This window comes from Mesobacillus maritimus, assembly GCF_019749255.1.
GTDB classification, from domain to species: Bacteria; Bacillota; Bacilli; order Bacillales; family Cytobacillaceae; genus Mesobacillus_B; species Mesobacillus_B maritimus_A.
Window position 1 is genome coordinate 1 of the sequence record NZ_JACWFH010000029.1, and the last position, 57,671, is coordinate 57,671.

Annotated in this window: 50 protein-coding genes, 1 pseudogene and 1 riboswitch (1 of these 52 running past the window's edge); of the genes and pseudogenes, 36 read left to right on the forward strand and 15 right to left on the reverse strand. The window is 40.0% G+C overall.

The genetic code is table 11. The features are described from left to right. Positions 1 to 427 precede the first annotated feature (427 nt). The 4 genes from H0185_RS18790 to H0185_RS18805 all read right to left on the reverse strand — a co-directional run bounded on the left by H0185_RS18790 (position 428) and on the right by H0185_RS18805 (position 6,828). On the reverse strand, positions 428 to 1,999 hold the full coding sequence (locus tag H0185_RS18790; protein WP_221875031.1) for a glycoside hydrolase family 43 protein: 1,572 nt from the start codon (positions 1,997 to 1,999) through the stop codon (positions 428 to 430). A gap of 317 nt (positions 2,000 to 2,316) precedes the next feature. After that, positions 2,317 to 3,717, reverse strand: coding sequence for an MFS transporter (locus tag H0185_RS18795; protein ID WP_246629291.1), 1,401 nt, complete (start codon positions 3,715 to 3,717; stop codon positions 2,317 to 2,319). An 86-nt stretch (positions 3,718 to 3,803) separates the two neighbouring features. Beyond that, positions 3,804 to 5,786: a YjhG/YagF family D-xylonate dehydratase gene (locus tag H0185_RS18800; RefSeq protein WP_221875032.1), complete on the reverse strand. Its 1,983-nt coding sequence runs from the start codon at positions 5,784 to 5,786 to the stop codon at positions 3,804 to 3,806. A gap of 106 nt (positions 5,787 to 5,892) precedes the next feature. Continuing rightward, positions 5,893 to 6,828, reverse strand: a complete 936-nt coding sequence (locus H0185_RS18805) for a dihydrodipicolinate synthase family protein (RefSeq protein WP_221875033.1) — start codon at positions 6,826 to 6,828, stop codon at positions 5,893 to 5,895. Positions 6,829 to 7,756: 928 nt separating this feature from the next. Between H0185_RS18805 and H0185_RS18810 the strand changes: the two genes are divergently transcribed. From H0185_RS18810 to H0185_RS18845, 8 genes are all read left to right on the forward strand, one after another. After that, the gene (locus H0185_RS18810; RefSeq protein ID WP_221875034.1) at positions 7,757 to 9,046 is read left to right on the forward strand and encodes an ABC transporter substrate-binding protein; all 1,290 of its coding nucleotides are present in this window, start codon (positions 7,757 to 7,759) and stop codon (positions 9,044 to 9,046) included. Positions 9,047 to 9,378: 332 nt separating this feature from the next. Continuing rightward, complete coding sequence (locus H0185_RS18815) at positions 9,379 to 10,239, forward strand: carbohydrate ABC transporter permease (RefSeq protein WP_221875035.1); 861 nt, start codon at positions 9,379 to 9,381, stop codon at positions 10,237 to 10,239. Further along, positions 10,239 to 11,054 (forward strand): carbohydrate ABC transporter permease, encoded by an 816-nt coding sequence (locus tag H0185_RS18820; protein ID WP_221875036.1) that lies wholly within the window; start codon positions 10,239 to 10,241, stop codon positions 11,052 to 11,054. The genes H0185_RS18815 and H0185_RS18820 overlap by 1 nt, the downstream gene beginning before the upstream one ends. A 114-nt stretch (positions 11,055 to 11,168) precedes the next feature. Beyond that, the gene (locus H0185_RS18825; protein ID WP_221875037.1) at positions 11,169 to 12,194 is read left to right on the forward strand and encodes a LacI family DNA-binding transcriptional regulator; all 1,026 of its coding nucleotides are present in this window, start codon (positions 11,169 to 11,171) and stop codon (positions 12,192 to 12,194) included. 189 nt (positions 12,195 to 12,383) lie between these two features. Beyond that, a complete protein-coding gene (locus tag H0185_RS18830) occupies positions 12,384 to 13,064 on the forward strand; it encodes a YesL family protein (protein WP_221875038.1) in 681 nt (226 codons plus the stop codon). A 133-nt stretch (positions 13,065 to 13,197) separates the two neighbouring features. After that, the gene (locus tag H0185_RS18835; RefSeq protein WP_221875039.1) at positions 13,198 to 14,862 is read left to right on the forward strand and encodes a glycoside hydrolase family 13 protein; all 1,665 of its coding nucleotides are present in this window, start codon (positions 13,198 to 13,200) and stop codon (positions 14,860 to 14,862) included. A 343-nt stretch (positions 14,863 to 15,205) separates the two neighbouring features. Further along, complete coding sequence (locus H0185_RS18840; protein WP_221875040.1) at positions 15,206 to 15,643, forward strand: PaaI family thioesterase; 438 nt, start codon at positions 15,206 to 15,208, stop codon at positions 15,641 to 15,643. Positions 15,644 to 15,913: 270 nt separating this feature from the next. Next, entirely contained in the window at positions 15,914 to 17,464 is a 1,551-nt protein-coding gene (locus H0185_RS18845; protein ID WP_221875041.1) for a bifunctional GNAT family N-acetyltransferase/carbon-nitrogen hydrolase family protein, read from the forward strand. A gap of 123 nt (positions 17,465 to 17,587) precedes the next feature. On the opposite strand, the gene H0185_RS18850 is transcribed toward H0185_RS18845, so the two are convergent. Beyond that, a complete protein-coding gene (locus H0185_RS18850; RefSeq protein ID WP_221875042.1) occupies positions 17,588 to 18,028 on the reverse strand; it encodes a DUF6376 family protein in 441 nt (146 codons plus the stop codon). A gap of 673 nt (positions 18,029 to 18,701) precedes the next feature. On the opposite strand from H0185_RS18850, the gene H0185_RS24525 reads away from it, so the two are divergent. Further along, a complete protein-coding gene (locus H0185_RS24525) occupies positions 18,702 to 19,145 on the forward strand; it encodes a YkvA family protein (RefSeq protein WP_221875043.1) in 444 nt (147 codons plus the stop codon). A 146-nt stretch (positions 19,146 to 19,291) separates the two neighbouring features. Here H0185_RS24525 and H0185_RS18860 read toward each other — a convergent pair whose 3' ends face one another. Beyond that, entirely contained in the window at positions 19,292 to 19,678 is a 387-nt protein-coding gene (locus H0185_RS18860; protein ID WP_221875044.1) for a YuzC family spore coat inner layer protein, read from the reverse strand. A gap of 242 nt (positions 19,679 to 19,920) precedes the next feature. Between H0185_RS18860 and H0185_RS18865 the strand changes: the two genes are divergently transcribed. The 4 genes from H0185_RS18865 (at position 19,921) to H0185_RS18880 (ending at position 23,450) form a co-directional block, all read left to right on the forward strand. Continuing rightward, a complete protein-coding gene (locus H0185_RS18865; protein ID WP_221875045.1) occupies positions 19,921 to 20,316 on the forward strand; it encodes a GntR family transcriptional regulator in 396 nt (131 codons plus the stop codon). A gap of 64 nt (positions 20,317 to 20,380) precedes the next feature. Then, positions 20,381 to 21,475: a DUF1648 domain-containing protein gene (locus tag H0185_RS18870; RefSeq protein WP_221875046.1), complete on the forward strand. Its 1,095-nt coding sequence runs from the start codon at positions 20,381 to 20,383 to the stop codon at positions 21,473 to 21,475. Positions 21,476 to 21,606: 131 nt separating this feature from the next. Then, positions 21,607 to 22,383 (forward strand): divergent polysaccharide deacetylase family protein, encoded by a 777-nt coding sequence (locus tag H0185_RS18875; protein WP_221875047.1) that lies wholly within the window; start codon positions 21,607 to 21,609, stop codon positions 22,381 to 22,383. Positions 22,384 to 22,622: 239 nt separating this feature from the next. Next, on the forward strand, positions 22,623 to 23,450 hold the full coding sequence (locus tag H0185_RS18880) for a glycosyltransferase family 2 protein (protein ID WP_221875048.1): 828 nt from the start codon (positions 22,623 to 22,625) through the stop codon (positions 23,448 to 23,450). A gap of 61 nt (positions 23,451 to 23,511) precedes the next feature. Here the strand turns inward: H0185_RS18880 and H0185_RS18885 are convergent, their stop codons facing one another. Continuing rightward, positions 23,512 to 23,667 (reverse strand): hypothetical protein, encoded by a 156-nt coding sequence (locus H0185_RS18885; RefSeq protein WP_221875049.1) that lies wholly within the window; start codon positions 23,665 to 23,667, stop codon positions 23,512 to 23,514. A 151-nt stretch (positions 23,668 to 23,818) separates the two neighbouring features. Beyond that, positions 23,819 to 24,508 carry a C40 family peptidase gene (locus H0185_RS18890; RefSeq protein ID WP_221875050.1) on the reverse strand — a complete coding sequence of 230 codons (690 nt, stop codon included), beginning with the start codon at positions 24,506 to 24,508 and terminating at the stop codon, positions 23,819 to 23,821. A gap of 200 nt (positions 24,509 to 24,708) precedes the next feature. Here H0185_RS18890 and H0185_RS18895 point away from each other — a divergent pair, with 200 nt between their 5' ends. The 3 genes from H0185_RS18895 to H0185_RS18905 all read left to right on the forward strand — a co-directional run bounded on the left by H0185_RS18895 (position 24,709) and on the right by H0185_RS18905 (position 28,607). Next, the gene (locus H0185_RS18895) at positions 24,709 to 25,629 is read left to right on the forward strand and encodes an alpha/beta hydrolase (protein WP_221875051.1); all 921 of its coding nucleotides are present in this window, start codon (positions 24,709 to 24,711) and stop codon (positions 25,627 to 25,629) included. Between the two features lie 102 nt (positions 25,630 to 25,731). Next, the gene (locus H0185_RS18900) at positions 25,732 to 26,256 is read left to right on the forward strand and encodes a type 1 glutamine amidotransferase domain-containing protein (RefSeq protein ID WP_221875052.1); all 525 of its coding nucleotides are present in this window, start codon (positions 25,732 to 25,734) and stop codon (positions 26,254 to 26,256) included. A 1,103-nt stretch (positions 26,257 to 27,359) separates the two neighbouring features. Then, positions 27,360 to 28,607 (forward strand): MFS transporter, encoded by a 1,248-nt coding sequence (locus tag H0185_RS18905; RefSeq protein ID WP_221875053.1) that lies wholly within the window; start codon positions 27,360 to 27,362, stop codon positions 28,605 to 28,607. Between the two features lie 50 nt (positions 28,608 to 28,657). Here the strand turns inward: H0185_RS18905 and H0185_RS18910 are convergent, their stop codons facing one another. Next, a complete protein-coding gene (locus H0185_RS18910; RefSeq protein WP_221875054.1) occupies positions 28,658 to 30,292 on the reverse strand; it encodes a long-chain-fatty-acid--CoA ligase in 1,635 nt (544 codons plus the stop codon). A gap of 951 nt (positions 30,293 to 31,243) precedes the next feature. Between H0185_RS18910 and H0185_RS18915 the strand changes: the two genes are divergently transcribed. The 9 genes from H0185_RS18915 to H0185_RS18955 all read left to right on the forward strand — a co-directional run bounded on the left by H0185_RS18915 (position 31,244) and on the right by H0185_RS18955 (position 42,646). Continuing rightward, on the forward strand, positions 31,244 to 32,614 hold the full coding sequence (locus H0185_RS18915; protein WP_221875055.1) for an MFS transporter: 1,371 nt from the start codon (positions 31,244 to 31,246) through the stop codon (positions 32,612 to 32,614). Between the two features lie 383 nt (positions 32,615 to 32,997). Next, positions 32,998 to 34,083 carry a serine/threonine-protein kinase gene (locus H0185_RS18920; protein ID WP_221875056.1) on the forward strand — a complete coding sequence of 362 codons (1,086 nt, stop codon included), beginning with the start codon at positions 32,998 to 33,000 and terminating at the stop codon, positions 34,081 to 34,083. A 59-nt stretch (positions 34,084 to 34,142) separates the two neighbouring features. After that, positions 34,143 to 35,255: a glycosyltransferase family 4 protein gene (locus tag H0185_RS18925; RefSeq protein ID WP_221875057.1), complete on the forward strand. Its 1,113-nt coding sequence runs from the start codon at positions 34,143 to 34,145 to the stop codon at positions 35,253 to 35,255. After that, positions 35,249 to 36,118: a HipA family kinase gene (locus tag H0185_RS18930; protein ID WP_246629292.1), complete on the forward strand. Its 870-nt coding sequence runs from the start codon at positions 35,249 to 35,251 to the stop codon at positions 36,116 to 36,118. The genes H0185_RS18925 and H0185_RS18930 overlap by 7 nt, the downstream gene beginning before the upstream one ends. A gap of 127 nt (positions 36,119 to 36,245) precedes the next feature. Beyond that, positions 36,246 to 37,145 carry a UTP--glucose-1-phosphate uridylyltransferase GalU gene (gene galU / locus H0185_RS18935; RefSeq protein WP_221875058.1) on the forward strand — a complete coding sequence of 300 codons (900 nt, stop codon included), beginning with the start codon at positions 36,246 to 36,248 and terminating at the stop codon, positions 37,143 to 37,145. Between the two features lies 1 nt (position 37,146). Then, positions 37,147 to 38,460, forward strand: coding sequence for a UDP-glucose dehydrogenase family protein (locus H0185_RS18940; protein ID WP_221875059.1), 1,314 nt, complete (start codon positions 37,147 to 37,149; stop codon positions 38,458 to 38,460). 214 nt (positions 38,461 to 38,674) lie between these two features. Then, a complete protein-coding gene (locus H0185_RS18945; RefSeq protein ID WP_221875060.1) occupies positions 38,675 to 41,170 on the forward strand; it encodes a sensor domain-containing protein in 2,496 nt (831 codons plus the stop codon). A 117-nt stretch (positions 41,171 to 41,287) separates the two neighbouring features. Then, positions 41,288 to 41,334, forward strand: a riboswitch (PreQ1 riboswitch). Between the two features lie 114 nt (positions 41,335 to 41,448). Next, the gene (gene queF / locus H0185_RS18950) at positions 41,449 to 41,949 is read left to right on the forward strand and encodes a preQ(1) synthase (RefSeq protein WP_221875061.1); all 501 of its coding nucleotides are present in this window, start codon (positions 41,449 to 41,451) and stop codon (positions 41,947 to 41,949) included. 58 nt (positions 41,950 to 42,007) lie between these two features. Continuing rightward, positions 42,008 to 42,646 carry a queuosine precursor transporter gene (locus H0185_RS18955; RefSeq protein WP_221875062.1) on the forward strand — a complete coding sequence of 213 codons (639 nt, stop codon included), beginning with the start codon at positions 42,008 to 42,010 and terminating at the stop codon, positions 42,644 to 42,646. Between the two features lie 527 nt (positions 42,647 to 43,173). On the opposite strand, the gene H0185_RS18960 is transcribed toward H0185_RS18955, so the two are convergent. Beyond that, positions 43,174 to 44,208: an aldose epimerase family protein gene (locus tag H0185_RS18960; RefSeq protein ID WP_221875063.1), complete on the reverse strand. Its 1,035-nt coding sequence runs from the start codon at positions 44,206 to 44,208 to the stop codon at positions 43,174 to 43,176. 247 nt (positions 44,209 to 44,455) lie between these two features. Beyond that, complete coding sequence (locus tag H0185_RS18965; RefSeq protein ID WP_221875064.1) at positions 44,456 to 45,124, reverse strand: SurA N-terminal domain-containing protein; 669 nt, start codon at positions 45,122 to 45,124, stop codon at positions 44,456 to 44,458. Between the two features lie 225 nt (positions 45,125 to 45,349). On the opposite strand from H0185_RS18965, the gene H0185_RS18970 reads away from it, so the two are divergent. Further along, entirely contained in the window at positions 45,350 to 45,520 is a 171-nt protein-coding gene (locus H0185_RS18970; protein ID WP_221875065.1) for an acyltransferase, read from the forward strand. A 375-nt stretch (positions 45,521 to 45,895) separates the two neighbouring features. Here the strand turns inward: H0185_RS18970 and H0185_RS18975 are convergent, their stop codons facing one another. After that, positions 45,896 to 46,231, reverse strand: coding sequence for a winged helix-turn-helix transcriptional regulator (locus H0185_RS18975; RefSeq protein WP_221875066.1), 336 nt, complete (start codon positions 46,229 to 46,231; stop codon positions 45,896 to 45,898). Positions 46,232 to 46,406: 175 nt separating this feature from the next. Between H0185_RS18975 and H0185_RS18980 the strand changes: the two genes are divergently transcribed. From H0185_RS18980 to H0185_RS19010, 7 genes are all read left to right on the forward strand, one after another. Then, positions 46,407 to 47,258 (forward strand): VOC family protein, encoded by an 852-nt coding sequence (locus H0185_RS18980; RefSeq protein ID WP_221875067.1) that lies wholly within the window; start codon positions 46,407 to 46,409, stop codon positions 47,256 to 47,258. A 245-nt stretch (positions 47,259 to 47,503) separates the two neighbouring features. Next, positions 47,504 to 48,604, forward strand: coding sequence for an FAD-dependent monooxygenase (locus H0185_RS18985; RefSeq protein ID WP_221875068.1), 1,101 nt, complete (start codon positions 47,504 to 47,506; stop codon positions 48,602 to 48,604). 38 nt (positions 48,605 to 48,642) lie between these two features. After that, positions 48,643 to 49,374 carry a GTP cyclohydrolase II gene (locus tag H0185_RS18990; protein WP_221875069.1) on the forward strand — a complete coding sequence of 244 codons (732 nt, stop codon included), beginning with the start codon at positions 48,643 to 48,645 and terminating at the stop codon, positions 49,372 to 49,374. A 114-nt stretch (positions 49,375 to 49,488) separates the two neighbouring features. Then, positions 49,489 to 50,046, forward strand: coding sequence for a 5' nucleotidase, NT5C type (locus tag H0185_RS18995; protein ID WP_221875070.1), 558 nt, complete (start codon positions 49,489 to 49,491; stop codon positions 50,044 to 50,046). A gap of 444 nt (positions 50,047 to 50,490) precedes the next feature. Further along, entirely contained in the window at positions 50,491 to 51,246 is a 756-nt protein-coding gene (locus H0185_RS19000) for a DUF2087 domain-containing protein (protein ID WP_221875071.1), read from the forward strand. 18 nt (positions 51,247 to 51,264) lie between these two features. Continuing rightward, the gene (locus tag H0185_RS19005; protein ID WP_221875072.1) at positions 51,265 to 51,627 is read left to right on the forward strand and encodes a GIY-YIG nuclease family protein; all 363 of its coding nucleotides are present in this window, start codon (positions 51,265 to 51,267) and stop codon (positions 51,625 to 51,627) included. Positions 51,628 to 51,650: 23 nt separating this feature from the next. Then, positions 51,651 to 53,021 carry an MATE family efflux transporter gene (locus H0185_RS19010; protein ID WP_221875073.1) on the forward strand — a complete coding sequence of 457 codons (1,371 nt, stop codon included), beginning with the start codon at positions 51,651 to 51,653 and terminating at the stop codon, positions 53,019 to 53,021. Between the two features lie 93 nt (positions 53,022 to 53,114). Here the strand turns inward: H0185_RS19010 and H0185_RS19015 are convergent. From H0185_RS19015 to H0185_RS19025, 3 genes and pseudogenes are all read right to left on the reverse strand, one after another. Then, positions 53,115 to 53,302, reverse strand: a pseudogene (locus tag H0185_RS19015) (recombinase family protein); the annotation flags it as partial. Positions 53,303 to 53,990: 688 nt separating this feature from the next. Continuing rightward, entirely contained in the window at positions 53,991 to 54,191 is a 201-nt protein-coding gene (locus H0185_RS19020; RefSeq protein ID WP_221875074.1) for a cold-shock protein, read from the reverse strand. A gap of 198 nt (positions 54,192 to 54,389) precedes the next feature. Then, positions 54,390 to 54,884 (reverse strand): CarD family transcriptional regulator, encoded by a 495-nt coding sequence (locus H0185_RS19025; protein WP_221875075.1) that lies wholly within the window; start codon positions 54,882 to 54,884, stop codon positions 54,390 to 54,392. A gap of 358 nt (positions 54,885 to 55,242) precedes the next feature. On the opposite strand from H0185_RS19025, the gene H0185_RS19030 reads away from it, so the two are divergent. The 3 genes from H0185_RS19030 to H0185_RS19040 all read left to right on the forward strand — a co-directional run. Further along, positions 55,243 to 55,965: a toast rack family protein gene (locus H0185_RS19030; RefSeq protein WP_246629294.1), complete on the forward strand. Its 723-nt coding sequence runs from the start codon at positions 55,243 to 55,245 to the stop codon at positions 55,963 to 55,965. Positions 55,966 to 56,565: 600 nt separating this feature from the next. Next, positions 56,566 to 57,429 carry an efflux RND transporter periplasmic adaptor subunit gene (locus H0185_RS19035; protein WP_221875076.1) on the forward strand — a complete coding sequence of 288 codons (864 nt, stop codon included), beginning with the start codon at positions 56,566 to 56,568 and terminating at the stop codon, positions 57,427 to 57,429. Between the two features lie 4 nt (positions 57,430 to 57,433). Then, positions 57,434 to 57,671, forward strand: partial view of an efflux RND transporter permease subunit gene (locus tag H0185_RS19040; RefSeq protein ID WP_221875077.1) — the beginning only. The gene runs 2,849 nt beyond the window's last position; 238 of the gene's 3,087 nt are visible here — the first part of the coding sequence; its start codon is at positions 57,434 to 57,436; the stop codon falls past the right edge of the window.

The window sequence follows — 57,671 nt, forward strand, 5'->3', positions numbered from 1 at the left end:
CATTTTTGTACATAATTAAATTAGCATTTCTAGGAAACGGTCACAATGAAGGGCTCAATGTGCCCAAATAGGAAGGGAGAAGAGAGAAACGGTCACAATGAAGAGCTCAATGTGACCAAATAGGAAGGGGGAAGAGGGAAACGGTCACAATAAAGAGCTCAATGTGACCAAATAGGAAGGGAGAAGAGAGAAACGGTCACAATGAAGAGCTCAATGTGCCCAATCCATCAAGGATAAAAGAAAAACAGTCACATTTAAAGAAAAAACAGTTCCGATTCTTGCAAATTACCAGAAGGTAACCGCAACACAACCGGCGGATGAATGATATAAAGCCTAACCAAAGGCAGTCTTGCTTCAACCGTTATTCATCATAAAAAAATGTGCCAGACACTAATGTCTAGCACACTAACAAACTATTTCGAGCTAATTATAGTTCCTTATAATCAAAGTACTTAAAGTAACTAGGTTTAGCTTGTCCGCTTAAATCTTGGGCACATAAGCCAACGAATGTACCTGTGAAACGAATATAATCCGCATCATCATCAGAAAGGTGACTGATATCGATTTTGTCGCCGATTAGGTTCCAGGTTTCTCCGTCAAGGGAATAGGCGAATTGTAGCCATTGATCCTCGATGCTAGCTTTTAATTTGTAGCTAGACCCTTCAGGTAGGGAAACATCGCTTGCTAGTAGTTCATCGTATTTTCCGTGCTTTGTTTCGATGATTCCTAGGCAAGTTCCTAACTCTTCGTGATGAGTAACTCGTAGGTATACATGGTCATCGGTATCGTAGTATACAATCATCCCAGCCATTTGTTGAAAGGTGTCTGGGTTGAATTCGATTTCTGTTTCAATCTCCGTATGGAAGCTTTCTAGCCTTCTAGCAACCAGACTTTGGCGATGCATGGAACTCATCGATTCTCCGCCTTTAAGGGTGAGATAGCCTGGACGGTCCGTTAGCGAAATCCACTCCTCCCCAAACGGCCTTCTTAACGAATTCCAATACTTCTTATAAGAGGTTTCTTTAAAATCATCATAATTACTTTCGTGTTCAACAGGATGAGCTGGCAAATCTGGTGCATCCACTTCCCATTGTGGATGGTTGCCACCCTCAACTCGAATCCAACCATCCTCTGTCCAGTACATTTTTTGGATGGCTGTTTCGCGCCCAAGAATACATTTTTTATCTACCACAGGACGTCCGCATAAATGCGCCATATACCATTCCCCGTTTTGTGTTTCGACCAAACATCCATGACCGGCCTTTTGGAGTTGCGTTAGGTCGCTTTGGTCTGAAGTCAGGATTGGATTGGTTGGATCAATTTCATATGGTCCAAAAAGCGACTCAGAACGAGCCATTGTCGCTGCGTGAGTGTACCATGTGCCACCCTCAGCTGTTAGCAAATAATAATAGCCATTTCGTTTATAGAGATGTGGTGCTTCTGTGAGTCCAAGCTCGGAGCCTTTGAAAATATTGCGAATCGGACCCACAAGTTTCTTTTCTTCCACCGAATATTCCTGGAGAGCAATCCCAGCAAATGAGTTGGTTCCTTTACGGAAATCCCAAATCATATTTACCAACCATTTCTTCCCGTCATCATCATGGAAGAGGGAAGGATCAAACCCGCTGCTATTTAAGTAGATAGGTTCTGACCAAGGACCTTCAATATTTTCAGCGGTAACTAAATAGTTATGTGTGTCCTTAAACGCGCCCATTCTACTTTTTACATCTGTATAGATTAGATAGAAAAGACCGTCTGAATAGCTCAAACAAGGTGCCCAAACACCGCCAGAGTTTGGGTTTCCAATCATATCTAGCTGTGAGGCGCGTGTTAATGGATAGGGAAGTAGTTGCCAATTTACCATATCTTTAGAATGGTAGATTTGTACACCTGGAAACCATTCGAATGTCGAAACGGCAATATAATAATCATCTTCCACTCTAAGAATAGACGGGTCAGGATGGTATCCTGGCAACACTGGATTCACTATTTTTGTCATCAATGAACATCCTCTCGTTTTTAATAAAAGTTATTGCTCAACTTGGTTGCTTGAAGATAAAATTGAGTAAATGTAAAACGGCATTAGAAACCGATTAAAGAACTAGCTAACCTCATTATAGCCTACTGAATACCATTTTTTTCTTGAAATGGGTTAGAACAACAAACCTTACGTAACATCCCTAGTAAAAGAAGGAACGGACTTACTGACAAAGATAGCAGAAAGAGCTAGATACGATTGTCATAAGTCCGAACTAAATCGATTTAGGAATGTGGCATAGGTAAGCGTTTGCTGTACTCTATTAAAAGAACTACCTACTACGCGTTACGCGCTTGTAAATCACGAATGATTTGTGGATATTTTTTGTCTAGATTATAGAATAATAGTAGAACAATCATTAATACGTTAATGCCCATTGGGATGTAGATAAACAGTGTTTGGATGGATTGTAGGGCAGATGCTGCTTGTACATCGGCGCCACCTACATATCCTCCGAAAGCTAGTACCCAACCAATGATGGCGGTTCCAAGACCACTACCAATTTTAATTCCCATGCTACCACCGCTATAAACCATTCCTTCATTACGAATACCTGTTTTCCATTCGCCATATTCAATCGTATCGGCTAGTAGGGCAAACATACTTCCGTTAATTGGGGCTTTCCCAATTCCGCGAATAATGGTTCCAGCAACAATCATTGTCACACTTGAAAGGTCAATTAACATGACAAGGTAACCAATAAGTGTAATGAAAACCCCGACAATCATCGCATTTCTTTTTCCAAAACGCTTTGTAATTGGAGCAACAAAGACCATCCCTAAAAGGGTAAAGACTGTATAGGCAGTAGTGACAGCGCCTACAAGTAAAGTATTGTCAAGAATATAATCAGCGAAATAAACAAGAGCACCTGAGTTAAGAGCGTTCCAAATATACGTGATTAAAATAAAGGCAGTAACAATTCCCCAGTATTTATTTTTACTAAGTGTCATTAAGCTTTCTTTCAGTGGTACAGGTTTTACTTGTAGTTCTTTGTTAACAGGTTTTACGCGTTCTTTCGTTGTTTTAAAGGTAATAAAAAATAAAGTTGACCCGATTGCACCAAAGATTAAAAACGTATATACCCATCCAGATTGGTCGCCACCAAAGAAAGTTGCTAGTGGAAGCGTTAAGTTACTTACAAGCAGGACACCAATCAAGGCAAGACCCATACGGAAAACATTCAAGATTGACCTCTGATATTGATCCTGAGTAATCAATGAATTAAGTGTTCCATAAGGGACATTTAATCCTGTATAAACTAAACATACTAAGTTATATGTAACGGCAATATAAACGACTTGCCAAGCAGTACTTACATCTGGAACGGCAAACAATAAAACCGCAGAGACAGCAAACGGTACAGCTAACCATAAAAGCCAAGGTCGTGCCTTCCCATGCTTCGATTTGGTTTTATCGATAATATAGCCCATTAATACATCGGTTACGCCATCAAAGACACGAGAGAATAACATAATCGAACCGACAATACCCGCTGCAATTCCGATGACATCTGTGTAGAAATAGACAATAAAAATACTCATCGCTTGCCAGATAAAGTTACTGGCTAAATCCCCTAGACCATAACCCACGCGTTCACTTAACTTAACCTTTTCACCGACGACAGGTGGCGGAGTTTGTTGATTCTGAGGGGGTTCATTCATTTTTAAATTTGAAGCCATATAGATTCCTCCTTAATGGTGTAGGAAAGGGAAGGGACTGCTTATGCTTCTTTCTAGGAATACCAGAACCTTCCCATCCTTTCTTTCTAAATCGTTGTTTTTTCTTTTGCTAAGGCTTTCATTCCTGCTTCTAATACTTCAATAATTCGGTCTGTGTCATAAACACTTCCTCGCCATGTTCCACCACTTGCGGACTGAAGTGCCGCCCATAAACGGGTATCGTCTGGAAGGTTCGGGTCAGGTTTCAGGTCAGGGTGTGGCTCACGCTCATTTAGGATTGCTGTTCCTTCTTCTACCGTTGTTCGTTTGTTCAATGTACCAACAAAGTTAACGGACCCTACCAATCCAACACAGTCCACAATGATTTCGATAAGATCGCCATTTCGTAATTTCCCTATTGGGCCACCGCCTAAAGCTTCTGGACCTACATGACCGATACAAGCACCTGTCGAAACGCCTGAGAACCGTGCATCTGTGATGAGGGAAACATGCTTGCCAAAAGGCAAATATTTTAAGGCAGAGGTTAATTGATAGGTTTCTTCCATCCCAGTTCCAGAAGGACCGCCACCCATAACAACCATGATGTCGCCAGCTTCAATAGCTCCTGTTTTAATCGCTTTGATTGCTGACCTTTCAGAAGTAAATACTTTTGCTACGCCAGTATGTCGATAGAAACCATCTTCTCCTACTTTAGAAGGGTCGATGCTGGTTGATTTGATTACAGAACCTTCAGGTGCAATATTTCCTGTAGGGAAGGTAACGGTTGAGGTAAGTCCTCTTTCTTTCGCCTTCTCTGGGTTCATAATGACATCGTCAGGAGAGACTCCATCGGCTTCAATTAAACGCTTTCTTATCGCAGCGCGGCGTTCAGACTTTTCCCACCAGTCAAGGTTTTCACCTAGGGTTTGACCTGTCACGGTAAGGACATCTTCATGTAAAAGCCCCAATTTTCTCAAATGAAGCATAACCTCAGGGACTCCACCTGCTAAGAAAACGCGGACGGTTGGATGATGATCCGGTCCATTCGGCAGGACACTGACTAAACGCGGAGTCTTTCGGTTGATTCGTACCCAATCTTCAACTGTAGGAATATGACATTTAGCGGCATGTGCAATCGCTGGAATATGCAGTAATAGATTTGTAGATCCACCAAACGCAGCATGAACCACCATCGCATTTTCGATGGCTTTATCCGTTAGAATATCCTTCGTTGTAACCTTGTTTTTCTGCATTTCTAACGCTGCCCGTGCAGACTGACGAGCCATTTCTGCCCAGATTGGCTGACCGGAAGGCGCTAGTGCGGAATGAGTTATTGCCATTCCGAGTGCTTCCGCAACAACTTGAGCTGTAGCAGCCGTACCTAGGAACTGACAGCCACCACCAGGAGTTGCGCAGGCCACACAACCAAGCTCCGCAGCTTCTTTTAGGGAAATCTCTTTATTGGCAAATCTTGCGCCAATCGTTTGAATTTTACCGGCATCTTCTCCAACAGTCGGGGGAAGGGTAACTCCACCAGGGACAATGACGGTCGGTAAATCATGCATGCCTGCAAGGGCAATCGTCATGGCTGGTAGACCTTTATCGCAGGTTGCGACACCAATTACCGCTTTACGTGTAGGAAGAGAACGAATTAACCTCCTGTACACGATAGCCGCGTCGTTTCGAAATGGAAATGAATCAAACATGCCGGTCGTTCCTTGAGAGCGTCCGTCACAAGGGTCACTAACGAATCCCGCAAACGGAACACCCTTTTGTTCGCGAATTTCTTTCGCTGCCTCTGCCATCAAAATGTCGACTTCCCAGTGGCCGGTATGATAACCAAGTGCGATTGGGCTGCCATCATGATCACGGATACCACCCTTTGTACCAAGGATCAGCACCTGTGTTCCAAGAAGGTCTTTAGGCTCCCAACCCATGCCAACGTTTTGGGAAAGTCCAAACAAATCTCCACTCGGGGACTCTTCAAGCATTTGGGGCGTCAAGGGAAGTGTCCCAATTGGCCCCTTTGCATGGGTCTTTACTTTGTATAGCGATTCGTCTTCTGTTGTGAAAATGGAATGAAATGACATCGAATCTCTCCCGTTTTTAAGATTTTATTTCTATTAAGCTAGGAATCTTGTGAATGATTTAATGTGAAAATTAGTTTCATCCTTAAGAATTTTCCGAATTCAAAAGTCAACGAGTGCTTCCGCTTTTTAACCCAGGAAGGACATTGGCTAAAGCTAAAATGTCTTTTACTTGTTGTTTCTTTTCGTCGCAAAGTGGTCTGGAAGGTGGGAGGACATCGGTTGAAATGTTTAATCCGCACAGTTTCGTTGCTTCCTTCACGACATTGACAAACGGGCTATCAATTTGATAAAGAAGTGGAAGGATGGCTAATTGCTTATGAAGGGCCACAGCCTTCTCCAAATCCCCACTGTTAAAAGCATTGTAGATGCCTACAGAAAGTTGTGGAGCAAAGTTTCCACTCGCAGAAATGGTTCCATCGCCGCCGAGTTGAAGTGTATTTAATAAATGGTTATCAAACCCACTAAAAACGGCAAAATGAGGGTGCTTCTTTTTGACCTTTAAAATCATTTCTTGTATATGGCCAACAGAATCAATGGTCTCTTTAATTCCAACAATATTCGGGTGTTGGTCAACAAGAGCACATACAAAATCAGGAGATAAGTCTTGGCCCGTAAGGTTTGGAAAATTATACAATAGAATCGGAAGATCTACCGAATTGGCGATATCACGATAATGTTTAAAAAGATTTTCTTCTGTTAACTGCCAGTAATACGGATTAATGACAACAACTGCATCCGCACCAATCTGTTGTGCATGCTGACTTAACATAACAACTTCTCGTGTACTTGTGCTTCCTGTTCCGATTAAAACTGGTACCCTTTTGTTTGTGTAGCGAACGGCAAATTCTGCAACAGCTTTTCGCTCTTCTACTGACATTTGGGAGAACTCGCCGCCAGTCCCAAGGAAAAACAAGCCGTCAACCCCTGCTTCAATTAAGCTATCAATAAGGAGCCCTTGTTCCTCTTCATTTAACTTTCCTTGTTGATTAAGAATTGTTGATACTGGGGGAATAATCCCCTTAAAAATTGTTGTTTTATCCATTCTGAACCTCCTTAGTTTTTATCGTGTAAGATAGAGAGACCAAGAACTTTACAAAGATTGATTTGTGGAAACTCTTCTAGAATCTGTGAAAACAATGGATATTTGAGGGTGTTTTACATTATAAAACTAAGTTTTATTATTTTGTATAACATGGAACGATTATAGCATATCACCTAAAATGAAAGCAATTACATTTTGAGAGATGGTAAGATTCTGGTTTTTCTCATCTGGTAATGTATATGGGTTTCACTATATAGTTAACCCACTAGAGAAAAGTTTGATATAGTAGTAAATTGTTAGAAAAATTTAAGGAACATGAGGGGAGTTTATGCAGATCATCCAATCAGTCCAAGGCTTCCTTCAAATAGTAGATTTAATCACCGAGCATACGATTGAGCTTAAAATTACTAAGGTAGGTAAGTCATGAGTTCTAGTTATGGCCAAACAATCTCAATCATTCCTTAGAACAGATTATTGGATTGCTCCTGTATATGCAGATTTAATGTATGCAAACGATTTTCATCTTTTAGCGAGAATACTGGATAGAGGGATGTGCCACGTACATCTCTTTTTATTGTACAAAGTAACAAATCAGGCTGTTGAATTTAGGAGAGTAATAATTTAATAGGAAAAAACACGGAAAATGCTAAAATCATGGAGAATCTTAGAAGGAAGCAACGAAAAAAATAAATATTTTTATCTTGCTCTCTGGATTTGTCTATGATACTATCAACTTAGTTAATCAATGCAAACGTTTTCCTTTGTTGCTGAAACCGTTGCTAGATTAAATAGATAACTTTAATGGATTTTATTTTTGGGTAAGTTTGTAAGCGCTTATATTAAATGAAAAGAACTCATTTTTTATTTAATTATTTGTGCAAACGAATTCACAAAAAATCTTAATGGTGGATAGGGAGAGTGTATGTAGATGAAGTTTTATGTGAAAGCAGCTTCAGCTTTAGCGTTATCAGGTTTGTTACTAGCAGGTTGTGGATCTGCAGATGAAGGCAGTAAGGATACAGCTTCTAAAGACAAAGTAACAATTGATATTTTCCAAAATAAAGTAGAGTTTAAGACCCAATTTGAAGAATTGGTTGCTCAATATCAAGAAGAAAATCCTGATATCAAAATCAATGTCAAAACAGTTGGTGGCGGTACGGATTATGCACCAGTCCTTAAATCTTCATTCTCATCAGGAGAAAACATTGATATCTTCAACCTTGTAGGACCACAAGATGTAATTGACTATAAAGACTATTTAACAGACCTTTCAGATACGGCAGCTGCTGAGGCGGCATTAGACGGAACATTGGCTACAGTTCAAGAAGGGGAAGAGATTCTTGGATTACCCGTTAACCAAGAAGGATATGGCCTAGTTTATAACAAAGCGATTTTTGAGAAAGCGGGTATTGACCCAAGCACAATCCTTTCTTACGAAGACTTAGAAAAAGCAGTTAAAACCCTTGATAGCAAAAAGGACGAGCTAGAAATTGAAGCGGTATTTGCTCTTCCAGGAAAAGAAGCTTGGGTTCTTGGCGACCACTTAGCGAATGCATTTTTAGCAGATGAATTCAATCATTCTGTTACGGAATCATTTAATGCGGATACAGTGAAGTTCGAAAAAGGACAGGAAATGAAAAGATTCCTAGATTTACAGAACGATTACTCTATTCAACCGGTTCTAAGCCTTGACTACTCTCAACAAGTTGAAGAGTACTTCTCACTAGGAAGAGTTGCGATGATTCAACAAGGAAACTGGGTGTATGCTTCTGTTGAGCAAATGGATCCTGAATTAGCGGAAAACATTGGGATTCTACCAATTCCTGTAGAAGGCTATGAAGGCAGCATCCCTGTTGGCGTATCAAGTTACTGGGCTGTAAATGCAAAGTCAGATGATGCAGAAGTACAAGCAGCTAAAGATTTCTTAGACTGGATGTACACATCTGATACAGGGAAAGAAGCCGTGTTAACGCAATTTAAATTTATCCCTGCTTACGATGGCTATGATACCGATAAAATTTCTGATCCACTTTCACAAGACGTTTATCGTTATGCTTCTGAAGGAAAGACGATTGGCTGGATTTTCGCCGGTTACCCTAGTAACCCATGGGGCACAGGCGTAGCTGGTCCGAATATGCAACAATATATCGATGGCAAAATGACTTGGGATGAAGTTGAGGCAGACTCAATCAAGCAGTGGGAAGAAAAGCGTAAATAATAGTTAAAGAAGGCTAACAAAACAGGCTAACCTAGCTGTTCTGTTAGCTTTATTTTTCAAAAGGCTTTGTTAAAGTATACTGTTGATTTCACACTGTTGATTGGAGCGGAAGGCACGAAGACTCCTCGAAAATGAACTGCACATTTTCTCGTGCGTGGGCAAATTCAAGGATGTCATTCAGTGTCCTGCGGGAGTACGGGGCAGGGGAGACCCCACAGGCGCTAAAGCGCCGAGGAGGCTCCCCGGCACGCCCGCGGAAAGCGAAGTGCCTGGAGCGGAAATCAACAATTAATATTTACAAAGCCCTTCAAAAAACCATCGGAGGGGTTCACATGGGAAATCGAAGTCTATCATTCTGGCTTTTTCTCACACCAGTTTTAGTCGGTTTAGGGCTAGTAGTCATTGTTCCATTAATCTACGGTACCTATTATTCGTTCACTGATTGGAATGGACTAACAGCGTCGCAGTTTGTGGGATTTGAGCATTATATCAATCTATTCCAAGATAAAGCATTTTTAAATTCAATTTGGTTTACGATTAAGTTCTCGTTTGTAACAATCATTCTCCTTAATGTAATTGGATTAGGATTTGCCCTTCTTGTGACGCAAAAGTTGAAAACAAGCAATCTATTAAGAACTGTTTTCTTCATGCCTAATATGATTGGCGGCTTAATCTTAGGTTTCATTTGGCAGTTTATTTTTATCAATGTGTTTAGTGATGTTGGCGAAGCGCTTGGGATTGAAGGGCTACAAGGTTGGCTATCGACGACTGGCACTGGTTTTTGGGGTCTTGTCATTCTGACATGCTGGCAGATGGCTGGGTATATCATGATCATCTATATTGCCTACCTGCAGAATATTCCTGGAGAACTCGTCGAAGCAGCGAAAATTGATGGTGCGAATAGCTTCCAACGTTTTAAAAATATTACCTTTCCACTAGTGGCACCAGCGTTTACGGTTAGTATGTTTTTAACCTTGTCGAATTCCTTTAAAATCTACGACCAAAACTTGTCGTTAACAAATGGTGGACCGTACGAATCAACACAAATGGTCGCAATGGAAATCGTAAAAACAGCGTTCAGCGCAAATGAAATGGCATATGGACAAGCAAAAGCAGTCGTTTTCTTCATCATGGTTGCGGCAATTGCCTTAACGCAAGTGTATTACAACAAGAAGCGGGAGGTTGACCTATAATGGAGAGCAAATTAAAAAATTATCTAATTGGGGCCTTCGGTATTTTGCTTGGGGTATTATGGTTATCTCCGTTTTATTTAATGATTGTCAATGCGTTTAAATCAAAAAAGGAAATCTTTATGGGCGTTTTGGGCCTTCCAGAAGCGTGGTCGTTCGATAACTTTGTTGAGGCGTTTATTGACCTAGACTTTGTTAACTCTCTTTGGAATTCAGTTATGATTACTGTTGTCAGTGTCGTGGTCATTATTGTGTTTTCCTCGATGGCAGGATACGCTCTTTCACGAAATAAAAGCAAACTAAGTGGTGGAATTCTCTTGTTGTTTGTTGCTGCAATGTTGATACCGTTCCAATCTGTGATGATTCCACTTACGTCGCTCTTCGGTAAAGCGGATATGCTGAATCAAGCTGGTTTGATCTTTATGTACCTAGGATTTGGTAGCAGTTTATCCATTTTCTTATACCATGGTGCCATGACAGGAATTTCGCAGTCATTGGATGAAGCGGCAACGATTGATGGCGCAAACCGCTTCCAGACGTTTACGCGCATCATCTTCCCGTTACTAAAACCGATTTCTGTGACAGTCGCGATTTTAAATGTCATCTGGATTTGGAATGACTACCTATTGCCATCCTTAATATTAAGTGAAAATAATGCAACAATTCCGTTGAAAATGTTCTACTTCTTCGGACAATACACAAAACAGTGGCATTTAGCACTTGCGGGATTAACGATTGCCATTATCCCGGTTATCGTGGCGTACTTCTTTGCGCAAAAGCAAATTATTGAAGGTGTTTCTGAAGGTGCAGTTAAATAAGAGAGCTCTGTTAGGAAACGTTCATAAAAAGGTATAGAGCTTTCGGTCGTTTTATCATAAAATGAAGGATATGAGTCTGAAGATGACTACTGAAAGGAAATGAAGGTGGAAAAAATGGCAGTCACAATTAAAGATGTTGCGCGTGAGGCAAATGTTGCACCCTCTACCGTTTCGCGTGTCATTTCGGACAGTCCGAGAATTAGCGAGAAAACGAAACGAAAAGTGCGCAAGGTAATGGAAGAAATGGGGTATCATTTGAACCATAATGCTCGTGTTCTCGTTCAGAAATCAACGCAAACGATTGGAATCGTTATGAAGAACTCGACAAGTGCTTCGTTGCATGATCCCTTTTTCCCAGAAGTTTTAAGGGGAATTAGTGCTCTTTGCCACCAGCAAGAATATAACATTAGCATCACGACGGGTGAGTCAGAGGAAGCAATTTTTCAAGATGTGGTGAAAATGGTTCAAGGAAAACGGGTGGATGGACTAATTGTGTCGTACTCGAAAAAGGACGACAAAGTTGTTCCGTTCCTCGTGCAGAGTGGCATTCCATTTGTGGTTGTGGGAAAACCAATTGGCAAAGCAAATGAAATCATGAGTGTCGACAATGATAACATTCGTGCCGCAAGAGAAGCAACAGAATTTTTAATTCAACTAGGACATAAAAAAGTAGCTTTCATCGGCGAACAACCACAGTTTGAAGTAGCAGCAGCGAGAAGAACAGGGTATATGGAAGCTCTCCGCTTGAATGACCTTGAGATTGAGCCTGCGTATATCAAGAGTTTAGATAAAACGGTTTTAATGAAGGAAACCGTTGATGAGGTCATGGATCTCCCTAATCCTCCAACTGGATTTGTGGTAACAGATGATATAACTGGTTTAAATTTATTGTTATGCTTGCGTGAAAAAAACATTAAAGTCCCTGACGATGTCAGTATCATCAGCTTCAATAATACGTTTATTGCTCAGTTAGCAACCCCACCGTTAACATCAATTGATACCCAGATTTATCAGTTGGGGTACGAGTCAGCTAAATGCTTAATTGAGGAGATTAAAAATCCTTCTATGTTTAAAAAAAGTGTCATTATCCCAACAATTATTGTTGAGCGAGAATCCTGCATGGCCATAAAAGTTAAATAAAAAAACGTTGCGAAGGCTTACTATTGCCAATGCAATTTTTTTTTGAAGGGATGCGCAAACGATTTCGCTTAAAGTGCACAATGTGTGGGAAAAGGTAAAAAGTGCTTTGGTGGGACTATTTGTCGCGGGTTTAGACTTTGGAACCCCCCGAAAAATGATTAATGAATGAGACGATCAGGAGGAGAAGTCATGAACAACTTCATGGGTGGCTTGTATACAGTAAGTGAGTGGGTTATGAGGTTTGCGGTCATCAATGTGTTGTGGCTATTGTTTAATCTTCCGGTCGTCTTTTTTACAGGGAATCTCCTGTTAGCTGAAGGACAAGCAGAAAGGATTCTGTACGCCACCATAACGGTTGTGTTAGCACCGTTTGTCCTTTTCCCAGCAACAGCGGCGATGTTTGCTTCGGTAAGGGATTGGATCATTGAGAACGAGGGAACTTCCTTGTTTCTTTCGTACGTGAACTATTACAAACAGAATTACAGAAAAAGTCTGCTTGGAGGATTCCTATTTACTGGTTTATGGGTCATTTTAATCGTGGACTTTCTCTTTATAAAAGACACCAGTATGATCCTAGCCTTTGTTTTTATTATATTTGGATTGATTTTATATGTCTTGACCATAAACTTTTTCTCGATGAATGCACATTATGATATGAAGCTACGCGTATTACTGAAGAATACCTTTCTTATTACGTTAGGGAGTCCAGTGTTGCTGCTCGCTGTATTGTTAAGTGGGTTCGTTTTATTATATGCAAGTATCAAGGGACCGCTGTTTCTTCTGCTGTTTTTTTCTGGATCCTTGATTGCCTTTTTGGCCTTTTCAGCTTTTTACCGATTTTACTTAAAAGTAACAGCACGAAAAATATAAATCAGTATGAATCTCTATATACATAGGGATGAGTTTGTTTACAAGGAAACTTTGTCAGAAGTCAGGTGCCGGTAGATTTACTAGGTGCCGGTAGATTTACTAGGTGCCGTTCAGAATTTAGGAGGTTCGTTTTATGAAGAAGATATGGTGGAAAGAAGCGATTGCGTATCAGGTGTACCCCCGTAGTTTTATGGATTCAAACGGCGATGGAATTGGGGATATCCAGGGCGTTATTTCTAAATTAGACTATTTAAAAAATCTCGGAATCGATGTTATTTGGATGAGTCCAGTTTACTCTTCACCGAATGATGACAACGGGTATGATATCAGTGATTATAAAGGAATTATGGATGAGTTCGGTACGATGGAGGATTTTGATCAGCTTTTAGCAGAAGTCCATGTGCGTGGAATGAAACTTATTATGGATTTAGTTATCAATCATACATCAGATGAGCATCCGTGGTTTATCGAAGCTCGTTCTTCTAAGGAAAACCCATACCGTGATTATTATATTTGGCATCCTGGGAAAAACGGCAAGGAGCCAAATAACTGGGAGTCTATTTTTGGAGGATCTGCATGGGAGTATGATGAGCATACAAAAGAATACTTCATGCACGTATTTTCCCGTAAGCAACCGGACTTGAATTGGGAAAATCCAAAGGTGCGCGAAGAGTTATTTGAAATGGTCAACTGGTGGCTAGACAAGGGAATCGATGGATTCCGTGTTGATGCGATTTCTCATATTAAAAAAGTACCTGGTTTCCCGGATCTACCGAATCCTGATAAGAAAAAATATGTTCCGTCGATGAAGGGACATATGAATCGCGAGGGAATTCAAGTGTATCTTGAAGAATTAAAACGCGAAACCTTTGCGAAATACGATATTATGACGGTTGGAGAGGCAAATGGTGTAACAGTTGAACAAGCGGATGAATGGGTAGGCGAGGAAAACGGAAAGTTCAATATGATTTTCCAGTTTGAGCATTTGGACCTCTGGGGGAAGAGTACCGAGGGCGGCCTCGACATCCACGCATTAAAGAAAACGTTAACCAAATGGCAAAAAGGGTTAGAGGGCATGGGATGGAATGCTTTATTCCTTGAAAACCATGACCAACCTCGTTCGGTTTCAACTTGGGGCAATGATGGTGAATTGAGAAACAAATCGGCCAAGAGTTTAGCAACGATGTACTTTTTAATGCAAGGAACCCCATTTATTTATCAAGGTCAGGAAATCGGAATGACCAATGTTCAATTTGATTCAATCGAAGATTATAATGATGTTTCTATTAAAAATACTTATAGGATTGAACGTGAAGAAGGCAAATCACATGAGGAAATCATGGAAATCATTTGGAAGAATGGCCGTGATAACTCTAGAACACCAATGCAATGGAACGATGGGGTGCAGGCAGGGTTCACGACTGGTACCCCTTGGTTAAAGGTAAACCCGAACCATAAAGAGATCAATGTCGAGAACGCATTGAAAGACCCTGACTCCATTTATCATTTTTATAAAAAATTGATTGAGCTACGAAAAGAAAATGAAACACTCGTGTATGGAAATTACGACATTGTGTTAGAAGACCATGATCAAATCTATGCCTACACTCGGACTTTGAAGGACGAAACATTCCTAATTGTCACCAACTTGTTCCCGGAAGAGGCCGTATGTACAATGCCAGCACATTTACAAGCAAACAAAGCAGAACTTTGCATCAACAATTACCCAGTAAAAGCGGACGAAGACATCAAAAACATTACGCTCCGCCCGTATGAGGCAAGAGTATATCGGATTTAGAAAGTTAGAGGCCGGTTCTTTCACTTCCCAAAAAGGAAGTAGGGAACCGGCCATTTGCATTCCTAAACATACACGGAAAACAATTTATAAGGTCGCTGAACCCGGAATCTGGCGGAGAATCGGCGAAGAACCCGCTTCATAAGCAAGATGAATCCGAAATCTAGCTAAGAATCAGTGGGAAACCGGCTTCATAAGCAAGATGAATTAATTTTTTTCCAAGAGATCAAAGCAGACCTACAGTGGTTTTTGTCTGTGCCATTATGATTAAATTTTATTATCTCAAAATTCTAAATACTATGTTATGATAGCAAGAGAATCAATTACATATGTAGGGGGATTTTTCATGGACAAGCAAGAGTTTATGGCACGGGTTGAAGAGGCTTATGATACGTTTGAAATGAAACCTGAGAATATCTTTATGTTCAAAATGCTAGACTTTAAGTTTGATTATGATGAGGAAGCGAAGACGTGCACCATAACCTGCCCGGTTACGGATATTATGTATAACCCCGCGGGTATTGTGCATGGCGGAATTTTTACTTTTATTGCAGATACTGCAATGGGGCATTTGAATTTTCGCTTGAAGGATGCTCCGTATGTATCGCTCGAGTTGAAAACCTCATTCTTCAAAGCAACAACAACCGGAGCGTTAATCGCAACCGCTCGCTATGTGAAGGAAGGTTATAAAGTCTGTTTCATGGAAGCAGAAGTGAAGAATGAAGAAGGCGAGTTATTATGCAGGACATCGGGGACTTTTTACCGGTTTGATAAAAAGAAGTAAATGCTAACCAATAAATACAATAGATATTCCGTTTCTTACTTAGGTGAGAAACGTTTTTTATTTGTGATAAAAGTTTGAATTCTCTAAGATGAGGATAAAGGTATTTATCCAGAACGGTCGTTTCAATAAAATTGGCGCCCAATAAAGTGTCCAAGAACCAGCGGTTTATAAACAAAAAATGTAGTTTACAGCTCAGAAGTTGCAAGGTCTCACCAATTTTCGGAAACACTAATTTATATTTCAATGTATCTTGAAAGGACGGAACACAGTATGTCGAAAAAGTTGGATTTGTCAAACTTTGAAAAGAAACTCGAGGTTCGAAATATAACGAAGGACGATATTGATCAAATTTTAGAAATGCAGAAGGTTTGCTTCCCTAATATGGTGCCATGGAAGCGGGAGCAATTGGAAAGTCATTTGAGGATTTTTCCTGAGGGGCAGTTTTGCGTCGAATATGATGGCGAGATTATTGGAAGTTGCTCGAGTTTGATTGTTAATTTCGATGAATACGATGACAAGCATACATGGGATGACATTACTGATGGCGGCTATATCACCAACCATAACCCAGAAGGTTTTAACCTGTATGGCATAGAGGTCATGGTTGACCCGGAATATCGAGGAATGAAGATTGGAAGAAGGTTGTATGAGGCGCGGAAGGAATTAGCACGAGAGCTAAATTTAAAGAGCATTATTATTGGGGGGCGAATCCCAAATTACCATAAATTTAAGGATCAATATTCACCGCGTGAATATGTTGAAGAAGTTAGCAGCCAAAACATTTATGACCCAGTCCTGACGTTCCAGATTATGAATGGTTTTAATCTAATGCGAATTAATCCTGGCTATTTACCGGACGATCGCCAATCTTTAAAATATGCGACATTAATGGAATGGAATAATATTGATTACCATCCGAAGACGAAACGGCACTTTAAAACGGCGTATCCAGTACGGATTACGGTCATTCAATATATGATGAAAAGCATTGAATCTTTTGAGGAGTTTGCCAAGCAAGTCGAGTATTATGTTGATGTCGCTTATGACTTCGGTAGTGATTTTGCTGTGTTTCCGGAGATTTTTACTACCCAGTTAATGTCCTTTCTAGAGGAAAAAGTACCGGCAAAAGCCATAAGAAAATTGTCTGAGTACACCGAGGAATATATCGAGCTGTTTACGAACCTAGCTGTCCGCTATAATGTGAACATCATTGGTGGTTCGCATTTTGTTGAAGAGGATGACCATATCTACAATATTGCTTATCTCTTCCGCAGAGACGGGACGATTGAAAAGCAATATAAAATTCATGTCACTCCGAATGAAAAGAAATGGTGGGGGATCCAGCCAGGTGATTCGGTTAAAGTCTTTGATACTGATTGTGGGAAAATTGCGATTCAGATTTGCTATGATATTCAGTTCCCAGAATTATCGAGATACGCAGTTGACCAAGGTGCAAATATTATTTTTGTCCCGTTCTGTACGGATGATCGACAAGGCTATCTTCGAGTTCGCTACTGTGCTCAGGCTCGTGCCGTTGAAAACCAAGTGTACACTGTCATTGCTGGGACAGTGGGCAACCTAACTCAAGTGGAAAATATGGATATCCAATATGCACAATCAGGTATTTTTACTCCTTCTGATTTTGAATTTGCCCGTGATGGGATTGTCGGTGAGTGCCCACCAAATATCGAAACCGTTGTTGTAGGGGATGTTGACCTTGAAATTTTAAGAAGACAAAGAAGGTCTGGAACTGTTAGACAGTTGCATGACCGCCGGAGGGATTTGTTTGAAGTGAAATATAGGAACTTGGAGGGCAATTAATGTGCTTGTAATTGGAAGAAATGGCAGAGTGTTCGTAGAAGTAAACTAGCTATTCTAGTTGATAAGCCCGGCATTACCGGGCTTATTTTTTTCACCTAAAAAAAAGAGCCCTGACAAGGGACTCTATTGACCAAGATTCTCAAGTTGATTCATTAAATTTGTTACTTCATTCACTGTTTGGAATAACTGAGATTCTTCAAGTTTTTCTACAGCGATCTGTCCGTCCTCTAATACCTTATTAATCTCACTAAGGAGAAGTTCATTTTTATCAACGAGTTCTTGATGGATGTTTTCTGCAATAGAAGGAACATCATTGAGGTTAATAAATTCTTCAATATCCTGTTGAAGTGAAACAAGTTGAGTTTCAAGTTCCTCTCTGGCTGCCGTGTCACTAATTGCCTCTTGGACTAGTTGTGGCGCATCCTCAGCAAAGGTATTTAACGTATCGATATGGGTGGTTGCCTCATTTACGTAATCTAAGGACTCATTTACTTCCCCTAAAAAAGAACAACCGCTTAAAAACATGGATACGGCAACTACTAGCAAAGTCTTTACTATTCTCATATACACACACCTTTTAGATATTTTTAAAAGAATCCATGTTAACGTCAACCCTAGTGGACATTCTTCTATACCCTTTGTAATACGGATGAAGTGGAAAAAGGTTTCAGATAGATGTTAGGTGTAGGGAAGCTATACCTGGTCCGCTATTAAGCTCGGTTCATTCCTAAATATATATCAAATATATCCCCATGTAGAGGCGCACAATTTTCCAATTGGCTTTGTACCATTCTAACATCTATAGTTGTTCCTTGAGAAATACATTCCGAAAGAGTCGTTTCCTGGGAAATAGTAAAGGTATTTGTCAAATAGTCAGATATTTTCGGGGTAATAAAAAGATAGTGAATGGTTGCCCTAGCACGAAACAAGTGAGGCTACATCTTGTTGAATGAGTAATAGAGTATAATGTACATATAGGAAAAGTAATTCTTAGTTCATTTTCTGAAGGGTGGAGGTACTATTTTCCCGTTAAGCATTAGTAATAAAAGGAAATATAAACTTTCTATAGCGTTTCAGAAAACTACAATATCACCAGTTGGTGGAATTTATTGTTAAAAAAATAAACGAAGAAAAGACAAGACAAGCAATTTATCACAACACTCTATGCGAAAATAGCGATTCTTAAAGAGGAAAATACTAACTTCAAATAGACATGAAATAGGAAGGAGAGATTTTTGTGTTTTGGAACCGTAAGGCCGAAGAGATCGATGATGATCGAATCAAGGAGAAAAACGCCGAGGCAAATAATAAGGCGAAAGAGTATTTAAACGATAAAGATAAACTAAGAAAATTGATTTTCGATGCTGAAGCAAAAGTGAAAAATAAGGAAGATAAAAAAGGATTTGTAAAGGAGACTTGGGATAGTCTAAAGTCGATGTTTGAACTGGTGAGGGCTTATATAAAAGGTGATTACCGTAATATCCCATATGGATCGCTTGTTTTAATTGTAGGAGCTATTCTTTACTTTGTGATGCCAGCGGATGCCATTCCAGATGTGATTGCGGGACTTGGCTTTACGGATGATGCAGCCGTGATTGGGTTTACATTAAGACAAGTAAAGGCTGATTTGGATAAATTTAATGCTTGGAAACGGGAACAGGAACAAGAGGAAAAGGAATAAGCTCCTTCTTGGATTGGGTGCAGTATTCATATCGACATGTAGTATAAGGGAAGTGGAAAAAGCGGTTTGACCTCAACAATGAGTCAAATCGCTTTTTAAATGTTGCAGAATGGATTTTCATGTATGCACCTTTTGCAAATGGTTCTTTAGTTCCCCCATTTAAGGAACATGGTTAACGTACAGCATTGAGACCCTTCAACATCGGCATGAATTCTTAACTCTAATCCTGAAGGCGTATATTTTGTGGTAATCGGCGTGTTAATTCCAATAGATTTCATCAACCCGTCTACTTCATGTTGGTTGCCTTTTTGAGCTGCTGTCATTAATTTGTGGGCGAAGCTCCGATCCGATAATTTCTGAAGAATGGTACTTGATTCTTTCGTAATGGTTTGAAATGCCATTACAGATTTATGGAAGATTGTGTCATCTACTTCAGGATATTGTCGATAGATATAGGGGGTAGGGAATGACTGGTAGAAATATTGGTGTGGATAAGGATTCTGATATTGGCAGTAGTAGCGATTATCATACATGTCAGGATAGACCTCCTCAGTTTTAATTATTAGTATGAATTGGACGACCAAACCCGTGCCTGGTCACGCTTGTATTCATAGGTTTAAAGGGAAAAAGTGGATAGGTCTTGATAAGTAAACCAGTTAAACAATGGTTTTACTCAAGTGTACAGCCATGTTAAATCAAAAATTGGGTGAATTTGTTCTATACAATATAGAACAAATTTTGTTATACTAAAGGTAGAACAGAAGGGAGGGGTAAAATGATTATTCACATTGAACCTCACGCTGATACTCCGATCTATACACAATTGACCAAACAAATTATTGAGGGAATTGCTCGAGGGTATATGCGTCCAGGAGATTCGCTTCCTTCAGTAAGAGCCTTAGCTGGAGATCTCGGGGTAAATATGCATACCGTGAATAAAAGCTACCATGAATTAGAAAAGCGAGGAATCATTCGCATTATCCCAAAATCAGGAGCGGTCATTCAGGCGCCAGTCGTGGTGACTCAAGATAGTCATCATTATGAGCATATTACCGATGAATTGAAATCGGCAATTGCAGAGGCCCTTGTTTTAGGCATTCAAACCGAACAGGTAGAAGAGTTGGTTACCTCCATTATTCAAGACCTACATGCAGAGGCGGAGAAAAAGTGAGTTGTATTCCAGTTCATTGCCCTAGGTATGCCTACAAATTCATGTTAAGATTGGAGGATTTTTTATGGAGATGACAATCCTTTTTATTATTAGTTTCTTCTTGGCAATCATGGAGACTGCCATCCCGTATTTGATCAAACGTACAGTTGTATTTGGTGTTACCATTCCCGATGAAAATACGAGAGACCGAAGGTTATTGGGCTTTAAGAAACAATATTCCATCATTGTTTCTTGTTTTTCACTAGTTGTTCTAGTAGGCTTCTGGGTGTGGGGGATGCAAGCAAATCCTGTGGATGGGCAGCTCTTTTTAGTTGGAATTGCTCTACCATTTGCCATCATGTTTGTGAGTTTAGCCTGTTATGTCTATTTTCATGCAAGAACATCTCAGTTAAAAAGAGCTGAAAAATGGGGTGAAGATAGTAGACAAGTGAAAATCTCGGATTTGTCGGTACGTTCTCAGGATGAGATGCTTCCTTGGTATATGTACCTTTTCCCGATGCTCGTAACTTTAGGTGTCATCATTTATACCGTGCTTCAATATCCTTCGCTACCAGACCAGATTCCTACTCATTGGGGACCAAATGGTCAGCCAGATGCATTTACACCGAAAAGTCCTGCATCGGCCATCTCAACACTTTTAATTTTATTGGTGATGCAAGCGATGTTCCTGATGATTAACGAAACCACAAAGCGGTCGGGAATAAAATTAAGTGCAACAAGAACGACTGCCTCTCGGATTCGTCAGTTGACCTTAAGAAAGTATACGAGCTGGTTTATGTTTATTACGAGCATTCTCATTACAATGCTTTTCTCCTTTTTACAGCTATCCACGATTCATGAGGGAATGTTTGGCGAAGGGGTAATGCTGATTGTCCCATTTGTGTTCTTGCTAGTGGTATTAGGGGGAACAGTGGTATTTGCAGTTAAGGTTGGGCGAGCCGGAGAAGATATCGGGTCCGAGTCTGTTGCAGGAATGGCTGATTTTGATGAGGATCAATATTGGAAGGGTGGACTGTTTTATTTTAATAAAAATGACCCATCCATCTTTGTAGAAAAACGCTTTGGTGTCGGTATGACATTGAACTTTGCGAATCCTAAAGGCTATTTACTAGTGTTAGGGCCAATCGTACTTATTTTAGTCGTGAGTTTTGTTATTTAAGCATATTGTGCGCTATTCTACAACTAAATATTTCCGATATTATGCCTGTCTAGTATGCTAGATAGGCTTTTTTCATTGGATGAATCCTCCAATTCTGAGCATCTTAAAGAGAAAAAGGAGTGATGAAGCCGATGAGAATGTTACTAGCTATTCTGGTTAGCTTTACCTGTATGCTAACAACCATTCAAGTTCACGCTGAGCAAAAGGCTAACAAAGAGTTAGCGATTGTGATTGATGATTTTGGAAATGGCATGAAAGGTACGGAAGATATGCTTAATCTTCAGGTTCCCCTTACGGTTGCGGTGATGCCATTTTTACCTACCACAGCAAGTGATGCGAAGAAGGCACATGAAAAGGGTCATGAGGTTATCGTGCATTTGCCGATGGAACCAAAAAAGGGAAAGAAAAGTTGGCTTGGTCCTGGTGCGATTACAACGGATCTTTCTGATCAAGAAATTAGAAAAAGGGTGGAGCAGGCGATTGCTGAAGTTCCATTTGCTGTAGGAATGAATCATCATATGGGGTCAAAGGTGACTGAAGATGAGCGTGTGATGAGAATTATTTTAACAGTTTGTAAAGAAAAGGGCTTTTTTTATCTAGATAGTAAAACTACGGGTAACAGTGTTATCCCAAAGGTAGCAAGAGAACTAGGTGTTCCGTACGTAGAAAATAATTTGTTTTTTGATCATGTTTATTCTGCAAGACATATCCAGCGCCAAGCCTCCTTGCTTGCTCAACAATTAGAGGAGCAGGAACAACTGATTGCAATTGGACATGTAGGAGTAACAGGTGATAAGGTGGTTACTGCGCTTAAGAGCTATATTCCAGAATATAAAAGACAAGCGGAACTTGTTCCAGTCTCTGCATTAATTCCTGACTTCGATCGACTAGATCACGAATTGCCTTAAGGGAAGGTTTGCGTTGAATCATCCATTTTCAATTTTGCGTGTTAATACAAAAAGGTCGATTCTCTAGCTATGGAGAATCGGCCTTTTCCATTGAAAGCTAGCTGTACATAGAGAGATTATAGATACATTTTTTGGTAAAAACATTCTTGAAGGTACCACCGTTTAGCTTCATAATAATAGGTATTAAGGTATAGACTCTTATTAGGACTAAATTAGTATAAATGTAGGGGTTGAAGAGAATGGATAAGCCGCTCATATCTATCGTGATTGCTACCTATAATCGTCCCTTGCTTCTAGCGGAGCTAGTAGAATCATTAAGTAGACAAACCTTCAAGGATTTTGAAGTGATTATCGTTAATGACTATGGGGAAAGTGTCGACAAGGTTAAAGCTTTGTACGATGATTTGGATATTAAAATCATTGAAATGGAGAAAAACTCTAAACATGTTCTTGCTAGGAATACCGGAATTCAGCAGGCAAAAGGAGAATGGATCATGCTCATTGACGATGACGACTTGCTTGTGCCTACACATATTGAAACAATGGTTAAAGAAAGCAAGGATTACGACTTGCTTTATTCTGATGTTGAAATCGTTCGGTTTGAGCTGAAAAATCAGAGGCGAGTTCCAGTTGAAAGACGTTTGTTTGCTTATGAAATGGATCTTCAAGGGATGAGGAGGTTCTCCACTTTTGTAGCATCAGGATGCTTATATCGAAGAGAGCTTCACGACAAGATTGGATTGTTTGATCCAGCTGTTCATAATTATTGGGATTGGGACTTCTTTCTGCGTGTTGTGGAGCAATTTCGTGTTAAGCGAGTTGCAGTAGCAGGTGTGTTATATGATTTCTCCGATTTTAATAACAATCAGTCAAAGGACCTTGAACCACGGAAGTTTTACTTAAATCGCCTTGGTGAAAAGCACAATCTTGGAGAACTTCCATCTAAAAACTTCTTTTTATTGTTAGAGGAACCAGAGGTTAAACAAAGACAGGCTGAAAGTAAGGTACTTTGGGATGGAATGTCTTTTGTATCAAGGCTTGTTCGAGAGAAAGAAGACATTAGATGAACCTTGTTCAAAAAAGAGAGGCCAACCATTCTTATAGTTGACCATCCTTTACCTTTGAGAATTATTTTCTGCGTATTTCCATACTATCTGAGGAAGGGGGATTTTGAGCCATTGTCTTTGCTAAATACTCTTTCACTTCATTGTAGGACATCCCAGAATTGGCATTTTGCTGTTTGACCTTTTCGATATCTGTTCCTACGTCAGTATATTTTTTCATCTTCTCACCTCTATCTTAAGGGTGGGACAATGAACCTGTCCCTTTGTCTCTCTTGGGATTGGGACAATGAACCCTTTTCTCACTTAAGGTGATTCTAATCTGGAAGACTTATTCGTTTTAGGGTGAAAAAAAAGCGGCCAGCTCGGCCACTTTATATACGCTTTGATCCAATGTATCTTGCTTTCCAATAAGAGTTGTTCATACTGGTAATGCTAACACCAGCGGAAGTTGTCGAATGGATAACTTGTCCATTGCCGATGTACATGGCAACATGAGTGACCTTTTTGCCACCACTTGTTGCATAGAACACTAAGTCTCCAGGTGCTAACGATTTAACTGCGGTGCCTTTTGTATACATTTCCGCTGCTGTTCGCGGAAGCGTGACACCAGCCTGTTTGTATGAATAGGAGACAAAGCCAGAGCAGTCAAAGCCTTTTGGTGTAGTCCCGCCCCATTTGTATTTTACGCCCTGGTGGCTTTTAGCAACTGAAATGGCTTTAGTACGATAGTCTGTGGTTTTGGCAGGTACGGTACTTTTAGCAGCTGTTGTACTTTTTGTTGCTGCTTTTGGAGCAATATATTTTGAGCTAACAAATCCTTGTTTTCCGTTTGCGGTCACCTTAGCCCAACCGTTGGATTGGCTGTGGACAGTCACCGCAGTTCCTTTTGCAAGTTTCGTTACGACGTTAGAACTGGTTGTTGCTGTTTTCCGCATATTTAAAGTTCCAGAATTAATTTTTACATAATAAGGGGTCCCTGAAGCGGATGCTTGGTTCATTGCCGGTACTGCGGTTGCTATTAATAGAATTAGTACTAGTGCTGCTAGTATTCTCTTAAACAAGGTAGTTGCCCCCCGGTTCCTAATATGATAAAACTAGTATACTCCGTAAGCGTTTACATTCTGGTAACAGAAAAATTACGGTTATATTACAAATTGCGACATTAATCGATACTAACAGGTGAAGAGTCTGGCGAGTTATGAAATACTATAGAAAAAAATGTGGATTACAGAAAGTGTTTCAAATTAAGGGAGGAAAATAGGTGGAGACTGCTACTTTTTATTTTCATAGTCAAGATGGGAAACGTATTTTTGCTAGGAAGTGGATTGCGGAAGGGGAGCCTAAGGCGATTCTGCAAATTGCACATGGGATGGCAGAACATATTGGACGTTATGGTGATTTTGCGCAATTTCTCGTTCAACAGGGAATCTACGTTTATGGAAATGACCACCGGGGTCACGGAAAAACGGAAGAGATGGATGAAGACCGAGGATATTATGCAGATGAAAATGGCTTTGAAACAGTCGTAGCAGATATGAAGCTGCTTACAGATGTCATCAAGCAAGACTACCCGAATGCACCGTTTTTTTTGCTAGGGCATAGTATGGGTTCCTTCCTTGCGCGGCGTTATATTCAACTATATGGTGAACAACTTGATGGAACCATTTTTACTGGCACAGGGGGCCATCCTGGATTTGTGGGGAAGATCGGTCATTATTTAGCAGTACGAGAAGCACGAAAACTTGGTAGGCGCACTCCAAGCCCGCGTATGAACAGTTTAACATTTGGAAGCTACAACAAAGCGTTTAACCCGGCGAGAACAGAGTTTGATTGGCTCACACGAGATGAAAATGAAGTGGATACTTATCTTGCAGATCCGCTCTGTGGTGGTGTGTTTACTGCAGGTTTTTTTGAAGACTTCCTCAAAGGGTTACTGTCTCTATATGAAGAAGATGCGCGAATTCCTAAGGATTTACCCGTTTCTCTTTTGTCGGGGGACAAAGACCCTGTAGGGAAAAATACGAAAGGTGTGCTTCAAAACTATCATCAGCTCCAATCTGTCGGTTTGAAGGATGTGTCTTACAAATTTTACCCAGGCGCAAGGCATGAGATATTGAATGAGACGAATAAATTAGAAGTTTATCAAGATATCTTGGAGTGGATAGAGAAGCGGTTGGACTAATTTACGTCTCATTTGTAATTCAATCATTTGGGAATCCTTCTCCTTCAGGTTATAATCGTTGGCAGTACGTTTATTTAAAATGACAGAAGGGAAGTGAAGAATGTGCGATTAAAAGGTAAAAAGGTGGTTAGCCTTGTTCACCACGATTTTGAGGATTTAGAGCTTTGGTACCCGATCTTACGACTCCGGGAAGAGGGAGCGATTGTCGATCTTGCTGGGGAAGAAGCGAAGGTAAAATATATTGGGAAATATGGTGTTCCAGCTGAATCGGATTTGGCTTACTCCGAAGTAAAAGCGGAGAACTATGATGCGATTCTCGTTCCAGGAGGATGGGCACCTGATAAAATTCGCCGCTTTCCAGAGGTGCTAACTTTGCTTCAAGAAATGGATCAGGATCAGAAGCCTATTGGACAAATATGTCACGCAGGCTGGGTACTGATTTCAGCAAAGATCCTTCAAGGGAAAAAGGTGACAAGTACGCCAGGCATTCGGGATGATATGGAAAACGCCGGAGCTACTTGGTTTGATGAACCAGTTGTCACAGATGGGCACCTAGTATCAAGCCGTCGCCCACCGGATCTACCGGATTACCTAAGGGAATTTATTAATGTGTTAACGGAGAAGTAAATTCTGTATTGACTTAACATCAAAAGGGAGGGTTGTGCGAATCCGCAGCTCTCTCTTTTTTGGGGTTTTAAGGATGTCATTACCAAGCCTCGACCTATGGACACCTAATCTTTGAACTATAAGTTGTTTTGCTGCCCAAACCAAGCATGACATGCAAAGTATGCGACTGAAGAGCCTTCTCAATACCTAAACCTCAAGCGTCAGGATGCAGTAGGAGAAGCGAGAAGCTGTCTCGGTGCCCAAACTCAAGAGTCAGGTTCAAGTATGGGAAGCGAGAAGCTGTCTCGGTGCCCAAACTCAAGAGTCAGGTTCTAGTATGGGAAGCGAGAAGCTGTATCGGTGCCCAAGCTCAAGAGTCAGGTTCTAGTATGGGAAGCGAGAAGCTGTCTCGGTGCCCAAACTCAAGAGTCAGGTTCTAGTATGGGAAGCGAGAAGCTGTATCGGTGCCCAAACTCAAGCGCCAGGTTCTAGTATGGGAAGCGAGAAGCTATCTCGGTGCCCAAACTCAAGAGTCAGGTTCTAGTATGGGAAGCGAGAAGCTGTCTCGATGCCCAAACTCAAGAGTCAGGTTCTAGTATGGGAAGCGAGAAGCTGTATCGGTGCCCAAACTCAAGAGTCAGGTTCAAGTATGGGAAGCGAGAAGCTGTCTCGATGCCCAAACTCAAGAGTCAGGTTCTAGTATGAGAAGCGAGAAGCTGTCTCGGTGCCCAAACTCAAGAGTCAGGTTCTAGTATGGGAAGCGAGAAGCTGTCTCGATGCCCAAACTCAAGCGCCAGGTTCTAGTATGGGAAGCGAGAAGCTGTTCTAATGCCCAAACTCAAGTCGATACTCCGAGTATGGGAGATGAATGAAGTGTAGTTTGCCAACAGTAGGCCCCAAAATAATAAGCCGCTATATTCTGCGAAACGAATATTTACTTCGACCTAAAGTCCTCTCAGCCTTGATCTACCAAGGCAATTTTAATCAAACGTTTGATTAAAAAAGGTTTTCAATCCTGTAGGAAGAGCGAGGTTCCCCGGAAATAATCAGCCAATATATGGTATGATGGAACTTATAAAATTCGGGTATCCAACAATAATGGTCCACAAAAGAGGCGAATAAAAATGAGTGATTCTAAAGCAAAACATCGGTTTGGTCCTATGGCTGAGCCTTGGAGGATGTTGTTGTTTTTACTGTTGGCTCAATTATTGGTGGCGTTTGTCGGTAGGAGCATCGGTCCGCTAGGGGTCCTAATTGGTGAAGACTTAACCTTAACGAAATCTCAAATTGGGATGTTGCCTGCTGCGCTATTTTTTGGGCAAATGGTGGCAGCTGTACCGGCAGGGATGTTAACGGATAAATATGGCTCACGGAAATTGTTGATGGCGGCCGCCTTTTGTGTCGGTATCGGCTTTCTCGTCATGACTTTTATTGGTCATTTTGCTGCAGTGCTTTTCTTTGTTGCCTTAGGTGGTCTCGGGTATGGAAGCATGCATCCAATTACGAATAAGGGAATCATTTATTGGTTTTCAAATAAACAGCGCGGAACGGCTATGGGGATTAAGCAGACTGGCGTGACAGCTGGTGCTGCCCTAGCAGGTTTAATTCTACTGCCGCTAGGAGCTGAATATGGCTGGCGCCCAGTGTTACTAGGAGCTTGCGTCCTTCTACTGCTAAGTGGGGTCCTTTCCTACTTTCTATACCGCGACCCACCAGAACAAACACAATCAGCGAGTCAAGAAAGTCTAGGTTCCTTTTATAAGTCGATGTTTAAGCTAATGAAAAATAAAGCGCTCATGCTTGTGAGTTTAAGTGCTTTTGGCCTTAGTGGATCCCAAATGTGTTTGAATACTTACATTGTTTTATACGCGCATGAAAAGCTAGGAATCTCTTTATTTCTTTCTGGCATTCTATTAGTTATCTCAGAAGTTAGTGGTTCTTTGGGAAGGATAGCGTGGGGGATGATCAGTGATTTCTTGTTTAATAGCAACCGAATTATCATCTTAATCATTATTACGATTTTAACAGCTATATCGAGCCTGACCGTTGCCTTCACCTCAGATGCTTCGTTCGGGGTAATGGTTCCAATTGTTGTCGTATTTGGCTTTTCAATTTCCGGCTTTAATGGAATCTGGATGAACCTTGCCACTGAAATTGTCCCACGCGAACAATCTGGAATCTCTAGCGGAGTAAGCCTAACATTTGGCTCGATTGGCGTGGTGCTGATTCCCCCGATTTATGGCTTATTGGTCGACCAAACTGGAAGCTTTGCTTCAGGCTGGCTTTTTATCACCATTCTGATGGTCATTGTTTTTATGATGTTAAGCTATCTTTCTATTAAAAATAAAGCAGAAACCGCAAAAAGAGGCTAGACAGAAAACCACCCCATTCACAATGAAGGGGTGGTTAAAATCAATTCTACTTAAGCTTGAACTTTCTTTAATTCCTGATCGCGAAGCTCTCTTCTTAACAGTTTTCCAACCGCTGATTTTGGAAGCTCTTCAAGAATTTCAACTGCTTTTGGTGCTTTGTAAGGAGCAAGATTCTCTTTCCCAAATGCTAGAATTTCTTCTACAGTAAGAGTAGAATCAGCTTTTAATTTTACAAATGCTTTAACCGTTTCACCACGGTACTCATCTGGAAGGCCGATAACGATTGCTTCTTCAACACCATCAAGGCCGTAAAGAACTTCTTCGACTTCACGTGGATAAACATTGTAGCCGCTGGCAATGATCATATCTTTGCTGCGGTCAAGGATGTAGAAATAACCATCTTCATCCATCTTTGCAATGTCTCCTGTATGCAACCAGCCGTCTTTAAGCGCCTGTTCGGTATCCTTTGGACGGTTCCAGTAGCCTTTCATGACTTGTGGTCCTTTTACAATCAGTTCACCTGCTTCGCCAACAGGAGCATCAACATACTCGCCGTTTTCTTCGCGAACGATGCGCACGATGGTGCTTTGAACTGGAATTCCGATACTTCCTTCTTTAGCTGGAAGGAACGGAGGAGTGAAAATAACAGTTGGTGACGCCTCAGAAAGGCCGTATCCATCATTTACTTGAGCACCAGTAATTTTTTGAAATGCCTTCGCTTGTTCAACTGGTAGTGGAGCTCCGCCGCTTCCTACAAAATACAGTTGATCAAAACCAGCATCTTTTAATAATTCTGGTTGGCTGTTTAGTCCGAAATACATTGTAGGAACAGCCGCAAATAAGAATGGCTTTTCACGCTTAACTGTTTCAATTACTTCTTGTACATCAAATCGTGGTAATACAATTTGATTTGCACCTTCTCTAATTCCGCAAAGGGCAACACTTGAAAGTCCATATACATGGAACATTGGAAGGACGGTAATCATTTTGAAGTCCTCAGGTTTATTTTCAAGTGGCTTATAAATCGCGTCACAGACTTGATTAAAGTTTGCTAGAAGGTTATTGTGTGTGAGCATTACACCTTTAGGCACACCAGTGGTTCCGCCTGTGTATTGTAAAATCGCTACATCCTCAAATGGATTGATTGAGCATTCCTCGATTTCACCAACAGCATGGGCAGCCTCTTCGAAGTAAACATCCTCACTAGCAAGCTCTGCCTTTTCACCAAGTCCGATTGCGACAATATGTTTTAAATATGTGTCAGCTTGTACTTTCTTGATCTTTGGATAGAAAGCATCAAGAGCAAACATATACTTCGCACCAGAATCTTCTAATACAAAAGCAATCTCTCTCTCAACATACATTGGATTTACTTGAACAGCAATCCCACCCAAACGGAAGATTGCAAATAGGGCGAAAATATAATGTGGAGTATTTGGTAGCATAACCGCTACGCGATCTCCCTTTTGAAATCCTTGATTATGTAAATGAACGGAAAGGCGATCAACAATGGCTTTTGTTTCATTAAAGCTAAACTGCTTGCCATAAAACGTGAATGCCGGCTTATTGCCGAATCTTCCAACAGCATCCTCTAAGAAATCATAAAGAGACTCATATTTAACGCTTACATGCTCATCAATTTTTGACTCATACCATTTTAGCCAAGGTTTTGAACGATAGACCATACTATTACCCTCCTAGAAATGAACTTGAATTGTTATATTTAGATAAATATATGAAGTACTCATCCACAATTATTGAAATAAAACGAAAAAATGTAAACGCATAATTGTCGACATAATCCCACAATTAAAAAAATTCTATTTTTATAATTCCCTAATTATCGCGGTTTTTCCTAGTTGTCAACGTGTGAATCGTATCGAAATTTGTCGTAAAGTTTTTGAATGTTCGATTATTTTTAACAATTCCGAGTCGTAAATATAGGTAATGGTGAAAAAGGTATTATTGTGTGCTAGTTCTCATAAAAAGCTGATCGTAACTTCCTTACAGAAAGAATAGAGTCACATGGAAAGTACCATCCGAATTAGTAACAGAGTGATAGGACTATGATGAGTACGTTATTTTGAAAAAACAACGGTTGTAAAATGGGAAGGTTGTTTTTTTACTGGTCTTTACTAAGGAATGAAGGGGAATAAGTTCAGCTTAATGAAAGGGAATCCTTGTTTCTATCTATTTGTTTTGGGTTAAACGATAGAATAAGAGTTTCACAAAAAAGTTTTATTTCGGGCAGGTAGATAAGGGAAATCCTACGTATTTATTATATCGATATAATTTAATTTAAATATTTAAATAATTTTGAAATTATGTTTGACAAGTAATTTGACATCCAATATATTAAAGTGGTACATAAATTTGGAAATTAGAAAAGCTGTCGAAATCACAACCGATGCAGGTATGAAGCGAAGGGACGGTAGAGGAGGGGAAAACAACAAGGATACTTCTTTAGTGTTATCTTAAGATACTAACCGGTTATTTAGTTAGGGGAATGTCACTTTTAGTCTTCATTTTGAATAATAATTTTTATTCGGATTTAGATTTACCGTAATCTATCAACTTTGTTCAATTCACTTCTATGGATGAATCTTTCATTTTTTTAAGTAAAAGGAGATAAGAACATGCTGGCTAAACAGTTGAAACAAGACTTATTGAGCACGAAAGTACGTACGCAGGTAGAAAAACCTGGTCAGAAGGAAATGTGGACGTATGGGCTAGGGAGCTTTGGAATCTTCACGGTGTGGACATTGATTGGCGCTTTCCTAACGTATTACTACACGGATGTGGCTGGTATTGGTGCAGCGACAGTTGGAACGTTGATGTTAGTTTCAAGGCTCTTTGACGGCGTAACCGATTTTGGAATGGGTGCAATTGTTGATGTGACAAAATCTAAACACGGGAAAGCGCGTCCTTGGTTGTTATGGATGTCCTTTCCGCTTGCTATCACAACGATTCTATTATTCTCAGTTCCTAACCTTAGTGACACGGGGAAGATTGTTTATGCTTATGCTACTTATCTATTATTTATCTTGCTTTACACAGCGGTTTCAATTCCTTATAAAACCTTACTTGGCGTTATGACCCAGGATCAGAACAGCCGATCAACGGCAAACGTGTATGCGGGTATTTTTATTATGACAGGAACGTTGGTCGTGATGACGTTAACACAGCCTTTGGTTGCTAAGATAGGTTGGACAATGTTAGCGGTGATTTACGGTGTCATCACGTTTGCATCGCTTTATGTGACCTTCCTTGTTGTAAAAGAAAGAAGTTCCTCCTATGGGGATCATGCTGAGAAGGTGTCGGCAAAAGAAGGATTTAAGGCCTTAACAAAGAACAAATACTGGGTGATGATTACAGGTTATTGTTTGATTTTCTACGCAACTACTGCGCTAACGCAAGGTGCGGCCTTATATTACTCCCAGTATATTTTAGGGAATATTGGCTATTTCCCATTTTATGGACTAGCTGTTTCAGTGCCCATGTTGATTGGAATGTTTTTCTTAACACCACTTGTAAAAAGATATGGAAAGCGCAATATGGCCGTAGTTGGTGCGATTATTTATGTTGTTGCGCAATCGTTAAAACTGATTGACCCCACAAATGTCGTTTTATTCTTGGGTGGTTCAGGTTTGGCTGGAATTGGTGCCATTCCTCCGATTGCCTTATTGTTTGCGATGATCAATGACACGGTAGAATATGGGGAGTACAAGACGGGAGTTCGGACTGAGGGCCTTGTTAACAGTGGTGCAAGCTTTGGAATTAAGGTTGGAACAGGTCTTGGTCTTGCGTTAATTGGTTGGTTACTAGGATTTGGTGGTTACGTAGGTGGAGCAGCTGAACAAACGGGGTTAACACTTCAAATGATTTTGGCTTTAAATATCTACATCCCAATTGCTTTAGGGGTATTGCAACTAGTTATTATGTTGATGTTTAAACTAGACAAGGAGTACCCGACAGTATTGGCTGAATTGCAAAGAAGAAAGAGATGAAGGTTGTGAGGGGTGTCAGACATAAAAACTACCATGCGCCGCTTTCGGAAGCAAAAGGTGATCTCACAAACGAATAATATTTTATTGAGAGGAATGCTATTTAATTAGCACTTCTCTCTTTTTTTTTGTTAAGGTGGCTAATGCTTCTGCTCCATTACGGTGTGGACGTAACTAAAATAACCAGCCCCTAAGTAATCCCATTCTAATTTTAGCAGATAACCAAACTGTCTCTATATTAATGAACTGGGGAGGGGTACATTTTTCACAATATGGGATACTCGTCCGTACCTTTTCGCTCCTTCTTGAATTCACTGTATTAATGGGGTTTAGACAGCCCATTTGATCGAATAAAGAAAGGGAAATTTAGGGAAGGGAGTTTTTTTGTGGATACTACTTATTTGGAACAATGTGTTGCCAATATTAAAGTCCGGAATTTAGTGAATGAAGATGTTGAGGTCGAGAATCAGTCGCCGTTGACGATGATTGGCAAAGGGCGTCAAGGTGCAGTATTTCAAGTTACCGAGGACATTTGCGTGAAAGTGTTTGGAAATAATGAGGATTGTGAGCGGGAATATTATGCGCTAGCGCTAGGGCAACATACCAATCTATTTCCAAAGCTCTATCATAAAGGTCCGCTTCATATTGCAATGGAAATCATTAGAGGAGTTGACCTGCGCGAATATCTCCAGTCGCAACCACTGTCGAAGGAGCTTTCAGTGAAGTTAATTGAAATGCTGATTACCTTTAAAGAAATCGGCTATGAGCGGATTGATCACCATAAACGGCAAATCTATTTGCAACAGGATGGCAGCCTAAAGGTTATTGATGTGGCAAGAACGGTATGGCGGGACAGGGTTTACCCTTATCCTCGTAAGCTATTAAATTCACTTGGGACAGAAAACAAAGAAGTGTTCTTGGCTCATGTTCAAGAGCTTTCGCCCGTTCTATATGACGAATGGATCCATTATATCCGCATGGAGGAGATTGCGAGTGAAATCTATCAGGTTTTGCTGGAATCACCGAAGAAAAATGTAGACATGGTAAAGGCACTCAGTGACAAACTGTTGACTACGAACGATGAAGAAAGATATGTAATCCTGATGGCAGGTTTGATGCACAAGGTTTTTAAAGAGCAGTGGGTGAAAACAATGCTTGCACGCGGAGAAGAGACCAGTAAAGTCTATGAAAAGATTGATGAATATTGGGATAAACAAAAACGTGAATTTAAAGCGTTAAAAGAAAATCAGGGCAACGATCATGGCGGAGATAGCGTCGATCCGATTGATGCAGAATCCCAAAAAGGTGGAAAGAAAAAGGGGAAAGGAAAAGAGGCCCATCATGACGGTGGCAAAAAGGCTGGAAACGCCAACTCCAAGAACAAAGGAAAAGATACAAAAAAACAAGAAAAGGACAAATCGAAGAAAAAGAAAGGAAAATACAGCAAATGGTTGACCTTTGGCTTGATGTAAAGGTGCCCGCCGTAGTGTCTAAACTAGGGAACCTTAAAAGAAAGCGAGGGAGAGACTAAATGAAAGTACTCATAATCTGGCGCCTGCTCACGGTGGGTGGGGTGAATGCTGGATGGAGGAACCGAGCAATTTATTTTAAACAGCATGGAATAGAGACGGAATTCCTTTATACGACCGACCATGGGGGCATGCATATTATGGAAGACGTTGCTCCTGTTTATTTAACAAAGGATGAAACCAAAATTGTTTCCATTATCCGGGATAATCATTATGACGCTGTCATTGTCGTTGATACAGGGAAAGCCTATAAATGGCTGCGGGAAGCAAACTATCAGGGGCCGGTGATTGTCGAAGCAAGAACACCTGAGCTTATTAAACTTACTCCTCATATAAAATCTTTTAGAGGATTCACTCCGGAAACGATCATTGTTCCTTCCTACTATCAAAAGCGCTTGGTTTCAATTTTAACCAGAGATATTCCAATTAATGTTATCTATAATGGCGTGGACACAGAATTTTTCCGTGCATTGAGCTCAGAGGAAATCGATTTTACCAGTGTGCCGCAACTGCCTGAAAATAAAAAAGTCATTGCCTATATTGGTCGATTGGACAAACGGAAAAATTGGCCGATGCTTCTTGAAATTGCTAAGCGGGCAAAGCAGGAACGAGACGATGTTGAGTTTTGGATTATTGGTGGGGCGCAAAGTGTCCAGCGAGAGGAATTTGCCGCAGAATGGAAGGCACAGCAGCTTACAGATATTGTCAAGTGGTTCCCTGTGATCCCTTACCAGCAGATGCCGCATATGTATGCAAAGGTCCGGGAATCAGGTGGTTGTACGTTAGCAACGACAAAGTCAGAGTCGTTCGGTAATACGTTTATTGAGTCCATGGTGTCAGGTGTTCCGGTTGTTGCCTCAAGGATGATGCCAGTAACTGAATTAGTAAAAGAAGGCGAGACTGGATTGCTGTACCGGGGACAGAATGTCGATGATGCTGTTAAGCAAATCTATCGTATTCTCGATGACCCAGAGCATCATAAAAAGATGTCAGCCGCTGCAATTAAACATGTTCAAGAGAACTTTTCAATTGAAAAAGTAGCTCAACAATATGTGGAGCTTTTACAAGAAATAGTGCCGACAGATTCAGCAGATGGTGAGGTGAATGCATGGTGATTGAACCAGTTGCTTATCAGAAAAAATTAGCAGGTAAGTCAAATGCACATCTTATCACCTTCAACGATGGGAACGATTATGTCGTAAAATTTTTTCAGCCAGGGTTTGAAAAAACATTGCCTAATGAGTGGATTGGTTATTGTTTAGCAAGGTACTTGCAAATGCCTGTCCCGTATGGGGTGATTGTTGATATCCCTAAAGACTTTCTTGATAAAGTTCAGGAGGAGCGGATGAGACAAGGGAGTGCCGAAGTTCCTGACTTCTCACAAATAAGTGAATTTCCCTACCAGTTTGCCACTTTATATGTGCCAGATTGTGTCGATGGTCATGAGGTAGCGGAACTCAGTGGTTTAACTAATTATGAGAGTTTGGCGAGCATTATTTTATTTGATTATTGGGTAGGCAACCAAGATCGCACGCGGAAGAATATCTTGTTCCAAGCAAAACCAAAAGATACTGGAGAAGGGTGTGGGCAAGAAAATCCTCAAGAATTAAACAATATTCATGAATACTACCATCTATGGGCTATAGATCATGCCGAAATTCTTGGAGGGTTTAACTGGCAATTGGCGGACCTTGAGGGATTATCAAACGGCCTTGTGAAAAGTACAGCTCACAAAATAATGGCTTCTTTTATTGAAAATGAAGGTGAATTTTACAAGCAACTCGAAGTCATCCAGACGATTCCGATTTTATTAATGGAAGAGATTGTCGCTCTTATTCCTGAAGAATGGGGTGTATCAAAAGAAGAACGAAAGGCCATTGTGACCACTCTCCTTTACCGTCGGCATAAGGTCTTGCCAAAGCTACTCCCACGATTCGTTCGAAAAATCTACCAACCAATAAAAGCAGAAAAAAATTAAGGCCTTGAACAGGATTATCGATCATTGATGGAGGACTGGTTCACAATGTTTAAGATTAAGAGACTATGGATGTGGCCAGTATGTGCCCGCTTGTATGAACAAATTTGTGATTCAAGGAGGGACACATATGAAAATCAGAAAAGCGATCATCCCAGCAGCGGGTCTTGGTACGCGTTTTTTGCCGGCCACAAAGGCTCAGGCAAAGGAAATGCTGCCAATCGTCGATAAACCAACCATTCAATATATCGTCGAAGAGGCAATCGCTTCAGGGATTGAAGAAATCCTTATCATAACTGGTAGAGGAAAACGTGCGATTGAACATCATTTTACGAAATCCTACCAATTAGAAGATGCGCTATTGAAGAAACAGAAGATGGATATTTTAGAAGATATCCAGAAACTTTCTAGTATGATTAATATTTATTATCTCTATCAAAAGGAGCCGAACGGTTTGGGGGATGCCGTACTTTGTGCGAGAAACTTTGTTGGCAACGAGCCCTTTGCCGTCTTACTAGGGGATGACATTGTTATGTCGGAAACTCCATGTCTGAAGCAACTGATCGATGCATTTGAGTATAGCAATAGCTCGGTTGTAGCGGTCCAGAAGGTTGCGAAGAAAGAAGTAAGTAAATATGGAATTATCAAAACGAATGGCACGATACAAGCATCTAAAATGCATATGGTCGATTCTTTGGTTGAAAAACCAAAGCCAAAAGAAGCACCGTCACAGTATGCCATCATGGGACGATATGTACTAAGACCAGAAATTTTTGATGTTCTTGAAGAAACTCCTATAGGTGCTGGGGATGAGTTGCAGTTAACGGATGCTCTCAATCAGTTGGTCAAAAGGCAGGCGGTCTTTGCTTATGAATTTGCGGGAAGACGCTATGATATTGGAGATAAGCTCGGGTTTATCAGAGCAACAATTGACTTTGCCTTGCAACGAGAAGACCTCCGTGACGATGTTTTAGATTTTTTAAAGAGCAGACTAGAACAAACTCCGGTACGAGAGACCGAGGTGGAGTAGGATGAAGGTTGCGATTTTAGGTACAGGATATGTGGGACTGTCGACAGGTGTTTCGTTAGCCGAAATCGGCCATCAGGTATGCTGTATTGATGTGGATGAAGCAAAAATCAATCAACTACAACAAGGCATTTCTCCGATATATGAGCCAGGCATGGAAGAATTTTTAACAAGAAATATCGCAGCTGGTAGACTTCGTTTTACAACTTCACATCGACAGGGGGTAGCTGGTGCGGAAATTGTCATCCTTGCTGTTGGAACACCGCAACGAGAAGACGGCAGTGCCGACTTAACGTATCTTGTTGAAGCCGCAAAAGATTTAGCGGCATACCTTGAGCAGGAAACAATTGTTGTCATTAAGAGCACGGTCCCTGTGGGGACGAATGATGAAGTGAGAAAAATCCTCGAAGCGAATTGCCATGAAGATGTTTCGGTAAAAATGGTAGCAAATCCTGAATTCCTAAGACAAGGATCTGCGTTAAAAGATACACTTGAGGCTGATAGAATCATCATTGGCAGTGATCATCAACAAGCTGCAAGCAAGGTAAAAGAAATGTACAGTCCATTAAAGGTTCCGTGTATGCTCACAAGCGTAAGAAGTGCAGAGATGATTAAATACGCCTCCAATGCCTTTTTGGCTACAAAAATCAGCTTTATTAATGCGGTCGCCAACCTGTGTGAGGCGGTCGGTGCTGATGTGACAGATGTCGCAAAGGGAATGGGGATGGATAAACGTATTGGCAACCATTTTCTGAACGCCGGGATTGGCTATGGTGGCTCGTGTTTTCCAAAAGATGTAAAAGCATTGTGGCATACAACTAGGAATGAAGAGGTAGACTTTGGGGTGCTTGCTGAAACGATGAGGATAAACGATGAGCAACAAGTCCGCCTGGTAAAGAAAACTTTAAAGCGATTCGCTGGGGATGTTTCAGGCAAGAAAATCGCCATGCTCGGTCTTTCGTTTAAACCGGAAACAGATGATATGAGAGAAGCTCCTTCGATAAAAATTGCTCAGGAACTGACCAAACTTGGTGCTCATGTGGCCGCTTACGATCCTGTAGCAACCAAGAATGCGAAAAGGGTTATTGGAGAATCGATCAGTTATGCGGATACCCTTCTTGAGGCTGTAACGGACGCTGATGCTGTGCTAGTAGTTACAGAGTGGCAGGAAATGAAACAGATGGACATCGCTAGCCTAGGGGAAGTGATGAAGCAAGTGATTATCTTTGATGGACGCAACTGTCTTGATGAAGAGCAGCTTCGCAACTGTAAAAATATTGAGTACCACCCAATTGGAAGGCCCGCTATTATCACATAAATTCACATGAAGTAATAAACGGAGGAAGGGTCAGGAGGATTTCTGGCCTTTTCCAGTTTTTATACATAAAAACGATTTAAATTTTTCTGTCTTTCTGCTTCCTCAAATTGTAAAATTAATTGTATTCTATTTTGATAAGATACAAACTTAGTGAACGTTCTTTTATTTGAAATTTTTAAATCCTTTTGGGTTTGTATAGAGGTGCTAGGGTTACATGGAAAATGAGAAGATGAACGAGTTATCAGGGAAAAATGACAATAACAAAACGTTGTTATCTTTAAATAAACAAATTGCCGATTTAAAATTGGCTCTCGATGAATCCTCCATAATTGCCATTACCGATCATACTGGGAAAATTATTGAGGTAAATCGTAAGTTTTGTGAAATCTCAAAATATAGTGAGGAGGAGGCAATCGGGCAGAATCATCGAATTATTAATTCAGGCTATCATCCAAAAGAGTTTTTTCGGCAAATGTGGAAGACAATTGCCTCTGGCAAGGTTTGGCGGGGAGAAATCCAAAACAAAGCGAAGGATGGAAGCTTGTATTGGGTGCATACCACGATTGTTCCCTTTTTAAACGAAAGTGGCCGACCATACCGATATTTTTCACTAAGAGTGGATATTACCGAGCAGAAGCAAATGGAGGCTGCTCTCCAACAAGCGCTTAAGGATGATTTTAAGCAGACCGTTAAGAACTTGGAAAATGGTATTTTTAAGATGATTAAAGATGAACAGGGGAAGTTGATTTATACAATGTCTGAAGGAAAGCTGATGCAGGAGTTAGAAATTGCAACTGAAGTCCTTCAGGAAAAAACTCCATCTGAAACTTTCCCTGCGTCGATTGCTTCAAGTAAAAATGCTCACTATGAAAAAGCATTTCAAGGATATCGAGTCAATTATGAGGTTGAGCTTGCAGGGAAACTTCTTTATTGTGATGTATCTCCGATTAAACAAGGAAATCAAGTAGTTGAAATTGTTGGCTCCGTTCATGATATAACAGAATTGCGTGCGACTCAGAGGCAATTACAAGAAAACAAAATCCTTTATGATTCTCTCTTAAGATTAAGCAATGATTCCGTGTTTTCGTTTGATACATATGGAAACCTTATCAGTATGAATCCAGCGACTGAGATGTTACTAGGTTATTCCCTTAGCGAACTACAGCAAGAATCTTTAAAATTGCTCATCGTACCAGAGTATAGGGAACTCACATTGCAGTGGGTTTCTAAAGCACTCCAAGGCGAATTGCAAAACTTTGATACTGTTCTCTATCAAAAAACAGGTGCCAAGGTGCACGTGAATTTAACTTTGTTGCCGATCACTGTTGAAAATCAAACTACTAGAATCTATTTTATTGGCAAGGATATTACCGAACAAAAAAAGATTCAAGAGTTAAATGCCTATTTAGCCCAACATGATGAATTAACGAAGCTATTAAATCGCAGAGGATTTGAATTGGCTCTTCAAAAAGATTTAACAGTAGCAAAGGAAAAGCAACAGATACTAGCACTAATGTATATTGATTTTGACCGATTTAAATACATCAATGATACGTTAGGTCATTATGTTGGCGATCAACTACTAGAGGCAATTGCCAAGCGTCTAAAAGAGTGTGTCGATAAAGGAATGTCCATTGCCCGTATGGGTGGCGACGAATTTATGATTCTTTGCCCTGCGGTTGAAACAGAAAAAAATGCAGTTGAAGCAGCTAAAAAAACCCTTCATAGTTTAAAGGCCCCGTTTTTCATTAATGGCATTGAGCTTTATGTCACCGCTAGTATTGGAATCAGTATGTATCCAAAACACGGAGACAATGTTGTGGACTTGATGAAATATGCCGATCTTGCGCTTTATCGAGCGAAAGATCGTGGTAGAAATAACTACCAAGTATATGATTCGACTATGCATACAACAAGTTATCAGTCTTTTTTCCTCGAACAGGATTTGCGGAAGGCCTTGATTCACAAAGAGTTCATGGTTTATTTTCAACCACGAGTTGATAGTAGTACAGGAGAAATTATCGGTGCGGAGGCGTTAATCCGTTGGAATCATCCTGAATTGGGACTTGTCCCACCGTCCGATTTCATTTCAGTTGCGGAAGAAACAGGAATGATTATTCCAATTGGTCAATGGGTGAAAAAAACGGTTTGCGAGCAATTGGTAAAATGGCGGAAGAGTGGCATTCCTCTTGTCCCGATTAGTATCAATATTAGTGCGCAACGTTTTTTACAAAGAGATTTCTCTAGTCATTTTCGTAAGTTACTTGAGGAGTACGGTTTGGATGGGAGCCTTTTTGAGATTGAGATAACGGAAAACTCTCTAATGCGAAATGAAGAGTATGTGAAGGAGACAATTGCTGAATTAAAAGAACTAGGTGCTAAGATTTATATCGATGATTTTGGGACAGGATATTCTTCCTTTGCATACTTAAAAACATTTAAGTTGGACGGTATTAAAATCGACCAATCTTTTATTCGAAATATCTCTCATGAATCTGACAATGAGAGCATAACAGCAGCCATGATTCAGATGGCTCAATTGCTTCACATGGATGTCGTTGCAGAAGGGGTGGAAACAGAAGTAGAATTGACCATCCTACGAGAACTCCAGTGTCAACATGTCCAGGGTTTTTATTTTAGTAAACCTGTTCCGACAGAGGAGTTCGTGAGAATGTTGAAGAACGGAATTTGTCAACCAGCAAATACGTGATAGTAGTTCTGTTAAACTTGTGATTAAATCGAGAAGGCCTTTAATCAGTAAAAAAGGCCATTGACGATTTCCTCTATTTTCATTATGATAAATAAAGAATTTAATACCCGTGCTCGGACGGGAGAGGTTCATAGCGGAAACCCTCTATAAAAAACTATGGATTTATGACGATTCAGCCATATCCATACCCGGATGTGGCTTTTTTACATCCTTTTGATTGTTTAGCTATGAAAACCTCCCTGTACGCGCGTGAGTACACAATATTGGGAGGTTTTTTTATGTCTGGACGTAAAGAAGAACAAGGTTTAAAGGATTTAACATTGCTTGGGAATCAACATACACAATATCCATCCGATTATGCACCTGAGGTGTTGGAGGCGGTGGACAGCTTGCATAGTAATCGTGATTATTTTGTGAAATTCAATTGTCCTGAGTTTACAAGTCTCTGCCCGATTACGGGTCAGCCTGACTTTGCAACCATGTATATTTCTTATATTCCCGATAAAAAAATTGTAGAAAGCAAGTCATTAAAACTATATTTGTTTAGCTTCAGAAATCATGGAGATTTCCATGAAGATTGTGTCAATATCATCATGAATGACTTAATTAAACTACTTGACCCGCGTTATATCGAGGTTTGGGGTAAGTTTACTCCTCGTGGTGGAATTTCAATTGACCCTTGGTGCAATTACGGCAAACCAGGAACCAAATATGAAGAAATGGCTCACTTCAGGTTGATGAATCATGACCTTTATCCTGAGAAGGTCGACAACCGGTAAAAGGTTCATTTGGGGAATGGGAGATTTTTTTCCTCAGATTAAAGAAAGGAGTTTGCATATGCTTTTATATTTAAATGGCATTTTTGTAGGATTACTAATCTTATCGAATATCGTGGCAGTAAAGCTTTTTAGTATCGGAACGTGGGCGATGCTACCTGCAGCGGTCATTATATACATTTTTACCTTTCCCATTACCGATGTGATCGTCGAGGTTTATGGAAAAAAAGAAGCGCAGCGCACCGTTCGAGCGGGCTTCATTACACAGGTTTTGGGGTTAATTTTTATCGCGGTTACCATTGCTTTACCGGCTGCACCTGCATTTGGGGAACAAGCTTCTTTTGAAACGATTCTTAGTGGAAGCTTCAGAGTGGTGGTGGCAAGCTTGGTTTCATATATGATTAGCCAAAATCTTGATGTGTTTGTATTTGGGCAACTAAAGGCCAAACATGGCCAAAAGAAGCTGTGGCTACGCAACAATGCATCAACCATGACTAGTCAATTAATCGATACGACGATCTTTATTGTGATTGCGTTTTACGGAACCATGCCATTGTCCGTACTAGGCAGCCTGATTCTCACACAATATGCTTTTAAATTCCTTGCGTCCGTTGTACTAACGCCGGTTGTGTATCTATTGGTCGGCTTCGTTAAAAAACAAGAGTCCATTCCACTTAGGGCAGAGGGGACACCGTTGTAGAGATGTGCTCGGGTTCGGACAGCGCTACACTTTTTTAACCTGTTCCTGTCCGAAGTAGGCTCGGGTTCGGACAGCGCTACACTTTTTTAACCTGTTCCTGTCCGAAGTAGGCTCGAGTTCGGACAGCGCTACACTTTTTTAACCGGTTCCTGTCCGAAGTGGGCTCGAGTTCGGACAGCGCTACACTTTTTTAACCTGTTCCTGTCCGAAGTGGGCTCGAGTTCGGACAGCGCTACACTTTTTTAACCTGTTCCTGTCCGAAGTGGGCGGGTTCGGACAGCGCTACACTTTTTTAACCTGTTCCTGTCCGAAGTAGGCTCGGGTTCGGACAGTGATTCACTTTTTTAACCTGTTCCTGTCCGAAGTAGGCTCGGGTTCGGACAGCGCTACACTTTTTTAACCTGTTTCTGTCCGAAGTGAGCTGAAGATCAAATTGCAAAAGAAGTTTTATGGCCCATGAAATCTCAATAGGGCCATGAAACTTCTTATTCTGTAATCGGAGAAACTCTTGCAAGAATTGACAGCTTTTATTCTATCCCAAAAGTAAAAACAGTCTCTTTTTCATACTTCTCACCAGCATTTAAGCGCACGTCAGGAAACCCTTCATGGTGAAGTGATGCAGGGGAAGCTTGAGTCTCGAAGCAAACGCCAAGATATTTCTGAGAGGTTGCTTCTGCTAGTTGCATTTGGTCGTCCAAACTATTTCCTGTATACATTACCATACCTGGCTGATTCGTTTTGACCGACATTACACGACCGCTATTTGGCTCACGAACCACTGCTTGTTGCTCCTTGTTATCGTCAAAGATGAAATAATGGTCATACCCGTTACCAGCAATTTTATTCTGCTGATATTCATCATTAAACCCATCTCCGAGGCGACGCCCCAGACGGAAATCAAACGTGGTTCCCTCAACTTGCGGTTTCGCACCAGTTGGAATTAATTCCTCATCCAATTCAACAAACTGCTGACTATCAATCGTTACGTGATGATCTTGTACTGTTGTTTTTAAATCTCCGCTTAAATTAAAATAACAATGGTTTGTTAGCGTCAATGGAGTCGTTTGGTCACTAGTTGCTTCATAAAAAAGAGAAAGCTGATTTTCGTTATTTAGTGTATACGTTACCTTAACCTCAACATTTCCAGGGTATCCACCCTCGCCATCAGCACTTTTATGAGTAAGCGTTAGTCCAACATTAACGTCATTCTGAAACGGAGTAACATCCCAGATTACTTGATGGAATCCCTTAGACCCACCATGTAGATGGTTTTCTCCGTCGTTTGCTTCTAAAGGATAACTCTCACCATTCAGCTCAAAGGATGAACCTTGAATTCGGCCAGCAACTCGGCCAATTAACGCCCCAAGGAAGGGAGGGTTTGCTTCATAATCTCGATAATCTTTAAACCCGAGAGCCACATTCTCAATATTGCCATCTCGATCAGGCACGTTTATTTTCGTAATGATTCCACCATAATTAAGCACACTTACCGACATTTTCGTATCATTGATTAACGTAAATTCCTTCCACTTTCCTAAAACCTCTGTAGTTTCAATCATCATGCTCCATACCACCTAGTTTTTTAGTTTGTTATTGAAGTGATTTTATAAACATCCATCTTTTAATATTGCCTTCACTGTTACGATTTTATCTTGCTTTATTAAAAAATAAAGTTGGTTATTAACTTAGTACATCAGATAAACTAAGTTACTTCCAGTCTACTAGGAATCTGTCTCATAGACAAGCGGTGAAAGGGCAACTTTTTATAATAAAAATCCCCCTAACCGGTTGGAAAGGGGGATGTTCAGATTACAGCGTAATATCAATGTTTTTTTCATTTTTTGTTCGTAAGTCTTCAATTAGCTTATTTACTTTTTCATTTTTCTTTTCAGCTGTTACTTGTTGCTCAAGTTGAGGTTTTATTGTTTTGAAGTCTTCTGGTTCTTGTTTTTGACTTTCAAGGGCTTTTTTATATTCCTCGTATTTACCTGTTACTTCATCTTCGTTCACTTCAATTTTACCAATCGTGCTGTCTAGGTACTTTGTAATGGTAAGCTGATTTTTCACTTGTACTTTTAATTCTTTTTCTGTTATTTTATTCTCTTTTAATTTCTCTTCATATTTTGCGTCGTCTTCAAATTGAGACTTAATTGCATCCATTTCGGAATCCAGTTCGCTTTGTTCAACTGTAATCCCATCTTCTTTTGCAGACTGAAGAACTAGTTTCGTGTTTACGAGTTGGTTTAGAACTGACAATTCAACTTGTTCTTTCATTTCATCATCAAGATCGTCTAAATTCATGCCTTGTTGAGTGTACATATTCTTTGTATTCTCTAGTTCCGTTTCGTAGTCAGTTTTCAAGATTTCTTCCCCATTTACAGTTGCAACAACCTCTGAAGATTTGTCCTCACTACAAGCTCCTAGTATGAGCGTGACCATTCCTAATAAAATAAACCATTTAGATGCTCTTTTAAACAAAAAAACCTCTCCTCTCAATCCAATGAGGTCATTGTATCACATTTACAAGACTAGTGATGGTTTGTAAATAAATTGTTATCTCGATGTAACGCCTAATTATTAGCTAACTAACGTCCAAAAGAGATGAATTTGTCGAAAAAAAGGATGGAGGGATAGACAATTTTCTTATGGTTTTAAATGGTATTTTTGCTATCGTAATATCAAAAGCGATAAAGGGGTGGCGGGATGTATTTTGAGAATCTATTAGATGCCCTGTTTGGAGAGAGAGAAATTCTACATGTATTAGAATGCTCGATTTGTGGGTTTGATGAAATATACTATGTAGATTCTACAACCAAGAAACAAATCGGTAGGGCATGCTGTGGCTGCCAATTTGTCCAGAAGTTTGAGTTTTGAATCAACGTATTCTTAGTGCATGGTATAGAAGTGGTTAAAAATAAAAAATGGCATAATCCGCACTGGATTTATGCCATTTTTATTTACGCTCGTTTCGCAAACTTTGTAGCTGTAAAGCTAAATCCTAAGTGTTTAGGCAATTTTTAAATGCAAACTGATACAGGGTGACAGGCACCATCCATTTTTATGCCATTTTACCCTAGGAAATTAAATATATAAAAAATTAGGGTTTCTGAAGTTCTTATGTTATACTTTGTCTACCGTTTTCCGATTCATGTTCCCTGCTCATAGACTGAGCAGGGTTTTTTATTTACTTAAAAAATCTTCCTTACTATAGAAAAGAAAAAAGCCGGTTGTCACGTTGACAATCGGCTTTTACTGTTCAGATTCACTTTTCTCCTCGACCTCGATCCAATCTTGGGACCATTTCTCAATTTCCTTCATAAGTGGTTCTAAGGCTAATCCCTTGTCTGTTAGGGAATACTCAATTCGCACAGGTGTTTCTGGATACACCTCGCGTTTTACGATTCCTTGGGTTTCGAGGTCTTTTAATCTCTCTGATAGGACACGTCCGCTGATTCCCATTGACGATTCTAATGTACAGAACCGTTTTGGCCCGGTAAGTAGCTGGTAAATGACTAGTCCAGTCCAACGCTGGCTTAACATACTCATTGCTTTTTCAAACCGAGGGCAAATGATTGTTGTATCCATCCGATATCACCTCTATCTATATTTATATGACATTCTGTTACCAATAACAATATATTTACAATACATTATTTAGGAACTTGACACAAGTAGATATTAAAAATATAATTACTTACATAAAGTAACTAACTAAACAAACTTGATTATAAAAAACACTTCATTGGAGGATGACGAGACGATGACTTTTCATAAAGATCCGAATACATTTGTTTCCCACGTTCACTTAAAGGTTCAAAACCTTGAGCGTTCATTAGAATTTTATCAAAACATTATTGGTTTAAAGGTGTTAAATCAACAAGAACGCAAAGTGGATTTAACGGCAGATGGGAAAACAGCATTGCTGACGATTGAACAACCGGAAGCTATCAACCCTAAACAACAACGAACAACAGGTTTGTACCATTATGCTTTGCTTCTGCCTAGCCGTGCAGATTTAGCGAAAGTGATTCTCCATATGATTCAAACGCAATATCCCATCCAGGGAGGCTCGGACCATCTTGTGAGTGAAGCTTTATATCTAGCGGATCCTGATGGCAATGGAATTGAGATTTATCATGACCGTCCAGCTTCAACTTGGAAATGGGAAGGTAAGGAAGTTGTGATGACAACGGAGCCGATGGATGTAGAAGGCATCTTAAAGGAAGATGATGGCCAACCATGGAGCGGCTTGCCTGCTGGCACAATTATGGGGCATATCCATCTACATGTGGCTGAATTTAAAAAAACAGAGCAATTTTATTGCGAAGGTCTTGGCTTTGAGATTGTTTGCAGATACGGCGGACAGGCTCTGTTTATTTCGACAGGTGGATATCACCATCATATTGGACTCAATACTTGGAATGGCGTAGGAGCTCCAGCACCTGCGGAAAACAGTGTTGGGATGAGCTCATACAGTGTCGTATTCCCAAATGAAACAACTCGTAAAGAGGCTGTTGCCCGATTATTAACCTTAGGTGCTGTCGTGACTGAAAAACAGGGCTCTCTTTTCACCAAAGATCCTTCCGGAAACACCATTGAACTAAGAGTTTAAATTGGAAGGGAATGGGGCTTGGCTAGGTCCTGTTTTTAAGATAGGATAGAAGAGTTATTAAAAATTTTGCTTCGTCCATTGGAGCAGAGGAAATTTTATAGATTTTAACAGAGCAAAAAGAGAAACGATAGATGGCATCCCTTTAGAGTGGATGCCTTAATAATTGTAATTTTAATCGTACCCAACAAATTCAAATAAGATGCAATACTAGATGCACATATGATATAAAATTAGGTGGTTTTAACATGATACTTGAAGCAGATGTTTGCATTGTTGGTGCTGGTCCTGGGGGAGCGCTGCTCGGATATTTACTGGCGCAGAACAATCTGTCTGTGATTGTGGTGGAACAGCACGAAACATACGATAAAGAATTTCGCGGCGAACACCTGAATGCTGAAGGCGAAGAGGTTTTACGAGCGTTTGGTCTATATGAAAAGGTGGAGGCAGAAGGGCTCCTGCTTATGGACCGCGTTGAATATTGGCACCATGGGAAAGTGTTAAAAACGGTCAGACCTGCAGTAGGGGAAAAACATGTAGGGATTCATGTTCCACAACGGAATTTACTTAGTGTGTTGTTTCGTGAATCTGAAAAGTTTGCGAACCATCAATTGATGATGGGGACGAAGGTAACGGAACTCATCATGAACGAGAGTGGTTCAGTCACGGGAATTAAAGCCAAAAAAGGCGACCAACTTATCAGTATTCATAGTTCCGTTGTCATCGGCGCTGATGGGCGGTTTTCGACAGTTCGGAAATTAGCTCAAATTCCGTTTGCAACGATTAGCCATGGCTACGATTTACTTTGGGCAAAAATTCCGAGTCCCGTAGGTTGGGAGCCAACCATTCGTCAGGCCCTTGTAGATGATAAGCAGTTTGCTTTATTTACTCAGGCAGGTGGGTTCGTCCAAATAGGATGGAATATTGAAGAAGGCTCATTTCCTCGTTTGCGGAAGCAATCCTTTGCACCGTTTATTGACCAGGTAACAGCGGCGTTTCCGGAATTGACGGAGAGTGTAAATCAGCATATTCAATCATGGAATGATTTTATTTTATTAAAGGTTCACAGCTCTAAATGTGAGACTTGGGTAAATGATGGACTAGCGTTGATGGGGGATGCAGCCCATACGATGAGTCCAACGGGTGCGTTTGGAATCAATGCGGCATTGGTGGACGCAAAAGTGTTAAGTGAAGTTCTTGTTGAAGGTTTTGTTTATGGGGATACGAGTGCGGAGCAATTAAAGATATATGAGCTGCAACGCCGGATAAAGGTGGAAACACTACAAAACCAACAATTAGTAAAAGAAGCAAATTTTAAAGAAGCTTTCGCTGTTCCTGTTCTTTCATAAGTCGGGGATGCTAAAGTCTTGGGGATGGAGGGACATCAATGGGAGAATTACAAGTGAAATCGAACATACTATCTGTATTGGAAGATAAAATTCAGCTCATTAAGAAAGATGATAGTGCGATATATTTAGTGGGCCCTATTAAACTACCAGTGAATTTACACGGGGAAACCGTGGAGTTTAAGTGGTATAGTTGGTTGAAAGCGGACGATTTGGTAGAAGACTTTCAAGATTTAATTGATCGATTGTCTTCTGCAGGATTGGCTGATTTCCAGCAATCTAGCGTTCTAGTATATGGAGACTTCGAGTATAGTGATGATGCGCTAATCCGCATGCACTCGATTTGTCATACGGGAGATATCTTTGGCAGCAAGCGATGTGATTGTGGCTACCAGTTGAGACAGTCAATGAAAATGATGGTTGAACATGGGTCAGGGGCGCTCTTTTATTTGGCGAATCATGAAGGGCGCGGCATTGGCTTGTTCAGCAAGGCGATGGCGTATATCCTCCAGGAAAATGGCTATGATACGGTGGAAGCAAACCAAGCACTTGGCTTTGCAGATGACTCTCGAAACTATGACGAAGCGATCTCGGTGTTAAAAGCGTTAAGAGAAAAGCCAGTCACGTTGATTACCAATAATCCTAAAAAGCTAGAAGCTTTAAAAAGTGCCGGTTTACCTGTTTCTGGCAGAACTCCGTTATGGGGAGATGTCTCTGAGTTCAATGAACATTACTTGGAGACAAAAAGAAACAAATCTGGGCATATGGTGTAGGATTAAAATTGAAATATTTTCTGAATTCTGGAGGGTGCCTAAAATCTGGATGGTGCCTGGCACCATCTGGTTGGTGACAGGCACCATCCATTTATTGTAAGGAGTGCTTTATACATGAAATTTGGATTTGATATTGATGATACATTGATTAACTTACGTGAGCATGCTTTTCATCTTTATAATCAGAAGATGAATAAACATATAGATTTAAAAGCTTTTCGAGAGCTTCAAAGAGTGGAAATCCACGAACCTTTTGGCTTAACAGATGAAGAAGGGAAGCGGATGTGGGATTCCTCACTAGAAGAGATTTATTATACTTCTTGTCCTGCTTTTCCAGGTGCTGCAGAGCTGTTGAATGACTTGGTGGACAAGGGGCATGAGGTCTATTATATTACCTCAAGACCAAAAGAGCATGGTGAGCGGACGATGAAGTGGATGGTAGAAAACGGCTTTCCTGTTCAGAGTGATCGCTTCTTTTACGGAATGAAGGATTCGGAAAAAGTAGACATCATTCGTAATCTACAGTTAGATTACTATTTTGATGATAAACCTGAAGTGTTAGAAACACTTCATGGTGAATCTCTTCGTGTCTATGTAAAAGATCAATCCTATAATCAGCATGTGGCGATTCCGAGAGTGAAAAATTGGATTGATTTTACGTTTGAGGATTAGTTTATTTATAATTGAAGGGAAACCCTGTTCTTTTTTGAAGAACAGGGATTTTTTGTTTGCGGCAAGATAGATGGTACCGTCAGGAAAATACGGATTTACAATTTTAAGGTCGTTTCCATATAAAAAAGCCTAATTTCTTAGCATTTATTAAGAAATTAGGCTTTTTTCATTGCTCTGTTAATGCCCCAAGGTAGGGTGAAAAATCATAATATTATTTACTATCTTTACCACTAAATTCATTAAGACTTTGGGATCGTTTTTTTTAAAATTTTCATCTTTAAAAATCAAACAATGACATCACTTGTTTATTAAAATTCAAACAAAAATAACTTTTGTTTGAACATCTATTGACACCTCATAAACTTTATACTAATATGTTTGTTAAGTAACGGACAAAAAAGAAAATCGTTTAACATTTTAAATTTCGACAGGATGTGTTGGCTAGTGGATATTTCAGAGCATTTTTGGAAGGCCTCGTTGGAAGAACTTAAACAGGGGTATATTCAAGAGGCGGATTCATATAGGTGCCTCTTATGTGGGGAGGAAATTGAAAAAGGGATTATTTACCCTTTTGACGGAATTTTTTACGAAGCACAGAGATATATGCGTGTTCATATCGAGCGTACTCATCAATCCGTGTTTGATTATTTAATTGATCTTGATAAGAAATTGACAGGTCTTACCGACCACCAGAATCACTTGCTTCGTCTTTTTTATCAGGGTAAAAGCGATAAAGAAGTACAAGTTGAAATGGGAATTGGTAGCACCTCTACGATTAGGCATCATCGTTTTGCGTTAAAGGAGAAGGAACGCCAGGCAAAGACTTTTTTAGCTATTATGGAGCTTTTAAAGGAAAAAGATCAGAACGCACCAGCGTTTGTCCCACCACATAAAACAGCGAAAATGATAGATGATCGGTATGCTATTACGGAAAAGGAACAACAAGAAATCATTCAAAAGTTTTTACCAGAAGGGATCAATGGTCGATTAACAAAATTCCCACCGAAGGAAAAACAAAGACTGATTGTTCTGCGAGAAATGGCTAAACGATTCGAAAGTAATGCCAATTATTCAGAAAAGGGAATTAACCAGGTTTTAGAAGATATGTATGATGATTATGTATTAATTCGGAGATATTTAATCGAATATGGCTTTTTAGAAAGAAAGTCAGATGGAAGTCAATACAGGCTGAAACAATAGAGAAAGTGAGTGTCTACAATGGATCGAAAAAAGGAATTAAAACAGATATATAAGGAAACCCCGATTGAGGGTGGTGTTTTCCAAATTAAAAATAACCAAAACGGAAAACTCTTTATCGGAAGCACAAGAAATTTTAAAACATTAAACGGACTAAAATTCAGTTTAGAAGCAGGTACATTCTCACCTACGAACAAGGAACTACAAGAAGACTGGAGTCGTTATGGATCAAGTGCTTTCAGTATTGATATTTTAGAAACACTTAAAAAGAAAGATAACCCGTATTTTAATGAAAAAGAAGCATTGCAGGAACTTGAATATAAGTGGTTAGATCAGTTTCAACCGTATGAAGAAAGAGGATACAACAAGAAAAAGCAAAGGTAATTACCTTTTAGGAGCAAACATAAATGAATAATTCAATAAACAAATCAACGTCATTAGTAAAACCTATGATTGCATTCCTCATTCCTGTCATTTTTGCAAGTGTTTTGCAATCATTAGGTCAAGTGTTTGGAATAATCGTCGTTGGGCAAACACTTGGAGTAGATTCTTTGGCAGCTATTTCTGCATTCTTCCCTCTATTCTTTTTTTTAATGTCCTTTGTAATCGGAATTGGATCTGGAAGTTCCATTCTAGTTGGGCAAACGTACGGTGGTGGAAATATCTCAAAAATGAAGGAAGTTGTTGGAGTAACTTTGGCATTTACGATGATCATATCCATTGCTGTCGCCTTAATCGGAGGGCTATTTACAGAAGATATTTTAATATGGATGGGAACACCTGAGAATATTCTGGTTGCAAGTGCAGAATATGCACGTATTTTATTTGTTACATTACCTATTACTTTCTTATATATGTGCTATACAACCTTTATGAGAGGTGTTGGAGATTCAAAAACACCTTTTTATTTCTTATTGATTAGTATTTTTTTAAATATCGCCTTGCTTCCAATTCTTATTTTCGGTTGGTTCGGTTTACCGGAATTTGGATTAAATGGTGCTGCTTATGCTTCTGTATTAGCCAATTTCCTTACATTTGTGATTCTATTAGTGTACTTACACAAAAAAAGTCATGTACTCAAATTAGATTCTATTATTTTGAAACATCTTCACTTAAAAGGCTCTGTATTGAAAACCTTACTAAAATTAGCCATTCCTACCAGCATAAGTATGGTTTCCATCGCATTGTCAGAAATCGTAGTCATAACTTTTGTAAATGATTATGGATCCAATGCAACGGCTGCATACGGAATCGTGAATCAAATTGCAAGCTACGTTCAAATACCAGCGATGAGCATTTCAATTGCCATTTCAGTATTTGTTGCGCAAGCCGTAGGTTCAGGGAACATCTCAAATATCAAACACATTACAAAAATAGCGATTACTCTTAATTATCTTCTTGGTGGTATTCTATTAATCATTCTTTACCTGATACCAACCCCTATTTTAGGGATCTTTTTAGATAATTCCGATACGATTAGTATAGCAAAAGGTCTTATTATTATCTCATTTTGGAGTTATTTGATTTTGGGGCACACTCAGGCAATCTCAGCAACAATGAGAGCAACAGGTACTGTTCTTTGGCCGACCATTTTTACAATTACAAGTATTTTGCTAATTGAAGTTCCGGTAGCATACTTTTTGTCACATTATACAACACTTGGGATAAGTGGAATATGGCTTGCATACCCAATTGCTTTCATAGTGAATTTCTTGGCCCAATTTATATATCATCAATTTTTCTGGAAAAGGAAATCCTTAAAAGCACTAATTAATTAAACCTACTTAAAAAGAAACTATTTTTCTCTATTTTAATAAGTAGCTTCTTTTAGATTTCCTTACTAAATGTCCCTTTAATGGATTAAGTTATGATTATTGAATCCCTTCCGACAGCTTTCTATATAAAGAAGCTCTAGAATTTCGCAAATTTGCTTTACACTTATACCTGCTTCTTTCTTAGCTAGCTCAATCCCTTCACGTTGATGCATAGGAATAAGATCGCCATCTAATTGGTTAACACAATCCATTACCGTAATTAAGAAGTGGCTGTATTGATTATCTGATAAAACTCTTTCACAGGATTAAGAATTTTTATTGTAAAAACGATGCTAAATAATGGGGTTGCTATAACTCTTTTATTCAGCAAGTTCGTGAAAAAATGCACTTAAACTATAGGGTGGGTTTGTTCAACAAGCTACCAAAAATAGATATTAAAAAGCGGCTCAGTAAGTGAACTGAGCCGCTTTATATTTTATTCGCAAAAACAGATACAAAAGGCTGTACAAATTTAGCTGCATTTTCGAGTTTTACGACAGGAAACGGAACCCGTTACAATCTAAATATCTGCTTCCTATCGACCATCACTCAATGCTTATATTCGCATGAAAGAGAGAAGTATGGGAATCGAGGAGAGGTCTCAATGCCTATATTCATTAGAATGGGAGAAGTATGGGAACCGAAGAGCCGCCTCAATGCCTATACTCAATAGAATGGGAGAAGTATGGGAATCGAAGAGTCGCCTCAATGCCCAAACTCAATAGAAAGAGGGAAGTATGGGAACGGAGGAGCGGTCTCAATGCCCAAACTCAAAAGAAAAAGAGAAGTATGGGAACCGAAGAGCTGTCTCAGTCTCGATGCCTATACTTAAATAAAAAAGTTCGTCTCGATACCCAACCCAACCTCACTAGTAAAAAACAATAAAAAAAGACTCTACAATGAGAGTCTTTTATATATGTGATTCAATTATAATTATGCTTTACGTACGTTAGTTGCTTGAGGTCCGCGTTGACCTTGTTCAACTTCAAAAGTCACGTCTTGGCCTTCGTCTAAAGATTTGAAGCCTTCTCCTTGGATTGCTGAGAAGTGAACGAATACGTCGTCTCCAGCTTCGCGTTCAATGAATCCGAATCCCTTTTCTGCGTTAAACCATTTCACTTTACCTTGTTCCATTTGTGTATCCTCCTCGTGTGCTTAGCACACATTGTGTTACTATCCTTGCTTATAAGAGACAGAAAGCAGATTCACTTCACGATCTTTTCGAACAAACAAAAATAATTCTTTCTAAATATAACAGGGTTACCAAATTAAAGCAATGGGATAATAACCCAGTTTATTCTGATAAAAGTAAAAAAAGCCTTTTTATAGGCTTTAATTCGCTTGGGCAATGACACCTAACATTTTTTCTTCAAGTAGGTCACTAGCCTGATTTTCAGTTATCCCGTTAATAATCCCCAGTTCACTAACGAGGATTTTCTTTGCGTTGTATAGCATTTGTCTTTCACTTGAGTTTAGTTTTTTTTCTTCATTGCGAATCATCAAATCACGGACAACCTCTGCTCCTTCAAGCATGTTCCCTGATTTCACCTTCTCCATGTTCGATGTAAAACGCTGTTTCCATGTTTGTGTATGGTCGGGCTCTTCATGATGGAAAACGCCCAGCACTTTCTCTAAGTCCACCTTTTTTGTTACGGAACGGATGCTAGAATGACTCATTTTGTTAACGGGAATCATGACCTGCATACTACTTGCCATCTTAATCACGTAATATTGCTGGACCTTCCCTTGAATCTCTCTTTCCTCAATGGCCTCAATCGTCCCTGCACCATGCATCGGATAAACAATTTGATCACCAATCTGAAACATTCATCCACCTCCGTATTAAGTACATACATAAGCATAACACAGAGTAAATTTATTAGCAAATTAATAATAATACCATAGGGTTTTTACTCGCGTCAACGAATTTTTAGTGATTGATAAATATTTTTTTGTAATGGGCATAAGTGACATTTATTGACTACTAGGTTCATGTTGAAAAGGGAAAGTATTTTATGTTTAAAGATATGAAAATTCATCCAGTGAGCTCCTTAGTAAATGACAATGAGAAAGCTGAGGAGTCGTCAGTCTTTAGTCTGATGAACAAATAAATCTAGAGCCGTTTTTCCATCATGAATTGATTCGATAAGATGATAGTACAGGAAACAAATGGGAGGAAATTAAAATGAAGAAGGTATTTGTTTTAGGGGTTATGAGTGTTCTCATGTTGATAATAGTCTCCGGTTGTCAGATGGATGTTGGTGGGAATGAAGAGAGTTTCGAGGTGCAGGTTGACAAGGATCATGCTAAGGAACTTGAGGTTGAATTAAATATTGGCGCTGGAGAATTAAATGTTGAGTCTGGTGGAAAAGAGTGGGTAGAGGGAACCATTGATTATAATCACAAGAAATTGGAGCCAGAGATTTCCTATAAGGTAAAAGGAGATGCAGGGGTTGCAGTAATTGAGCAAGGGGAGAAAGGGTTGCTTGATAAAATAAACATTGGTGAAATCGAAAATCATTGGAACCTGCGCTTAAATGACGAAATTCCAATGGATCTAGTCATCAATTCTGGGGCTTCAGAAACGATGTTAGATTTAAAAGGGTTAGAACTTCAAAATCTCGAAGTAAATGCCGGTGTCGGAGACATCAGTATTGACCTAAGTGGCGATTGGCAGGAGAGTTTTGATGCTAGCCTTGATATGGGGATTGGAAAATCAACGATTATCCTTCCTTCTGACGTAGGAGTGAAAATTGAAGCTTCAAAAGGAATTGGAGAATCCAATCTGGTCGGGTTTGTTTCACAGGGCAATGGGGTTTATGTCAATGATGCTTTTAAGGATGCTGATGTGGTAATCAACCTGAAAACCAACCTTGGTGTGGGTGAAGCAACCTTTAAAATGGAATGAGCCTCGTCGTGATTTTATCAAGCATCTGTTTTTACCTTACCATCATGTAGAAAAGGGAGGGGCTTTTCCTTCCCTTTTGCTGCTTTTTTACAAATGAATGGTATCAATACTTTCAGCTTAGAGTCGCTAAGCCCACTCACAGTACGGAGTTATTAACCAAACGTTTGATTAAAGTGAGTTCAACGATTATAGGTTCCTTCCCACAGTAAGAGTTACCGTTCACCTTCTTGACACTCAACGTACGTGTATATCAAGGGTGCATTGTATACAATAAAATCGGTATAGGTTTTATTTCTAAAGTCTTATAACTGATGGGCCCAATTGTGAAACCAAGCTTGGCTGAATACGTATTACAAACAGGTGTTGATAAACAAATTACCATATGGCTTTGTCCATAATACATATGAAGGAAAAATTTCGATTGTGGGGCAGTTTGGATGACTAGTCCAAGGCTTTTTGGCTCTCTCAAGTCAATATTAGAAGTTGAGGTAAAGTGATAGGCATTCCCTGCCCTTTTGAAGTGTTGAGAACAAATAGGCTTAAAAATAATTCTAAAACGAATTAACATCTAAAAAACCAGTCTTGAAAGGAGATCTATTGATGAAAAAAGTACTATTAAGTGCAGCTGCAGTTCTTTTATTATCCTCTGTTGCAGCTTGTTCCCAGACAGAGTCTGAGGGAGAAAATGCAGCTGCGGAAGAAAGAGTTGCAGCCGTAGAAGTAGCAGAGGCTGTAAAAGGTGATTTAATACTTGAACGTTCGCTATTTGGCCGTACGGCTCCCAATAGCACCACACCAATTGTATTACAATCGCCTGGAGAGGTAGATTCTCTAGAAGTAGAGAATGGCGAACTTGTAGAAGAAGATGATATCATTGCGAAACTGTCGACACCAGTTGGCAAACAAACTATCCGTGCACCTAAAGACGGAGAAGTTGCGAATTTAAAGGCAGCTGAAGGGGACACGGTTTCCACTGAAGAACCTTTTGCACTGATTGCGGATTTGGATACAATCAAGCTAAATTTCACTGTTACGGCAGATGTACGTAAGCTCGTAGAGGTTGATAAAAAAATGAATGTAACGATTGAAAATAAGCAATATGAGGCGACAATCACATCGGTGAGTACGATGCCGGACGACACTGGCTTGTACCCTGTAGATGCAAAAGTGGACAATGAAAATCATACACTTTTACCAGGAATGGTGGCAGAATTATCTGTTCCTGAACAACAAATTAAGGATGCAATCATCATTCCGACAGCATCGATTATCGAAGAAGATGATGAAACGTTCGTCTATGTGGTGAAAGACAACCAAGCGAAGAAGCAAGTCATCACTGTTGTAGAAACACAATCAGCCGAAACAGCCGTTGAAGGTGACATCCAGGTTGGCGACTCTATTATCGTTACGGGTCAACTGACACTTTCAGATGGCGTTCAAGTGAACGTTGTGAAAGGGGAATAAAACTTTGAAACTTGTCAATACATCCGTCAAACGTCCTGTCGGCGTGATCATGATCGTGCTTGCAATCATTGCCCTCGGCATTGTCTCAGTTCGAAACCTTGCAGTGGATCTTTTTCCTAAAATTGATCTACCAATAGCGGTTGTCGCCACCAGTTATCAGGATGCTGCGCCAGAGGATGTCGAGAATTTAATTAGTCGCAGTATTGAAGGAGCTGTCAGTACCGTTGAAGGAATTGATACGC

What these genes read in the sequence shown, in the direction of transcription:
- H0185_RS18870 (WP_221875046.1), top strand. Translation starts at nt 20,381, where the DNA reads ATGGAGATGACAATCCTTTTTATTATTAGTTTCTTCTTGGCAATCATG.
- H0185_RS19030 (WP_246629294.1), top strand. Translation starts at nt 55,243, where the DNA reads ATGAAGAAGGTATTTGTTTTAGGGGTTATGAGTGTTCTCATGTTGATA.
- H0185_RS18970 (WP_221875065.1), top strand. Translation starts at nt 45,350, where the DNA reads ATGTATTTTGAGAATCTATTAGATGCCCTGTTTGGAGAGAGAGAAATT.
- H0185_RS18860 (WP_221875044.1), bottom strand. Translation starts at nt 19,678, where the DNA reads ATGTATGATAATCGCTACTACTGCCAATATCAGAATCCTTATCCACAC.
- H0185_RS18795 (WP_246629291.1), bottom strand. Translation starts at nt 3,717, where the DNA reads ATGGCTTCAAATTTAAAAATGAATGAACCCCCTCAGAATCAACAAACT.
- H0185_RS18930 (WP_246629292.1), top strand. Translation starts at nt 35,249, where the DNA reads ATGGTGATTGAACCAGTTGCTTATCAGAAAAAATTAGCAGGTAAGTCA.
- H0185_RS19010 (WP_221875073.1), top strand. Translation starts at nt 51,651, where the DNA reads ATGAATAATTCAATAAACAAATCAACGTCATTAGTAAAACCTATGATT.
- queF (WP_221875061.1), top strand. Translation starts at nt 41,449, where the DNA reads ATGTCTGGACGTAAAGAAGAACAAGGTTTAAAGGATTTAACATTGCTT.
- H0185_RS18875 (WP_221875047.1), top strand. Translation starts at nt 21,607, where the DNA reads ATGAGAATGTTACTAGCTATTCTGGTTAGCTTTACCTGTATGCTAACA.
- H0185_RS18885 (WP_221875049.1), bottom strand. Translation starts at nt 23,667, where the DNA reads ATGAAAAAATATACTGACGTAGGAACAGATATCGAAAAGGTCAAACAG.
- H0185_RS18830 (WP_221875038.1), top strand. Translation starts at nt 12,384, where the DNA reads ATGAACAACTTCATGGGTGGCTTGTATACAGTAAGTGAGTGGGTTATG.
- galU (WP_221875058.1), top strand. Translation starts at nt 36,246, where the DNA reads ATGAAAATCAGAAAAGCGATCATCCCAGCAGCGGGTCTTGGTACGCGT.
- H0185_RS18820 (WP_221875036.1), top strand. Translation starts at nt 10,239, where the DNA reads ATGGAGAGCAAATTAAAAAATTATCTAATTGGGGCCTTCGGTATTTTG.
- H0185_RS18985 (WP_221875068.1), top strand. Translation starts at nt 47,504, where the DNA reads ATGATACTTGAAGCAGATGTTTGCATTGTTGGTGCTGGTCCTGGGGGA.
- H0185_RS18945 (WP_221875060.1), top strand. Translation starts at nt 38,675, where the DNA reads ATGGAAAATGAGAAGATGAACGAGTTATCAGGGAAAAATGACAATAAC.
- H0185_RS18980 (WP_221875067.1), top strand. Translation starts at nt 46,407, where the DNA reads ATGACTTTTCATAAAGATCCGAATACATTTGTTTCCCACGTTCACTTA.
- H0185_RS18815 (WP_221875035.1), top strand. Translation starts at nt 9,379, where the DNA reads ATGGGAAATCGAAGTCTATCATTCTGGCTTTTTCTCACACCAGTTTTA.
- H0185_RS18910 (WP_221875054.1), bottom strand. Translation starts at nt 30,292, where the DNA reads ATGGTCTATCGTTCAAAACCTTGGCTAAAATGGTATGAGTCAAAAATT.
- H0185_RS18850 (WP_221875042.1), bottom strand. Translation starts at nt 18,028, where the DNA reads ATGAGAATAGTAAAGACTTTGCTAGTAGTTGCCGTATCCATGTTTTTA.
- H0185_RS18825 (WP_221875037.1), top strand. Translation starts at nt 11,169, where the DNA reads ATGGCAGTCACAATTAAAGATGTTGCGCGTGAGGCAAATGTTGCACCC.
- H0185_RS19020 (WP_221875074.1), bottom strand. Translation starts at nt 54,191, where the DNA reads ATGGAACAAGGTAAAGTGAAATGGTTTAACGCAGAAAAGGGATTCGGA.
- H0185_RS18975 (WP_221875066.1), bottom strand. Translation starts at nt 46,231, where the DNA reads ATGGATACAACAATCATTTGCCCTCGGTTTGAAAAAGCAATGAGTATG.
- H0185_RS18835 (WP_221875039.1), top strand. Translation starts at nt 13,198, where the DNA reads ATGAAGAAGATATGGTGGAAAGAAGCGATTGCGTATCAGGTGTACCCC.
- H0185_RS18905 (WP_221875053.1), top strand. Translation starts at nt 27,360, where the DNA reads ATGAGTGATTCTAAAGCAAAACATCGGTTTGGTCCTATGGCTGAGCCT.
- H0185_RS18995 (WP_221875070.1), top strand. Translation starts at nt 49,489, where the DNA reads ATGAAATTTGGATTTGATATTGATGATACATTGATTAACTTACGTGAG.
- H0185_RS18790 (WP_221875031.1), bottom strand. Translation starts at nt 1,999, where the DNA reads ATGACAAAAATAGTGAATCCAGTGTTGCCAGGATACCATCCTGACCCG.
- H0185_RS18955 (WP_221875062.1), top strand. Translation starts at nt 42,008, where the DNA reads ATGCTTTTATATTTAAATGGCATTTTTGTAGGATTACTAATCTTATCG.
- H0185_RS18865 (WP_221875045.1), top strand. Translation starts at nt 19,921, where the DNA reads ATGATTATTCACATTGAACCTCACGCTGATACTCCGATCTATACACAA.
- H0185_RS18805 (WP_221875033.1), bottom strand. Translation starts at nt 6,828, where the DNA reads ATGGATAAAACAACAATTTTTAAGGGGATTATTCCCCCAGTATCAACA.
- H0185_RS18960 (WP_221875063.1), bottom strand. Translation starts at nt 44,208, where the DNA reads ATGATGATTGAAACTACAGAGGTTTTAGGAAAGTGGAAGGAATTTACG.
- H0185_RS18940 (WP_221875059.1), top strand. Translation starts at nt 37,147, where the DNA reads ATGAAGGTTGCGATTTTAGGTACAGGATATGTGGGACTGTCGACAGGT.
- H0185_RS18990 (WP_221875069.1), top strand. Translation starts at nt 48,643, where the DNA reads ATGGGAGAATTACAAGTGAAATCGAACATACTATCTGTATTGGAAGAT.
- H0185_RS19005 (WP_221875072.1), top strand. Translation starts at nt 51,265, where the DNA reads ATGGATCGAAAAAAGGAATTAAAACAGATATATAAGGAAACCCCGATT.
- H0185_RS18800 (WP_221875032.1), bottom strand. Translation starts at nt 5,786, where the DNA reads ATGTCATTTCATTCCATTTTCACAACAGAAGACGAATCGCTATACAAA.
- H0185_RS19035 (WP_221875076.1), top strand. Translation starts at nt 56,566, where the DNA reads ATGAAAAAAGTACTATTAAGTGCAGCTGCAGTTCTTTTATTATCCTCT.
- H0185_RS18840 (WP_221875040.1), top strand. Translation starts at nt 15,206, where the DNA reads ATGGACAAGCAAGAGTTTATGGCACGGGTTGAAGAGGCTTATGATACG.
- H0185_RS18810 (WP_221875034.1), top strand. Translation starts at nt 7,757, where the DNA reads ATGAAGTTTTATGTGAAAGCAGCTTCAGCTTTAGCGTTATCAGGTTTG.
- H0185_RS18845 (WP_221875041.1), top strand. Translation starts at nt 15,914, where the DNA reads ATGTCGAAAAAGTTGGATTTGTCAAACTTTGAAAAGAAACTCGAGGTT.
- H0185_RS19025 (WP_221875075.1), bottom strand. Translation starts at nt 54,884, where the DNA reads ATGTTTCAGATTGGTGATCAAATTGTTTATCCGATGCATGGTGCAGGG.
- H0185_RS18925 (WP_221875057.1), top strand. Translation starts at nt 34,143, where the DNA reads ATGAAAGTACTCATAATCTGGCGCCTGCTCACGGTGGGTGGGGTGAAT.
- H0185_RS18915 (WP_221875055.1), top strand. Translation starts at nt 31,244, where the DNA reads ATGCTGGCTAAACAGTTGAAACAAGACTTATTGAGCACGAAAGTACGT.
- H0185_RS18880 (WP_221875048.1), top strand. Translation starts at nt 22,623, where the DNA reads ATGGATAAGCCGCTCATATCTATCGTGATTGCTACCTATAATCGTCCC.